Source organism: Dialister micraerophilus (assembly GCF_947090205.1).
GTDB classification, from domain to species: domain Bacteria; phylum Bacillota; class Negativicutes; order Veillonellales; family Dialisteraceae; genus Dialister; species Dialister micraerophilus.
Genome location: NZ_CAMUNF010000001.1, coordinates 115,343 through 173,013, shown reverse-complemented (window position 1 = coordinate 173,013; position 57,671 = coordinate 115,343). Strand labels below are relative to the sequence as shown.

Here is a 57,671-nt window from a genome sequence, read left to right as displayed (position 1 = left end):
TGAGGCCGTTATGCAAGTTACCTCGGATGAACTTGACTCCGATTACGTAGCCGGAGTTTTTCAAAAGGGATATATGTATAAAGATAAAGTATTGAGGCCTTCAAAAGTACAAGTAGTTCAAAATGATTAATTTATATAGATACAAAAAAGTAAGAAAGGAGACATTTTAAAATGTCAAAAGTAATAGGTATTGATTTAGGTACAACAAACTCCGTAGTAGCAGTTATGGAAGGTGGAGAACCTGTAGTTATTCCAAATGCGGAAGGATCGAGATTGACTCCGTCTGTAGTAGGATTTTCAAAAACAGGAGAACGTTTGGTAGGACAACTTGCAAAACGTCAGGCTGTTTCAAATCCTTCACGTACAGTTGTTTCCATTAAGAGACATATGGGTGAAGATTACAAAGTTACAATTGATGGAAAGAGTTATACACCTCAAGAAATTTCAGCTATGATTCTCCAAAAGTTGAAAGCTGATGCAGAAGCATATTTAGGTGAAAAAGTAACCGATGCGGTAATTACATGTCCGGCATATTTTACGGACAGTCAGCGTCAAGCGACAAAAGATGCAGGTGCAATTGCAGGTTTAAATGTTTTGAGAATTATTAATGAACCTACAGCATCTTCATTGGCTTACGGTCTTGATAAAATAAAAGACGGTAAAGAACATAGATTTTTGATTTATGATTTAGGCGGCGGTACATTTGATGTTTCCATACTTAATTTGGCAGATGGAGTATTTGAAGTAGAAGCATCTCATGGTAACGGACATTTGGGCGGAGACGATTTCGATGCACGTGTAATGGAATGGATTGCAAAGAAATATAAGGAACAAAACGGTATTGATTTGAAACGTGATCCGATGACAAATCAAAGATTGAAGGAAGCTGCCGAAAAAGCAAAGATTGAATTATCCGGTGTTATGTCTACAGATATCAACTTGCCGTTCTTGTCAATTGACGCAAACGGTCAGCCTGTACATTTCAATCAGACGTTGAGTCGTGCAGAATTTGACAGTATTACCGAAGATCTTGTGCGCATGACAGAAGAACCTATCGATATAGCACTTAAAGATGCAAATCTCTCAATTAATGATATAGACAAAGTTCTTCTTGTCGGAGGTTCTTCAAGAATACCGGCAGTACAAGCTTTAATCAAAAATAAATTCGGTAAAGAAGCAAGCAAGGGCGTAAATCCGGATGAATCCGTTGCAGTAGGTGCAGCTGTTCAGGCGGGTGTATTGAAGGGTGAAGTAAAAGACGTATTACTTCTTGACGTTACCCCGTTGTCTTTAGGAATTGAAACTTTGGGTGGAGTATTTACTACAATGATTAAGAGAAATACTACAATTCCTACTTCAAAATCACAAGTCTTCTCAACTGCAGCAGATAATCAATCAGCAGTAGACATTCATGTTTTACAAGGTGAACGTGCAATGGCTGCGGATAATAAGACATTGGGACGTTTCCAATTGACAGATATTCCTCTTGCTCCGCGCGGAGTACCTCAGATACAAGTAACATTTGATATTGATGCAAACGGTATAGTTCATGTATCTGCTAAAGATTTGGGAACAGGCAAAGAACAGAAGATTGAAATAAAATCATCTTCAGGATTGTCCGATGAAGAAATTGAAAAGATGCAGAACGATGCAAAAGCACATGAAGCTGAAGATAAAAAGCGTAAAGAAACCATTACTGTAAAGAACAATGCCGAATCTTTGATTTATCAGGCACAGAAAACGATTAAAGAACTCGGTGATAAAGCTGATGCACAAAAAGTTAAGGAAATTAATGATGCAATTTCAAAATTGCAGGAATCACTTAAGGGTGATGATGTTGAAAAAATTAAAGCAGATGCAGATGCATTGACAAAGCCTTTACATGAAATGAGTCAGAAAATGTATGAACAGGCTCAAAAGGCTCAACAAGCACAGCAGGCAAATCAACAAGCTTCTTCAGCAGGACAGCAGCAACAAAAATCGGGCGACAAAGATAATGTAGTTGATGCCGATTACAAAGTTGTTGATGATGATAAGAAATAAAGGATAGTGGGATTCCCTCATGGCAAATCAAGATTATTATAAAATTTTGGGTGTTGAAAGAAATGCATCCGAAGCTGACATAAAAAAAGCATATAGAAAAATGGCACGTAAGTATCATCCGGATTTAAATAAGGATAATCTTAAAGAAGCCGAGGAAAAATTTAAGGAAGTTAATGAAGCTTATCATGTGCTTTCGGATGCAGATAAAAGAGCCCAATATGATCAAATGGGTCATGACGCATTCCGCAATGCCTCACAAGGTGGAGGAGCAGGTTACGGTGCAGGCGGATTTGATTTCAGCGGATTTGATATGGGTGATATATTTGATATGTTTACCGGTGGTGGAAGGGGCCGTAGGAAAAACGGTCCTGAACCCGGAAACGATTTAAGATATGACTTGCAAATAACGCTTAGAGAAGCTGCTGAAGGTGTAAAGAAAACATTTTCAATTACCAAAAGAGATGTTTGCGATCGCTGCAACGGAAGTTGTGCGGAGCCCGGCACTTCGGTAGAAAGATGTCCGCATTGTCAAGGTACCGGACAACGTCGTATGGTCAGAAACAGTCCTTTCGGACAGATGGTAAATGTAATGCCGTGTGACGGATGTAACGGTGAAGGTAAAATAGTTAAAACTAAATGCCGTCAATGCATGGGCAGCGGAGTTGTTGCAAAATCCAAGAAAATTGAAATTAACATTCCTGCAGGAGCGGATACCGGTATAAGAATGCGTGTTGCCGGTGAAGGTGAACCCGGTTTACGCGGAGGTCCCAGAGGAGATCTTTACGTATTTATTTACGTAAAAGATGACGCCGACTTCCAACGTGAAGGAAATGATTTATATTGCAGACAAGATATATCATTTTCTGTAGCCGCATTGGGAAGCGTTGTTCGTGTAAAAACATTGGAAAAAGAAGTTGAACTTAAAATTCCGTCAGGAACTCAAACCGGTACAAGATTCAGAATTCCGCATGAAGGAGTTCCGGATATACATACAAAACGTAAAGGTAATTTGTATGTAGTGGTAAATGTTGTAGTTCCTAAGAAATTAAATGATGCTCAAAAAGAAGCATTGTTGAATTATACACATTTATCCGGAGAAGATGTTTCACAATTTAAAGGAAAAAATTCTTTTTTTGATAAAATTATTGATAAATTAAAGAAATAAATGTATAAAAAAAGGAATCGGTTTATAAACCGATTCCTTTTTTGTTTTAAAAGAAATGTGAAATTGCTATCATAATGGTGCCAAATACGCCGAATAATGCAACTATTATTCCGTCAATTGTACTCCAATTCATATGAACGATATTTGTAGCATCAAGAATAAAATAAAGTATTCCGCCCATTAATATGTTCGTAAAAATTTTTTTAGCAAAACGACCTAAAATAAAAATTGAAACAACAATAATTATTATACTTGTAATACCGTAGCTTACAATAGGTGCACCTATTGATTCCAGCATATTGAATTAAATCTCCTTTCGATTTTCAACAGCATTTGCCAATGTAATACTGTCGGCATAACCTATGTTACTTCCTGCAGGCAGACCGCGTGCAGGCCTTGTTATTTTAATTCCCGAGGGTTTAATCAAGTCGGCAATATAATAGGCAGTTGCTTCACCTTCCGTATCAGGATCTGTTGCTATAATAACCTCATTTATATTTGAATCTTTTAATCGTGTAAGTAATTCTTTTATTTTCAAATCTTCCGGACCTATTCCGTCAAGAGGTGATAATACACCGTGAAGAACATGGTATAGACCGTTGTATTCATGACTTTGTTCCATTGCATGTACATCTTGAGGATTTTCAACAATACACAATAAAGAAGAGTTTCTTTTAGAGTCGGTGCAAATTGAACAAGGATCCGATGTTGCCAAATTGCAACAAATTGAACAGTAACAAACAGATTTTTTTGCATTCTCTATAGTTTTTAAAAATGTATCTATATCTTTTTGCGGACGCATAAGCATGAAATATGCCAAACGTTTTGCACTTTTTACACCTATACCCGGCAATTTACGAAATTGCTCGGCTACTTCTTCTAAAATATCGTCCATTAGAACATTCCGCCGGGTAATCCAAGTCCGCCGGTAACTTTGTTCATTCCTTGAGCAATCATTTCATCAGCTTTTTTTGATGCTTCGTTTACGGCAGTTGTAATTAAATCTTCCAACATTTCGGAATCGTCGGGGTTAATTGCATCTTTTGATATTTTTAATGAAGTAATTAATTTATCTCCGCTCATTGACAATGAAACCGCTCCTCCGCCTACAGATACATCTACTGTTTTTTGACGGAGTTCATCCTGCATTTTTTGCATTTCTTCCTGCATTTTTTTTGCTTTTTTTAACATGTTTTGCATTTGTGCTTTATTACCGAACATTTGAAAACCTCCTAAAATTATTAATCTTTTTCATATATATCATAGTCTGATAAGAATTTCAAGGCAGTTGATAATGTAGGATTTGCCTTATCTTTTTCCGGAATATCAGATTTTTGAATTAAATTATATTGTGAATCATTTTTTTTTACTGAAATTGAATTTAATGCCGACGTTTCTTCAGGGCTACCTTTGAGTACCGTATGTACTTCTATATTATATCCTATGATATTTTTTAGTGCATCGGAAACAGCTTTTTTATACGACGGATTATTACACGCAAGCACAAGAAATTGCTGAGGTGCGGATATTGTGACATTTGTATTTGTTAAACGTACAATATTACACTTTTGAAAACATGAATATATATCAATTCTTTTTATACTCATGAAATAATCAAGAGTTTTTTTCCAAATCGAGTCATATTCATTGGGTGAAATTACGGATGATTCAGTCACTGTTTCGTTATTGTGCTCTTCGATTTGAGATTTTAGTGAAGTTTCATCAGTTGAAGTTTTAATTGTTGATTTTTTTACCTTTGCAGGTATTTCAGATTCAGCTTCAACTTTGGAAGAATTATTTATATTTGAAGAGTTATTTATGATTTTGCCGTTTTTCTGTAAATCTGATATTTCTTCTTCAATTTTTGCAAGGCGACTGTGAATATCATTGTAATTTTTTATTTCTTTTACACGTGACAGATGAAGTAATCCCATTTCTGCAGTAATACGTGGAGATGCACCTTGTTTAATACTTGTTATATATGTACATAATTCGGAGAACATAATATCCAAGTAGGATTCCGATGTCAGATTTGAAAGTTTTTTTAATGTATTTTCATACGATTTATATATAGTAAGTTCAGGAGCATTCGGATTTATCTTATACAACATTAAGTTTCTATAATGTTCCAATAAATTTCGTAATATTGAAATAGGCTCTTTGCCGCTTTGCATAAGATCGAAAAACAACATTAGAATTTTTCCGCTGTCATGAATTGCTATATACTCGGACAATTTTAAAATCTGTTCGGTATTTGTTATGCCTATTAGCTTATATACATCATCCGCATTGAGTGAATTTGAATCATTTGCATGCGAACATTGATCAAGTAGGGATAATGCATCTCTTAAGCCTCCGTCTGCACGAACTGCTATAAGAGCTGCGGCATCTTCAGTAAGATGGAAATTACTTTTTTTTGAAATATTCAGTAAATGCTCCTTTATAGCATCTACCGAAATTCTTCTGAATTCATAACGTTGGCAACGTGAAAGAATTGTAAGTGGTATTTTTTCAGGTTCTGTTGTTGCCAATATAAACATTATATATGACGGAGGTTCTTCCAATGTTTTGAGTAAGGCATTGAAAGCTTCTTTTGTAAGCATATGTACTTCGTCAATAATGTATACTTTTTTTCTGCATGTGGCAGGTAGTGAACATACGGATTCTTTTAAGGCGCGTATTTCTTCAATACCTCTGTTTGATGCTGCATCTATTTCGTAAACATCCAAACTGTTACCTTGGTTTATTTCATTACAGTTTGGACAGTTGTTGCAAGGATTTGAATTTTCAGGATTAAGACAGTTTACAGCTTTTGCCAAAATTTTAGCCATACTTGTTTTACCGGTTCCTCGCGGACCTGAAAATAAATATGCATGTGCAACTTTATTTTGAATAAGAGCATTACATAACGGTACTGAAATATGTTTTTGTCCGACAACTTCACTGAAAGTACGCGGGCGCCATTTCCTGTAAAGTGCTAAATAAGACATATAAACCTCCGGAATAAAAAAGCCTTGCGTTGTTTACTTATGACAGCCTTCGAAGATACCGTGGCACATGAAGTTTACCGTTTACTGCTGCTTCCTCTCGGACCTGACAGGGTTCACGGGACTTCATTGCACGGGCCCGAAGACTGCCATAAATAAATAATGCAAAGCCATATAACGGTATTATACTATTACTTGTTTGCATTTGTAAAGTTCAAGTTTATTATACGTTTATTCGACAAAATTAACTGTATAGTGGTAAACTATATAAGATAAATTAGGTTAAAAGTATAATTTTTATATATGAATATATTTATAGTGTAGCGTATTTGAAGGGGTGTTGCAATATGAAGTATCGTATAGAACATGACACATTAGGTGAAGTAAAAGTTCCGGAGAATCATATGTGGGGTGCGCAAACAGAAAGATCCGTGGAAAATTTTAAAATAGGAAGCCAAATGCCGCATGAAATAATTAAGGCATTTGCCATACTGAAAAAATGCACTGCAAAAATAAATGCACAAAAAGAACTTTTGGATAATGATAAATGGACTGCGATTTGTGAAGCTTGTGACGAAATAATAGAAGGCAAGTGGAATGATGAATTTCCTCTTGTAGTATATCAAACAGGCTCGGGTACACAGAGCAATATGAATATGAATGAAGTAATAGCTCATATTGCAAATGAAAAATTGAAATGTAAAAATATCGAAAAGAAAGTTCATCCTAATGATGATGTAAATATGTCACAATCATCAAACGATACTTTCCCTACTGCAATGCATATTGCAGCTGTAAGTACATTAAGAGAATGTTTATATAAACCTTTAAAATCACTTTCCGATACATTTCATAAAAAATCAGATGATTTTAAAGATGTGGTAAAAATAGGACGTACTCATTTGCAAGATGCCGTTCCTATGACACTTGGACAGGAATTTTCAGGTTGGGCGGAAATGCTTGATAAATCAATGAGTATGATTAAAAATTCAGAAAAATACTTACTGGAACTTGCAATAGGCGGAACGGCCGTAGGTACAGGCATTAACAGTCCTGAAGATTTCGGAGAAAAAGTTTCCGAAGAGATTGCAAAAGAAACCGGTATACCGTTTGTTTCGGCTGCAAATAAATTTTATGCTTTGACGGGAAGAGATGACTTTGTATTTTCTCATGGTGCATTGGAAGCTTTAGCTATGGATTGTATGAAATTTGCAAATGATATAAGATGGCTTGCAAGCGGTCCTCGTGCAGGGTTTGGAGAAATTATAATACCTGCAAATGAACCGGGTTCTTCAATTATGCCGGGTAAAGTAAATCCTACACAATGTGAAGCTTTGACGATGGTCGCATGTCGTGTACATGGAAATCAAGCTACGATATCATTTGCATCATCTCAAGGTAATTTTGAACTTAACGTTTTTGCACCGGTAATGGCAAATTCATATATAGAAAGTGTAAAATTGCTTTCTCAATCAATTCACTCATTCAATATTCATTGCGCTACAGGTATTGAACCGAATTATGAAAGAATGAATCAATTGGTAAACAGCTCTCTCATGTTGGTAACTGCATTGTCACCGCATATCGGTTATGAAAAGTCCGCAAAAATAGCAAAACAAGCGCACAAACAAAAAATTTCTTTAAAAGAAGCGGCAATAGCATCAGGGTATGTAAGTGAAGAAGATTACGATAAGTATGTAAACCCTGCTATAATGACAAACAAAGACAGATGATTAATAATGATTAATTTAGGAGGTATGATGAAACATATTTCTGTTATAGGAAGCTGCAATATGGATTTGGTTGTAGAAGTTGATCGACGTCCTATGCCGGGAGAAACGGTTTTAGGTAATAAGATGGTTCTTTCACCCGGAGGAAAAGGTGCGAACCAAGCAGTTGCCGCAGCAAGACTTGGTGCAAAAGTTTACATGGTAGGATGTGTAGGTAACGATGCATACGGTCAAATGCTGAAAAAAGCAATGGAAGACAGCAATGTAAATACCGACTATGTATATGTATTGGATAATGTAAATACAGGTACTGCACATATAACGGTTTCAAACGGAGAAAATACTATAATTGTTATTAAAGGTGCAAATTCCGAAGTCTCACAAAAACATATAGAAGAAGCTTGGGAGATAATATCTACATCGGACATTGTTTTATTGCAACATGAAATTTCAAAAGAAACCATAGACTATGTAATTAAACGTTGTTATGAAGAAAATATTCCGGTATTGCTTAATCCTGCACCATATATGGATGTTCCGGAAGAGTGGATAAAAAAAGTGAAATATATAACTCCGAACGAGCATGAAGCTGCACTTATGTTTAAAGGTTATACACGTAATGAAATATTGACTTCAAATAACGGAAAAGTTATTATGACCGCCGGTAAAGAAGGCGTATTTTACGGAGAAAACAATTCAATTATAAATATCTCCGGTTTTGATGTAAAAGCGGTAGATACTACAGGTGCCGGAGATACATTTAACGGAGCATTTGCAGTTGCACGAAGCGAAGGAAAAAACATGAAAGAAAGTATAAGATTTGCAAATGCCGCGGCAGCTCTTTCTGTAACTAAATTCGGAGCACAAAGCGGTATGCCTTACCGTAAAGACGTGGAGGAATTATTGAAATGCAAAAAGTAGGAATATTAAACAGTAAAATTTCAAAAGTACTTGCAGATATGGGACATACTGATAAAATTACCGTAGGAGATTGCGGACTTCCAACACCGGAAGGTATTTCCAAGATAGATTTGGCATTAAAACTTGGAGAACCTAAGTTTATTGATGTAGTATCTGAAATAGCTAAATACATGGAAATAGAAAAAGTTTATGTAGCAAGTGAAATAAAAACAAAAAATCCGGATCAGTGGAATGCGTTGCGAAAACTATTTCCTGAAAATAAATATAAATGGATTATATTAAACAACCACGAAGAATTTAAGGAACTTACAAAATCATCCAAAGCTATAATCAGAACGGGTGAAATAACACCGTTTTCGAATATAGTATTGGAATCCGGTGTTATATTTTAAAATTCACAATACTGTTTGAGAGGAAATATTCTGATAATGGAAATAAAAATGTCGGGTATCGGTAAATCTTTCGGTACCAATAAGGTGTTAGACGATGTAAATTTTCATCTTAAATCCGGAGAAATTCATGCCTTGATGGGTGAAAACGGTGCTGGAAAATCTACACTTATGAATATTTTGACAGGTATTCATAAAGCCGATTACGGGAAAATTTTAGTTGACGGTAAAGAAGTAGTTTTCAGTTGTAATAAAGATGCTGAAAAAGCGGGGATAGCATTTGTACATCAGGAATTGAATATTTGGCCGAACATGACTCTTTTGGAAAATTTATTTTTATCCGATTTACCGAAAAATAAATTCGGAATTGTAGATTTCAAAAAGATGCGCAAATTGGCTGAAGAAAAATGTGCAGATATAGGAGTAAACATACCTTTGGATAAAATTGCCGAAGAATGCTCCGTAGGACAGCAGCAACTGACAGAAATAGTAAGAAGTTTGATGGTAGATGCAAAAGTTATAATTATGGATGAACCTACTGCAGCACTTACTGAAAGAGAAACTGATTGTCTTTTCAGTGTTATGTCAAAATTGAAATCTCGAGGAGTTTCTATTATCTATATTTCTCATAGAATGGAAGAAGTTTTTGTAAATTGTGACACAATTACAGTCATGCGTGACGGTAAAAATATTAATACATATGCAACAAAAGAAACACGAATGGAACAATTGGTCAGCGATATGGTAGGTCGTGTAATGTCCGAGTACTATCCCGAAAGAGTCGTAACTCCTGGTGAAGAAGTACTTAGAATTGAAAATTTAACAGGTGACTCATTTGAAAATATTTCTTTTTCGGTAAGAAAAGGAGAAATATTCGGAATTTCAGGATTAATGGGTGCCGGAAGAACTGAAATAGTTCGAGCAATTTTCGGTGTAGACTCACATAAAAGCGGTAAAATATTTTTGAACGGTAAGGAAATAAAAATAAAAAAACCTACAGATGCAATTAAAAAGGGTTTCGGATTTATAACTGAAAACAGAAAATCTGAAGGACTTATATTGGACTTTTCAATTCTTAGAAATATTGCGTTGCCGAGTGAAAAAGAATTATCGAAATATGAGTATATAAATAAGAAAGATGAATATAATTTTTCTAAAACTTTGTCAGATAAACTCGGTGTAAAGACGGAAGATATAAAACTTCCGGCAGCTTCTCTTTCCGGTGGAAATCAGCAAAAAGTGGTTATTGCAAAATGGGTAGGGAAAAAACCTTCAATTTTGATTTTGGACGAGCCGACAAGAGGTATTGATATAGGTGCAAAAAAAGATATATATGATTTGATGAACGAATTGACATCTCAAGGCGTTACTATTATTATGGTATCTTCCGAGTTGCCTGAAATTATAGGCATGAGTGATCGTATTATGGTTGTTCATGAAGGTAGAATGGCAGGAATTTTAAATCGTGAAGAGGCCGATCAAAAACGAATTATGACTATGGCAACCGGAGGAGAGTAACATGAATTCAACCAAATTTAAATCATGGATTAAAGAAATGGGACCTTTGATAGGTTTAGTAATTTTATTTATCGTAATAGCTATATTGAATGATAGTTTTATAGACCCTTCAAACTTGAAAAATTTGGCAAGACAAGTATCTATAAACGCATTAATTGCTTTCGGTATGACATTTGTAATTCTTACCGGAGGAATTGATTTGTCTGTCGGAAGTATATTGGCATTATCAAGTGCTTTGATGGCAAGTATGATTGCTTCGGGCACAAATCCTCAAATGGCGATAATATACAGTGCGATAATAGGTACGATTTTGGGAATTATAAACGGAATTATAGTTTCATATGGAAAAGTAGCACCTTTTATAGCTACTTTAGCGACAATGACAATCTATAGAGGAAGTACATTAGTGTACACTAATGGTAACCCTATAAGCGGACTTACAAATGATCCTGTTTTTACTGCATTCGGACAAGGTTTCTTACTGGAGGTTCCGGTACCGGCAATAGTGATGATTATTGCATTTTTGATACTTTTATTTGTTTTGAATAAGACACCTTTAGGACGTCAAACCTATGCAGTCGGAGGTAATGAAAAGGTATCATTCATATCAGGCATAAAAATTGACAAGATAAAAATTTTTGCTTATGCTTTGACAGGATGCTTGTGTGCAATTGCAGGTGCAATCCTTACGGCACGTTTGAACTCCGCTCAACCTACCGCTGGGATGGGGTATGAACTTGATGCTATAGCTGCAGTTGTTTTAGGAGGTACAAGTTTATCCGGAGGAAAAGGTAAAATATCAGGAACGTTAATCGGTGCTTTAATCATAGGTACATTGAACAACGGATTGAATATTTTGAACGTTTCCAGCTTTTACCAGCAAGTTGTGAAAGGGATTGTAATTTTGCTGGCAGTTATTATGGATCGCAAGAAGTTATAAGGAGGTATTTCATGTTAAAGAAAGTAGCATTGGCGTGTATGATTGGTGCGGCACTCGTTTCTGTAGCGGGTTGCGGATCTTCAGATAAGAAAGATGCAGCAACTTCAGACAAAAAAATAACGGTCGGATTTTCTGTTTCGACACAGAATAACCCGTTCTTCGTTACTATGGCAAACAGCGTAAAGGCAGAAGCCGACAAATTGGGAATCAATGTAAAAATTGTTGACGCACAGAATGACTCTGCAAAACAGGCAAACGATGTTGCGGACTTAATTCAAAGTAAAGTAGATGTATTGATTGTAAATCCGGTAGATTCTGCAGCAATCTCAAACTCCGTTATTGCAGCAAATCAAGCAAAAATTCCGGTTATTACAATTGACCGTTCTTCCGATAAAGGTGATGTAGCTGTACATATTGCTTCCAACAATGTAAAGGGTGGAGAAATGGCAGCTCAATACATTATTGATAAATTAGGGGAACAAACACCGGTTGCAGAACTGGAAGGTATTCCGGGCGCATCTGCAGCACGTGAACGTGGACAAGGCTTCCATAATTTGGCAGATTCCAAACTTAAAGTTTTAGCTAAACAAAGTGCAGATTTCGATAGAGGTAAAGGCTTGACAGTTGCAGAAAACATTTTGCAAGCAAATCCTGACATTAAAGCTATCTTTGCACAAAATGATGAAATGGCATTGGGTGCAATAGGTGCTGCAAAGAGTGCAAACAAACAAATTTTAATTGTCGGATTTGACGGAACAGATGACGGATTGGCAGCTATTAAGAGCGGTGATATGGCAGCAACAATAGCACAGCAACCTGACAAGATGGGTGAAATCGGTATCGACACTGCAGTTAAACTTGCTAAAGGTGAAAACGTAGAAAAGAATATTGCAGTAGAATTAAAATTAATTGAAAAATAAAAATAAAAAATTAAAGAGGGGATAAACCCCTCTTTTTTTTATGAAAACGTGATAAAATAATTATTGATAATAAATACAATTTGTATATTATGATAATTTATTATTGAAAGCGGTATATATGAATTATTACGAAATTTTTTCAAACATTTTAAGTGAAAATCAAATAAAATTAAATGAACCTATGAGTAAGCATACGACTTTCGGTATAGGCGGAATTGCAGATTGTTTTGTACAACCCGAAACCGTATCTCAATTACAGCAAGTTGTAAAAATCTTAAAAAAATATAACTCGCCTATTTTTATTTTAGGTGGTGGAGCAAATCTTCTTGTGCGTGATAAAGGTATAAGAGGAGTTGTAATCTCAACCGTAGGACTGAAGAATATTGAATGCAAAGGGAATAAAATAAGTGTAAACAGCGGAGTCAGTATTGCTAAAGTTGCACACTTTGCCGCTAAAAACGGACTTTCAGGGATGGAAGAATTAAGCGGTATTCCGGGAAGCATAGGTGGTGGAGTTTTTATGAATGCAGGTGCCTATGGAGGAGAAATGTCGCATATAGTAGAAAATGTTACTACATGTGATTTTGACGGAAATTTAAAAGAATACAGTAATTTTGAAATAGATTACAATTACAGACATAGTGTGTTTATGGATAACGGCGACATTATAGTAAATGTTACGCTTACTTTAAAAAACGGAAATATAAATGAAATAAAACAAAAAATAAATGAATATAACAGCAGGCGCCGTGAAAAACAACCTTTGGACAAAAGAAGTGCCGGAAGTACATTTAAAAGACCGAAAGGACATTTTGTAGGAAAAATGATTGAAGAATTAGGATTAAAAGGGTTTTCAGTCGGAGATGCAAAAGTAAGTACAAAGCATGCCGGATTTTTAATTAATGACGGAAATGCAAGTTGTGAAGATATGTTGGCGCTTATCGGTGAAATACAAAGACGTGTAAAAGAAACTTACAAAGTTGATTTGTACACTGAAGTTCAAGTTATAGGAGAAGCATAGTAGTAAATGAAACAGGAGCGAATATGGATGTTATAGCTTTTGTCGGTCCTCCGGGAACAGGTAAAAGTGATCGGGCGATTGCAGTTGCACATAAAAACAAAGCGGAATGTATTATTGATGACGGAATATTGATATATGACAATCGTATTGTTGCAGGTAAATCGGCGAAAAAAGAAGAAAGCAGATTGAAAGCCGTACGGCGTGCGATATTTTTAGATGAAAATCAAGTTGAAGATGTAAAAAAATCTTTGGCTAAAATTAATCCTGCACGTATTTTGATTTTGGGAACATCCGAACGTATGATTATCAAAATAACGGAACAATTAAATTTACAAAAACCGTTTAAATACATACATATAGAAGATATAGCAAGACCTGAAGAAATAAAAAAAGCGAATGAAGCAAGATATAAAGAGGGGAAACACGTAATTCCGGTTCCTACGGTAGAATTGAAACCTTATTTCAGAGGATACTTGGTTTATCCGCTAAGATTTTTCAGAAACAGAAACAAGAGTAATTCACCGCGTGTAAAAAATGAAGAAAGATCCGTTGTACGTCCTGTATTCAGCTATTACGGGAAATTAAGTTTTTCGGATAGAGTAATAGAAAAACTTGTAAAATATTCCGTACAAGACATTCCGTACTTGGTAATAAACAAAGTTGACAGTAAAAAGAGCAGAGAACAAATCAATGGACTTGTTTTGCGACTTGAAATTGAAATGCATAAAAAAAATCCTGACGAAATGAAAAAAATTGTTCATAAAATGAGGGATAATATTCAGAAAGAAATTGAGTATACAACAGGAATGTCCCTTGAAACGGTTAAGTTGAATATAATAACAAATGTAAGCAAGGCATAAGATTACATGCCTTGTTTTTATTTGACTTTTATAAAGAACCTGTTTATATTTTTATATGGAGTATTATTATTTTATATTATTAATTTAAGGAGTCTTTATGATTAAATATATATTCAGTCTTATTATGGCAATTGCAAGTTTGATTCTTGCAATAGGAGTAAAAACTTTTGCATCTGCTTGCCCTGCGATGCCTAACGGACGTTTTATGACGTGTCATTGGGCAGTTGAAGTAGTATTCGGATTGGGAATATTACTGTTGATTTTATCTATAATACATTTTATTTCTAAAAAAATTGAAATGAAACAAGGCATTTCAATTGCAATTTTTTTAAATTCCATTTTTACAATGCTGGTACCGGGGAATATTGTACCTCTTTGTATGAAGACAACAATGCGTTGTCATATGGTTATGAAACCGTTTGTAATGGTAGTAGTCGGAATTATTGCAGTAGTTGCAATTGTCGATTTTTTTATGCGTAGAAAATGTTTAAAGAAAGAAAATTGTAAATGAGTTACACTAATCTTCCTATAAAGAATTTAAAATCTTCACCGTTAAAAACGGCAGCCATGATTTTTTTGACTTTTCTTTTGGCTTTTTGTGTGTTTACAGGTTCGATTGTTATAATGAGCCTTCAAAACGGAATTGAAAGACTTGAAGATCGATTGGGTGCAGATATCGTTGTTATACCTAATTCGGCAAAAAGAAAAATTGATCCTCAATTTATGCTTTTAAACGGTACACCGGGATATTTTTATATGCCTAAACAGAATTTTGATATGATAAAGCATATAGAGGGTATTGATAAAATATCTTCACAGACATTTTTAGCATCGTTAAGTGCATCCTGTTGTTCCGTACCTGTACAAATAATAGGATTTGATCCTCAAACAGATTTTATAATTCAGCCGTGGATAAAGAAAAGTTACGGAAAATCTTTAGGATATGGAGATGTTGTTGTGGGCTCTTCGGTAAATGCAACTGTAGGAGATACAATACAGTTTTACAACAAACAATGTAAAATTGTAGCCAAACTTGAAGCGACAGGCACCGGATTCGATACTGCGGTATATACAAATGCGGAAACAATAAATATGTTGATAGATTCGTCTATAAAGATGGGACTTAATCCTGTTTTTCAAGGTAAAGCGGAAGATGTTATTTCATCCATATATATAAAGGTTAAAAAAGGTTATGATATAACTAAAGTTTCAAACGATATAAATTTGCGAGTACGCAAAGTAAAAGCAATTCCGGCAAAAAGTATGCTTTCTGGAATTGCAGGAAGTTTATCTGCAGTTTCAAAAAGTATCAAATTTTTGACTTATGCGGTTTGGTTTATGGTATTTATCATATTGATAATTGCATTTTCTTTACCTATAGGATCGCGTAAAAAGGAATTTGCAGTACTTCGTATGCTTGGTATATCAAGACGAAATTTGGCACAAATAATTATGAAAGAATCTGCCGTTATCAGTATTATAGGAGCGATTTCCGGCATTGCGGCAGGATATATTTTTGTAATACCTTTCAGCGGTTTGATAGAATCCTCATTGAACTTGCCGTTTTTGATTCCTGACTTCGCGATGATAGGTAGTTTATCAATATTGACATTTATTACCGTACTTGCAGTAGGAGTACTTGCTTCTGCATATTCTGCCTTTCGTTTGAGTCGTGTTGATACCGCTTCAATATTGAGAGGTGGAAACTGATGAAAATAACTGCAAATATGATTACAAAACAGTATAATTTAAATAATTCAAACAAAAGAATTTTTGAGGCTATATCTGCAATAAATTTTTCTGTAAATTCAGGTGAATTGGTAGTAATCACAGGAAGAAGCGGAAGCGGAAAATCAACGTTGCTTAACATAATGGCAGGATTGCTTAAACCTACTTCCGGAACTGTTTTTGCAGATCAAAGTGATATATACGGATTTACCGATAAAGAATTAAGTGATTTTCGTCATCATCATATGGGAATAATTCCACAAACCGAAGCTGCAATTTACAGTTTGAATGTAGAAGAAAATATAAAATTTTATATTTCGGAAAAAGAAAAAAATATAAATCAAAAGTGTGATGATTTGTTGGAAGAATTGGGTATTTCAAACTTGAAAAAAGCATATCCGACCGAATTGTCGGGAGGAGAATTGCATCGTATGTCCGTTGCACGTGCTTTAGTTCGTTCACCCGAAATATTGTTTGCGGATGAACCGACATCCGATTTGGACAGTGAAAATGTAAAAATTGTTATAAATCTTTTACGAAAAAGTGCAGATGAAGGTGCAGCGGTATTGGTTGTAACACATGAATCTGATTTTATACCATATGCAGATAAACACTATATTATGGAAAAAGGTCACATTTCAAAAGCATGATAAAAATGCGGTACATTGTATCGCATTTTTATTTGTTTTGAGTGTATTCATGATATAATGAAAAGAAGTCAAAATTTCGGAGGATATTGTGGAAAGCATAAAGTTTACAGGGAAAAAATATTATACGATAACATATGGTTGTCAAATGAATGAATCTGATACCGAAAGAATTAACGGTCAATTGGAAGCATTGGGATATACGCCTGCAAATGTAATGGATGAGGCGGATATTGTAATTTTAAATACATGCAGCATAAGACAAAACGCTGAAGAAAAAGTCTACGGGAAAATAGGCGAAGTAAAAAAACTTAAAGAGAAAAAAGACGGTGTTCTTTTAGGTATTGCAGGATGTATGGCACAAGAAAGTAAAAAGAAGCTCATAGAACGCATGCCTATAATAGATTTCGTAATAGGGCCGTATCATATACATGATTTAAAAGATATCGTTACTGCAAGAAATGCTGAAGGTGCGCATGTTGTTTTAACTAAAATGAATCCTCAGCGAGTAAAAGATTACAGCGAATTGACAGCATCAAGAAAGAGTAATATTTTTGCATGGGTTCCTATTATGCAAGGATGTAATAAATTTTGTACATATTGTATAGTTCCTTATGTACGTGGAAGAGAAACGAGCAGACCGATAAGTGACGTGTTGAAAGAAGTAAAACAATTAGCAAAAGACGGATATAAAGAAATCACGTTGTTGGGGCAAAATGTAAATTCTTACGGACTTGATTTCAGAAACGGAACAGATTTCAGTGATTTGATAAAAGCATTGGATACGGTTGACGGTATAGAAAGAATAAGATACATGACATCGCACCCTCGTGATATGACATTTGAAATGGTAGATGCGATTGCCGAATCTCCTAAGGTTGTAACGCAAATGCACTTACCCGTTCAACATGGATCAAATGAAATGCTGAAGAAAATGAATAGAGGCTACACAATAGAGCATTATTTTGAATTATTCGACTATGTCAAGAAAAAAATTCCGGATGTGGTAGTTACAACGGATTTAATAACAGGATTTCCGGGAGAAACCGAAGAGATGCATAAAGAAACTCTTGAGATATTAAAAAGAGCACGTTTCGATTCGGCATATACATTTATTTACTCACCGCGTAAAGGTACTCCTGCGGCACGCATGACGGATACGGTACCGTCCGACATTCAGCATAGAAGACTGAATGAAATAATGGAATTACAGAACAAAATAAGTTTGGAAATAAATAAAGAAATGGAAGGAAAAACATTCCAAGTAATTGTTGAAGGACCGACAAAACAAAATAAAGATAATTGGTTCGGAAGAACATCCGGAAACAAGATGATTATGTTTCCATACAGAGAAGGTTTGAAAATAGGGCAAACATTAGACGTTACAGTAGAAACTGCACAAACATGGATACTGAAAGGGAAAGAAAAAATATAGTTATATAGTTTTAAGGCGGTAGATATCAGATGGCAAAAACTCCTTTGATGGCGCAATATCAAAGTATAAAAGATAAATATGAAGATTCGCTTTTGTTTTATCGTTTAGGCGATTTTTATGAATTGTTTTATGATGATGCAAAAGTCGTTTCGCATGAATTGGAATTGACACTTACCGGAAAAAGTGCCGGAAAAGAAGGTAGAGTTCCGATGTGCGGGGTTCCGTATCATGCTGCTGAAAATTATATCTATCGCTTAATTCAAAAAGGCTATAAAGTGGCGGTGTGTGAACAACTGGAAGAACCGAAAAAAGCAAAAGGTTTGGTAAAACGTGACGTTATACGAGTTATAACGCCCGGAACAATATTATTTGAAAATGCAATTGCAGATAAATCAAATAATTACTTAATGTATATATACGAAGAACAAGGTGAAATAGTATTGATTTTATCCGACATATCTACAGGTGAATGCAGTTGGGGGATATGGAACGCAAAAAAAGAATTATATGATATGTTCGATATGATATCTATTTATCAACCTTCGGAAACTCTATGTACAATTTCTGATGAATTATATGAAAAAACAGATTATTTTTTTACATCATCTGTAGGCGGATGTCTTTTGGTGCGTAAAGAGTATACAGATGAAGTAAAAGAAAATGATGTAATATATTCGGACAATAAAAAAGTGCAAAAAGCATTTCTTCTTTTAGTTGAATATTTAAAAGATGTAATGAAATCGGATTCCGTAAAATTTCATAACATTTATAAATTACGAGAAGATCATGTACTGCACTTATCTGAAAAAACTATAAGAAATTTAGAAATAACGAAAAACATGCGAGACGGAGGTAGAAAAGGTACATTACTCGAACTCTTGGACTATACTTCAACCGCCATGGGAGGACGTTTGCTGAAAAAATGGCTTGAACAACCTCTTACGGATGTAAATCGTATAATTTTAAGACAAAACGGAATTGAAGAATTACGTACACATGCTACCGAATTACAAAAACTCGAATCATTATTTTCAAGCATATTTGATTTTGAACGTATTCTGGCACGTATTGAAGCAAATACCACATCACCGAAAGATTTATTGTCACTTAAAGCGACATTAAAAGAAATTCCGGAGATAAAAAAAGTTCTGTCAGGTGCATCATCGGTTATTCTTAAAAATATAAACAGTAATATAAAAACACATAAATTCGTATATGAACTGTTGGATAAATCTATGAATGAAAACGGAACAGGAAGTATACGTGACGGAAAATATATAAAAAACGGATATTCAAAAGAATTGGATGAAGTCAGATCATTGGCTGAAAACAGCAGAAAATGGATAACTGAACTTGAAAAAAGTGAAAAAGAAAAAACCGGAATAAAACTTAAAATAGGGTTTAATAATATTTTCGGATATTATTTTGAAATTACGCATGCAAATAAAATACCCATACCGGAATATTATGTAAGAAAACAGACTTTGGTAAATGCTGAAAGGTATATCACTCCTGAATTGAAGGAGTTTGAAGCTAAAGTATTGGTTGCCAAAGAAAAAATGTCCGAATTGGAATTGGAATTATATAAAGATATAAAGAAACAAATTTATCCGTACATTGCCGAAATGCAAAAAACAGCACGTACAATTGCCGGCTTGGATTGTTTATCGGGGTTGGCACGTGCGGCATTAAAAGAAAGATATATAAAACCTGTAATAGAATGTAGCAAAAATAAACATATTTCAATAAATGACGGAAGACATCCGATGGTTGAACATGCATTGAAAAATGAAATGTTTATACCCAATGATATTGAGTTGAACCATGTAAACCAAGAATTGTTAGTAATAACCGGTCCGAATATGGCAGGTAAATCTACATTTATGAGGCAAGTTGCAGTTCTTGTAATAATGGCGCAAATAGGATCGTTTATACCGGCAAAAAGTGCGGTAATAAGTCCTGTGGACAGAATTTTCACACGTGTAGGAGCAACTGACGACATTTCTACCGGACAAAGTACATTTATGGTGGAAATGCAAGAAGTTTCGCATATTCTTAAGCATGCTACGGAAAACAGTCTTGTTTTACTTGATGAAATAGGTAGAGGAACCAGTACATATGACGGAATGAGTATTGCAAAAGCGGTGGTTAAATATTTTGACAAGAATATTCATGCATATACTCTATTTGCAACTCATTACCACGAACTGTCGGATATGGCATCGACAAGTAAAAAAATCAAAAATTTTACTGTTACAGTTAAAGAAAGAGGCGAAGAAATTACATTTCTGCGCAGAATTGTTCCGGGTTGTGCCGACAGAAGTTATGGTATTCATGTTGCAAGGCTTGCAGGTTTACCTGAAAGTTTGTTGAAACAAGCGTCTGCAATATTGGATAATTTGGAATCGCAAGATAATAAATCATCAAATAACACAATTATGGAAAAAGTTGAAAACACATCGGAAGAAAATTTATTTACATCTTCGATAATAAATGAATTATCTACATTGGATGTGATGAGCAAAACTCCGTTGGAAGCTATGGAAATTCTTTTCAGATTAAGCAAAGAAGCGAAAGGCGGAAATTGATGGCATTAATACATTTATTAGATGAAAAAACTATAAATCAAATAGCTGCGGGAGAAGTAGTAGAAAGACCGGTAAATGCCGTAAAAGAAATGGTAGAAAATTCCGTAGATGCAAACGCATCCGAAATTGAGGTGGAAATAGCCGATGGAGGAATAACATATATTCGTGTAACGGACAACGGTAGCGGAATGGATAAAGAAGATGCTGAAATGTCAATAATAAGACATGCAACAAGTAAAATTTCCACCGTAGACAATATATTTCATATTTCATCATTGGGATTCAGAGGAGAAGCACTTGCCAGTATAGCTGCAGTATCTAAATGTACATTGACTACAAGACAAAAAGATAATTCGGAAGGAATACAATTAGATATTGAAAGCGGAAAAATTACGGATTCAAAAATTGTAGGAGCACCCGTAGGGACAACAATAGAAGTAAGAGAGTTATTTTATAATGTACCTGCGCGGAAAAAATTTTTAAAAACTGGAAGAACAGAAGCCGGACGAATAAATACAATTATAGGTAAAATGGCTTTGTCACATCCGACTATAGCATTCAGATTGATTAACAACGGAAGGGTAGTTATAGAAACTCCCGGTAACGGAAGATTGCTGGATGCGGTTACATCTTTGTATGGAATAGACGTGTCGAATGAAATGTTTACTGTAGAACATAGTTCAGATATGTATTTTTTAGACGGAATGATATCAAAACCGTCACTTTTGAAAAGCAGCAGACAATATCAAACGATTATCGTAAATCATAGAATTGTAGAATCACCTTTGATATCCAAAGCAATTGATAATGCATATCATTCATTACTTCCGAAAACGGGTTATCCTGTATGCATTATTAAACTTACAGTTCCTCCAGAAAGCATAGATATAAATGTTCATCCTCAAAAAAGAGAAATTAAATTTGAAGATGAAAAAGAAATTTTCAGATTGGTATATCATGCTGTATTGAAAACATTAACTGCACAATCCGAAGCGGCTGAAATTGCTACAGAAATAACGTATACACCTAAACATGAATCGGTTGATGAAAAAGATATAAACATAAAAAATTTTGAAAACAATTATTATTCGACAAAAAAAGGAAATGATTTTGTAAATTTGTATTGGAAAGATGCAACCGATACATATAATAATAAAACACAAGAAAATCATTATGAGAAAAGAAATGAATACAATCCGGAAAATGATTTAAAAAAAATATATTCCGAAAATTCAATACTGGAAAATTTCCAAAATAATGAAAAACAGTCCGAAAGATTATTTGAAGATATAAAAAAAGAAGAACTTGTTATTCCTTTAGGACAAGTTGCAAATTGTTTTATTATTTGTGTAAAAGGAAAAGAATTATTTATTATAGATCAGCATGCCGCACATGAACGTGTAAGGTATGATAAATTGGCGGAACATGCAGAAAGTATTCCGGTTCAAAATATACTTATTCCTCGCTTAATTACAATGGATAAACAGGATATTGAACTATTTGAAGAAAGAAGAAAAGATATAGAAAGATTGGGGATAATATTTGAACAGGCAGGAATTGATGTAATTCGTATAACGGGAGCACCAGAAGATTTTTCGGAAAGTGATATGGAAAGGGTTATACACGATTTGCTTATAGCATTTAATTCACAATCCGAACCGTCACCGGAAACGTTAAGACATAGAATGATGGCATATGCTGCATGTAGAGGTGCAATTAAAGCCGGAGATGTTCTCAATATAAGACAAATGAAAGAATTGATAAGTGATTTGTTTATGACATCACGTCCGTTTGTATGTCCGCACGGTAGACCTACAATTATAAAATTTACACCGGAAGAATTGGGGAAACTTTTCAAGAGAACATGATTGGAATAACTACAATACCGAAACCTATAGAACAAAATATTGCCCAAGCAAGAGAAATTGCCGAAAAATTTTCCATACCTTTTTTTGAAAGAAAAGAAAGTTGTAAAAAATGTATGGAAGAGAATAATTTGGATGGACTTATAGTTTGCGGAAAAGAACTTTTTCTGAAAACGAAAGACGGAGAATATAAATTTCATTTGGGAATGGCCAAACTCAGATTGTTGCAATTGAAAAGAGGTAATGTTGACAGACTTTGCAAATTAATACCTGAATCTGTAAGTACATTTTTAGATTGCACTTTCGGTCAAGGCAATGATTCTATAGTTGTTTCCGGATTTTTAGGGGAAAAAAGCAGAATAATTTCTTTGGAAAAAAGCAAAGCTTTGTATATTATAGGTAAATACGGCATCAAAAAAATTTCTGAAACAGATGAATATCAAGATATATCAAAAAGAATTGAATTGAAAAATGAAGATTTTTTTGCCTATCTGAAAAAAGCTGAAAGTAAAAGTATTGATGTAGTATATTTTGATACAATGTTTAAGCATCCTGTAAAATCTGAAAAAAATCATAGAGAAGCTTTCAGAAAATGTGCATGTTATGATAAATTGACGAAAGAAATTTTGGATGAATCTATACGAGTAGCAAAAAAACGGGTAATTATAAAAGAAAGACCGTTTTCAATTATTTTCAGAAAATATAATTTTTCATATATAGATACTAAAAAAGGACAATCAGTTGCGTATGGAGTGATTGAAACGTGAAAAAACTTAAATTAATCACAATCCTCGGTCCGACTGCTTCGGGTAAATCGGAATTGGGGATTTATTTGGCAAAAGAATATGGTAGCTCCATAATATCCGGAGATGCCTTTCAAGTTTATAAAGGTTTGGATATAGGTACTGCAAAAGTCACAAAAGAAGAATCATGCGGAATAAAACATTACCTTGTTGATTGCATGGATGTAGATGAGCCGTATTCTGCCGCAAAATTTAAACAATATGCCGAAAAATATATAAAAGAAGAAAATGAAAACGGTAGAATACCTATTCTTGTAGGTGGAACGGGACTTTATATACAAGGGCTTTTAGAAGGATATGATTTCAGACCTGAAGTAGAAAGCACGAAAAAATGGAAAAAAATTTATGAACAAGAAGGTGAAAAACCGTTAATTGAAGAAATAAAGAAATATAATTCAAATATAAAAATTCCGAAAGATAAACATAGACTTATAAGACTGTTGGAACTTTTGGAAAACGGAGTAAATAAAACTGTTGCCGGAAAATCCGATGAAATTCTTTATGACGGACCGGTGATAGGTATAGAAACCGAAAGAAACGTTTTGTATAGTAAAATAAACCTTCGTGTTCAGAAAATGATTGAAAAAGGATTGAAAAAAGAAGTTGAAAATTTAATAAATGAAGGTGTATCGACTGATTGCCAAGCTTTTAAAGCTATAGGGTATAAGGAGATGGTATCTGTAATTAAAGGTGAAATATCGTTAGAAGACGGAATTTCTTTAATAATGAAAAATACCAGGCATTTTGCAAAACGTCAGATAACATGGTATAAAAGAATGCCTTATATACATTGGACACGGCAAGGTAATAAATCTAAAGATGATTGGTATGAAGGCATAAAAAAATATGTAAATTCAACATTAAAAGAGGCAAATTAAATGAATGAACAGTTGGAAAAGATAAAATTTGAAGCATTGAAACAATGTGAACCTGTTTTTGAAACAATGAAAGAGATTTCACTTTTCAATACTGAAAAAGTATTAAATGCATTTAGAAAGCATCGTTTATCGGCATATCACTTTGCATCTACAAACGGTTATGGATACAACGATTCTGGTCGTGAAAAGTTGGAAGAAATTTGGGCAGATGTATTTCATGCAGAAGCTGCATTGGTAAGACCGCATTTTGTTTCCGGTACACACGCACTTGCAACGGTTTTACTTGCATTATTGAAACAAGGCGATACTTTGGTGTCAGTAATGGGAAAACCTTATGATACTATGCAAAATGTAATAGGAATAACCGGAAATGCTCCGAGAAATCTAAAAGAGCGCGGAGTTTTTTATAAAGAAGCGGAATTGAATTCGGATGGCGGATATAATCCGGACGCAATAGAAAAAGCCGTTGACGAAAAAACTACATTGGTTCTTATCCAACGTTCAAGAGGATACATGAACAGAAAATCTTTATATCCTGAAGATATAAAAGAAATAATTAAAATAGTAAGAAGGAAAAATCCTGATGCAATTTGCTTTGTAGATAATTGCTATGGAGAATTTACTTGTAAGGAAGAACCTATTGAATGCGGAGCGGACATTACAGCCGGTTCACTGATTAAAAATGCCGGAGGCGGACTGGCGCCTACCGGAGGATATATTTGTGGAAGAGCCGATTTGGTTGAACGTTGTGCACAAGAATTGACTGCACCGGGACTTGGAAGTGAAATGGGGTCTTATGCAGGCGGATATCGCCCGTTTTTTCAAGGGTTGTTTATGGCACCTCATATAACATGTCAAGCAGTTATGGCAGCGGAATTTGCAGGAACTGTGTTTGGAAATTTAGGGTTTAATGTAGAACCTGAGGCCGGACACTTGAGAACGGATTTGATTACCGCAATAACATTAAACAGTAAAGAAAATATGCTTTCATTCGGTGAAGCAATTCAAAGCTTGTCACCGGTAGATTCATTTGCAAGACCTATACCCGGTCCTATGCCAGGATACACCGATCAAATACTTATGGCGGCAGGAACTTTTGTACAAGGTTCAACAATAGAATTATCTGCAGACGGGCCTGTACGTCCTCCGTATGTAATGTATATGCAAGGAAGTATTACATTTGAACATGCCGTACTTGCAGTTATGGGAGCAGTAGAAAAAATACTGAAATAAAAACAAAAATAGTTTAAAATAGTAAAAAAGGGACTGTAGCTCAGCAGGTCAGAGTGCCATGTTGACATCGTGGAGGTCATCAGTTCGAATCTGATCAGTCCCACCAAATAAAACTTATAAAAACGCATTTGATAATTTGATATGAAATCAATTATTGAAAGCGTTTTATTTTTATTTCGTCAATATTGTTTTTATATTTTATAAATTTGTAAAATATTTATCTTAAGCATATAAAAATTTATTAAATATTTTTATGCTATAATTTAAATAGATTTTCTATGTAAAATGTATTTTAATGAAAGGAAATTTTATGGAGCCGAACAACAATAAAGAACAAAATACTGTTTCCGTAAAAAAAACTTTATCAATTTTCGATTATTTTAATATAGGATTTGGTGCAATAGTCGGAATCGGATGGGTTTTGATGGTAGGAGACTGGGTTGTATTGGGAGGCGGTCCATTTGCGGCAATAATTGCTTTCATTATTGGAGGTCTTGCATTACTTCCTGTCGGAGCCGCATTTGCAGAGTTAACTACTGCGATGCCTATTTCAGGTGGTATCGTTGAGTATGTAGAACGTGCTTTCGGACAAAAAGCATCATTTGTGGCAGGTTGGTTACTTGTGTTCGGTGACGGTATAGTATGTCCATGGGAAGCACTTATAGTGTCCAGCATATTAACAGAACTTGTCGCTCAATATTTTCCATGGTTGAAAAGTATAGAATTATATGAAATATTTGGAGCAAAAGTTTATTTTTGGCCTTTAATTTTCGGACTTGCTATGGCAGGATATGTGATTTTGCAAAATTTTAAAGGTTCTTCGCATATGGCAAAATTACAGAAATTTTTAACACGAATGTTGTTTTTGGGAATGGCCATAGCTATGATTGTTTCGTTGGTAAGAGGAGGAACACAAAACTTTTATCCTATATTTGAACATGTAGTAGGTCCGTCAACTCAAACAGGTGGAAACGATTTTTGGACAGCCATGCTTTCTGTTTTGGTTTTAACTCCATTTTTTTACACAGGACTTGATACTATACCGGATCAAGCCGAGGAAGCTGAAGAGGGCATAAACTGGAAAAATTTCGGACGTGTAATCGGAGCCACACTTATAGCATCTGCAATATTTTATTCAATTTGCATATATTCCTTCAGTACCATTATTAAATGGACGGAATTTATCAAAATGCCTATACCGGCACTTGCAGTTTTAAAAGATATAAATATTTACCTTTCATTTGCAATGTTGTTTATTGCCATATTGGGACCTTTGGGACCTATGAATTCTCTTTTTTCCGCAACGTCACGTATAATATTGGCTATGGGACGTAAAAAACAATTACCTTACGTATTTTCAAAATTGGATAAAAGGGGTACACCGCGTGCAGCAAATATATTGCTTGCAGTTTTGACAATATCGGGACCTTTTTTGGGATATAGAATGCTTCTTCCGCTTACTGAAGTTGCAGGATTGGCATTTATATTGCCGTGCACAATGGTAACTGCGGCCTGCTTAAAATTCAGATATGATTACCCTGAATTGGAAAGACCTTATAAAGTTCCGGGAGGTAAAATCGGAATTTGGTTGGGTGTTATTATAGGGGTGATTTTATGTGCATTGTTAATTGTACCTATGAGCCCTGTTGCACTTGATTTGAAAGAATGGATAATTTTAGGAGGATGGCTGATTTTCGGAAGTATTTTATATATAATATCAAGAAGAGAAAAAGTCGAAAGCCGATAGGCTGTAAATGAAAAGAAGTATAGAATCGGATTTTATATAAAATCAGGAGAATTTAATGGACACAAAATACATCAGAAATTTTTCTATTATTGCGCATATAGATCATGGTAAATCAACTTTGGCGGATCGATTGATTGAATTGACCGGTACCGTTTCCAAACGTGAAATGGAAGCACAACTTTTAGATACTATGGCTCTTGAACGTGAACGCGGAATAACTATTAAAGAACAATCTGTAAGATTGAAATATAAATATAAAGACGGCGAGATTTATGAATTGAATTTAATAGACACACCGGGTCATGTAGATTTTAATTATGAAGTATCAAGAAGTCTGTCTGCGTGTGAAGGTGCCATATTGATTATTGATGCGACACAGGGAGTTCAAGCTCAAACACTTGCAAATTTATACTTGGCTCTTGATAACGATTTGGAAATTATTCCGGTAATAAATAAAGTGGATTTGCCGAGTGCGGATCCCGAACGTGTAAAAAATGAAGTCGAAAATCTTATAGGATTGGATATGTCGGAAGCTGTTTGCGTAAGTGCAAAAACAGGTGAAAATGTAGAATCTGTTTTGGAACAAATTGTAGAAAAAATACCTGCTCCGAAAGATAACAGTAAAGAACCTTTACGTTGTTTGATATTCGATTCAATATTCGACTCGTATAAAGGTGCAATTGCATACGTTCGTGTAATGGACGGAGAAGTACGTGCAGGCATGGATATATGTATGATGGCTTCAGGAAAAGTTTACAAAGTTACTGAAGTAGGATATTTTTCACCGTTTCCGAAATCGTCCGATAAATTGACATGCGGCTCTGTAGGTTATATAGCTGCAAGTATTAAAAATGTACAAGATTGTGAAGTGGGAGATACTATTACAACTGCGGTGGACGGTGCAAAAGAAGCGTTGGAAGGGTACCGTAAAGCTTTGCCGATGGTTTTCTGCGGATTATATCCGATAGAAAGTAAAGATTATGATCAACTTAAAGCGGCACTTGAAAAGCTTCAGTTAAACGATGCCGCACTGGAATATGCTCCGGAAACATCGTTGGCTTTAGGGTTCGGATTCAGATGCGGATTTTTGGGACTTCTGCACATGGATGTAGTACAAGAAAGATTGGAACGTGAATATAAACTTAAACTTATAACTACTGCACCGTCGGTTATTTATAATGTATATAAAACAGACGGTACGATGATAACCGTAGACAATCCTGCAGCATTGCCGCCGACAAATAAAATAGATCACATAGAAGAACCGGTTGCAAGTGTGGAAATTTTGGTACCGTCCGACATGGTAGGCGCAGTTATGGAATTGGTACAAAATCGTCGCGGTGTATTTCAGACAATGACATACTTGGATGAAACTCGTGTAGATTTATCATATAAAATTCCGCTTTCGGAAATCATTTTCGATTTTTTCGACAAATTAAAATCAAGTACCAGAGGTTATGCATCGTTAGATTATAAAATAAGCGGATATCAAGAAACTGATGCTGTAAAATTGGATATTTTGTTAAACGGAGAACTTGTAGATGCGTTGTCAGTGATTGTACATAGAAGTAATGCGGCGAGTCGTGGAAGAAATTTGGCACTTAAATTAAAAGGCATTATTCCACGTCAAATGTTTGAAGTACCTATCCAAGCGGCAATAGGTAATAAGATTATCGCACGCGAAACAATTAAAGCTTATAAGAAAGATGTTCTTGCAAAATGTTACGGAGGCGACGTTTCACGTAAGAAAAAACTGCTTGAAAAGCAAAAAGAAGGTAAAAAACGAATGAAACAAGTAGGAAGTGTAGAAATACCGCAAGAAGCATTTATGGCAGTATTGAAAGATGACTGAAAATTTGGGACTTTACTTGCATATTCCGTTTTGTAAAAGCAGATGCTCATATTGCAATTTTTATTCAATCGGAATGAAAGCGGACGATAAATTCGTTAAAGCGCTTGAAAAAGAAATTGAACTTAAAAGTTGTAATTATAAAAATAAAATTTGCGACACGATTTATTTCGGTGGAGGAACACCTTCGACTTTGTCATCAATACAAGTTGAGTCAATAATGAAAAAATTGTTTCGGCATTTCAATATATCAAAAAATGCCGAAATTACAATGGAATTAAATCCGTGTGATATGACAAAAGAATATTTAGCAAGTATAAGAAAAATTGGAATCAACAGAATATCGGTAGGAATTCAAACCAATTATGATTCTTTATTATTGAAAATAGGAAGACTGCATACGGCAAAACAAGCTGAAAAAGCTATTTATCAAGCGAAAAAAGAAGGATTTTCAAATATAAGCATAGACTTGATGTACGAACTTCCGATGCAAACATCAAAAGATTTTAAAAATACATTGCTATGGGCAGTTCATTTGCCGATAAGACATATGTCTATATACAGTTTGATAATAGAAGAAGGTACAAGATTTTCTCAACTATACAAAAAAGGATTGTTGAATAGGCCGAGTGAAGAAGCAAGTTGGGAAATGTATCAATCAATGTGTCGAATTTTACCTCATTATGGATTTGAGCGTTATGAAATATCGAGTTTTGCACAAAAGGGGTATAAATCCGAACACAATATGAAATATTGGAAACTTGACGATTATTTAGGGTTGGGACCTGCGGCATGTTCAAGAATAAAACACGAAAGACGAGAAAATTTACCCGGAGTAAGATTGTATCAAAAACAGTTGCTATCAGGTGAAAATCCTCCGGAAAAAATTTATAAACTTTCCGTTGAAGAAGAAATGGAAGAATTTTGCTTTCTTCAATTAAGGATGAAAGAAGGAATAAATAAAGAAAAATTTGTCGAACGATATAATAAAGATATAAAAGAGATTTATGAAGATAAAATAGAAATGTTGAAAAATAAAAAATTATTGAAAGAAAGTGAAAATCATATTTTTCTAACTGAAAAAGGATTTGCTTTCGGAAATTATGTATTTGAACAATTTCTGTTGACTTGAAGGAAACACATTGAGTGTTTCCTTTTTTATGGCAATTATTGTAGAATAGTATTAATAAAAATTTGTGACGGAGGTAAAAAATTAATGCCGGTTTCCTATACAAAAATAAGTTTGAAAGCATTAAGACACAATTTAAGGCTTATTCGTTCAACTGTACCTGAAAATGTTGAATTGATGGCAATATTGAAATCAGACGGATATGGACACGGATCTATAGCCACTTTAAATATAGCGTTGGAAGAAGGATACAGTTCAGCAGCTGTAGCTCGTGTAGATGAAGGAATAAAATTAAGACAACACGGATTTAATTGCCCTATATATACATTAGGATTACCGCTTCCTTATGATATGCCTGTAGGTGTAGCAAATGATATGATTATGCCTATAGATGATACTGTGGATTTAAAAACTATGGAAGCGGTTGCGGCAGTATCAAATAAAGAAGTAAAAGTAATGTTGACTGTAGATACCGGTATGAATAGATTGGGGATACATTTAGATAAAATTCCTGAATTTTTAAAAAAACTTAAACGATACCCCCATTTGAAATTACATGGTACATTTACACACATGGCAACCGCAGATGAAAAAGATAAGACTTTTGCAATTGCGCAATTAAAAGAATTTGAAAAGGCATTGGAATTATTGCCGAAAACAAAAGATTTCAGAATTTCAGCCGCAAACAGTGCAGGAATACTTGAATTGCCTCAAAGCTTATATAATTTGGCACGTCCGGGGATTATAATGTACGGTATATATCCTTCAGGAGATATGAAGAAAAATTTGGACCTACAACCGGTAATGTCATTGATAAGTCATTGCATTCATGTGCAAACTTTAAAAAAAGGTGAAACCGTAGGATATGGAGCTACATATAAAGCGGAGCATATGATGAAAACCGCAACTATACCGATAGGATACGCAGACGGATATCCGCGTAGTCTATCTAATAAAGGATACGTATTAATCGGAGGTAAAAAGAGACCGATAGTCGGACGTATATGTATGGATCAACTTATGGTGGCGGTAGATGATACAGTCAGAACCGGAGACCAAGTGGTATTAATAGGCGAACAAGGAAATGAAAAAATTACAATTGAAGAAGTTGCAGAATTGGCAGAAACCATACCTTATGAATTGATGTGTATATTTAAGCGTATAATAAGAGTTTACGAAACATAAAAAACACACTCGTTATGATATATAGCGAGTGTGTTTTTTATAAAAGAAAAAAGACCGATTTATACTCGGTCTTTTTTTTGGTGGATCATCAGGGTTTCGAACCCCGGACACCCTGATTAAGAGTCAGGTGCTCTACCAGCTGAGCTAATGATCCATATCAACGAAAAATATTATAGCATTGAAATTTTATTGTGTCAATATATGAATTTGAAAAAAACTGAATCAATAATGAATACCGAATTTTTTCTTTAAAGAATTTATATCGGATCTCATTTCAATATCACACTTATTAAGTAAATATTGAGCATTATGCAATTTTTGAGAAGATATGGAAGCTTTTTTTGCACTTGAAAGTTTGTAAATTCTTGCCAATTCTTTTTTATATTGAGACATTAATTCAGCCAACTCTTCCGGCGACAATTCATCCATATAATCGGAATTTTTATTATTTTCTTTTTCAACTTCCTCAAAAATGTTTTCAGTACTCATAACGACCTCCGTTAATAATATATTATCATAAATTTTTGTAATTTAAATAAAATTAATTCATTCTTTTATAAAACAAATTTGCATTTGCATAAAATGAGTATAATTGTTGCTGTTGTATTTGTAATAGTTTATAATTTTAATATACTGTGCGCCTATAGCTCAGTGGATAGAGCATCGGTCTCCGGAACCGAGTGCGAGGGTTCGACTCCCTCTAGGCGCTCCAATTTTAAAGACTCTTTCGGAAGAGTCTTTTGTTTTAAATAAATTGATAATTAAGAAAGAAATATTTTTATTTCTATAGTACAATATATTAAAAGGAAATAAATTTGATTGTATCAAAGTAGAGGTAGCTAAAATGAAAAAAATATATAAAATAGGAATTATTTCAATTATTCTTGCTTTGTTGGGCAGTGTTGTTTATGCGGCGCAGTCTGCAGTGCAAAAATCTGTTTTATCCGGAGTTGTCACGTCTGTTATACAGGAAGGACAACATGTAAAAGAAGGTGATATTCTTGTTACCGTTGATTCATTGGCAGGTCCTGTACCTGCAGTAAGAGCAACAGGTGATGGTGTTGTAAATGAAGTAAAAGTGCAAGAAGGAACAGAAATTAAGCAAGGTGACGTAGCAGTTATCTTGGAAATATAAATTTTAGGAGTTTGTAATGTCAAATAAAAAAATTTTAAAGTGTTTGGTTATTTCCGCAATGATATTGCTCGGTGGTTCGTATGTGCATGCAAATCAAGAATTTATGCCTGTATCCGAAGTTAAAGAAGGAATGCACGGATATGCGAAAACCGTAATTCATGGTACAAAAATCGACACTTTTGATGTAGATGTAATGGGAGTAATGAAAAAACAGGGAAATACCGGAGGCGATTTAATTTTAGTAAAAGTATCCGGACCTGTTATAGATGAATCCAACGGAATAGCACAAGGAATGAGCGGAAGCCCTGTTTATATAAACGGGAAACTTTTAGGTGCGGTTGCTTATGGATTTTCAAATTCCGGAGGAAGAATAGGAATGGTTACACCTATATCTGATATGCTCGGATTATGGACTATAGATGATAATAAGAAGGCTACTTCACATACACTACCTGACGGATTGATACCGATTAAAACACCTTTGATGTCGACAGGATACACTGAAGATGCAATGAAATATCTTGAAAAGAGAATGAAAGATTTTAATATGTATCCGTTATCCGCTGCAACTTCAAGTGTTGATGAAATTGCACGTCCCTTGGAAGCCGGAGGAGCCGTTGCGGCAACTATGGTAACGGGTGATTTGAAATTGGGAGCTGTAGGTACAGTAACTTATGTAGATAAAGACCATATAGTAGCTTTCGGGCATCCTTTCAGAAACACCGGAAGCACTTCATATTTTATGAATAATTCGTATATTTTCACGGTAATACCGAGTACCGATACTCCATTCAAACTTGCATCAGTAGGTGCAGATATAGGTGAAATCACACAAGATCGTGTAGAAGGTATTGCGGGAATAAACGGAATTATACCGGACTTTGCATCTTTTCATGCTTATGTAAAAGATAAAGATACCGGTGAACATCGCGATTTAAATGTAAAAATGATTCAAGATGAAAAAATTATTGCATCGTTGACATCTACATCTGCATATAGTGCCGTAAACAGTACTATAAATAGAAAAGGTGAAGGTACAGTTACATTAAAATATACATTGTACCCGAAAGATTTGAAGAAAAAACCGTTTACCAGAAGCAATATGTTTTGGTCATCGGTAGATATTTCCGAAAAAAGTGTTGAAGAATTACATAACGCAATAAGTATTTTGGCGCAAAATCAGTTTGAAAAATTCCCTTTGAGAAGTATAACTTTAGATGCGGAAGTGACAAAAGAACGTAAAACGGCACAACTTTTGGATGCGACCGCAGCACCTACGATAGTAAGTCCCGGTGATATGATTTATATACGTGTAAGATTACAATCATACAGAGGAAATATTTTTTATAAAGATCTTACATTCACCGTTCCGAAAGATCAGCCTTTAGGTGAAATGACATTGGAAGTAAGAGGAGGCGGAGTTGTTCCTTTGCCTTATCTTATTCAGCAGCAACAACTTAATTTCTCCGATGAAGTTATAGATCGTTTACGTAAGTACAAAGATTTTGATGATTTATTTAATAAACTTGAAGAATCAGATCAAAATAACCAGATTGTTGTAGAAATTTTGAATACAGATTCGGGAATGCCGGATAAAAAGATTGATAAAAAAGTAGAAAATTTGGAAGCAAAAGAAGAAAACAATAATTCTAAATCAAAAACAAGATTGAAAACGGATTATATCGTTTACGGTGACGGACAATTTACATTCCAAGTAATGAATCCTTCCGATAAAGATAAAGAATTGAAAAAATTGACGAAAGAAAAACGTAAAGTAAAACTTGATTTTTCAAAAGATTCTTCAGAAAATCCCACGGCGTAAATTATTTATTCTGAGAGGTGTATAAACTTGTCTTTTCTTGAAAATATAGGCAAGTATTCATTGAAAGTAATTGCACAAATAGGTGCAACAATATTGCTTTTGATAGAAACTTTAAAGAAAATCAATAAAATAAAATTATATGAAACTTGTAAACAATGTTTGCTTTTGGGAGTAAATTCATTTCCTATAGTTTTTCTTACACTTTTATTTACAGGAATGGTTTTTTCCGCACAAATTGTAGGAGAATTGGTAAAATACGGAGCTGAATTTACTGCCGGTTCAATAGTTGCGATAGGTTTGGGGAGAGAATTGGGTCCCGTTCTTTGCGGTGTGGTGATTGCAGGTAGAGTAGGCGCAGCGATTACTGCAGAATTGGGTACAATGCGTGTAACCGAACAAATTGATGCACTTAGATGCATGGCTGTAGATTCGGTAGAATACCTTGTACTTCCCAGAGTAATTGCGTGTATGATTATGCTGCCGATTTTGGATGTTTTTGCAGTCACAACAGGTGTAGGCGGAGGAATGATAGTCGCTTCCGTTACGGGGAATATTTCATCTCACATGTATTGGGATTCCATTACGAGTTTTTGTGTGGCATCCGATTTATATATAGGAATGATAAAAACAGTATTTTTCGGTATGATAATAGCACTGACAGGTTGTGATAGAGGGCTTACATGCGAAACAGGAGCTGAAGGAGTAGGTAAAGCAACTACACAATCGGTAGTTTATTCCATGATAATGATATTTATAGTTAACTATATTTTATCGACAATATTATTTTGAGAGGCAATATGATTACTATAAATCATGTAAATCTTACAATAAATGAAAGAAAAATTTTAAATGATATAAACCTTGAAATAAAAAAAGGTGAAACACTTGTTATCTTAGGTGCTTCGGGATCCGGAAAATCTACGGTTTTAAAATTAATGACAGGTTTGATTAAACCGTGCAGCGGAAGTATATTTATAAAAGGTGTGAAAGCGGATTCTTTGAATGAATTCGAATGGAATAAATTAAGAAAATTTATGGGAATGGTATTCCAATATTCAGCCTTATTCGATTCGATGACAGTAAAAGAAAATGTTGCTTTCGGTTTAAGACAACACACAAAGTTAAAAGAACAAGAAATAGAAAGAATTGTAAAAGAAAAATTGAATATGGTAGGTTTGGAAGGAACGGAAGAATTATATCCGTCGGAATTATCCGGAGGTATGAAAAAACGCGTAAGTTTGGCAAGGGCGGTAGCAATGGAACCGGAAATTATACTTTATGATGAACCGACCTCGGGATTGGATCCTATAAGATCTACCGATATAAGTCTTGTAATAAAAAATACGCAAAAGATAATGAAAACTACAAGTGTAGTAGTAACACATGATTTGAAATCTGCAGAAATGATAGCCGACAGAGTAGCATTTTTGTATAAAGGTACATTTATTAAAATAGGTACGATGAAAGAATTGATGCAATCCGATGATTCAAGAGTTCGTCAATTTATGCACGGGTTGCCTTCTGTAAATGTAAATAGTATGTTTGAGGAGAGTAAAATATGAAGAAATGGTCTGCTGAAGCAAAGGTAGGAATATTTACATTACTCGGAATCATTCTTTTTGCTGTACTTATCGTGCAATTAAGTCATTCTGTTTTGTTCGGTAAAAGCGGTTTTTATATAACCGGATACTTTAATGAAGCGGAAGGATTGAAAGCGGGAGATAAAATTCATTATGCCGGCGTCGATGTAGGTGTTGTGGAGAAAATATCTGTTGAAAAAGGTAAAGCCGTACTGCACATCAAATTGTATAACGGTGTGGAAATACCTGAAGATGCGGATTTTTCCATTGAAACTAACAGTGTAATGGGAAGTCGATTTGTAAAAGTTTTCGGTGGTCATGCAGAAAAAGGATATTTAAGCGATGGTATGATTGTTGTAGGGAAAGCCACTCCCGGAATAGATGCCACTATTCAAAAAATGGATAAATTAATTGATACAACTCAAACAATGGTAGAAGGAATTAATACGATAGTAGCTGATACCAAAGTACAAAATGAAGTTAAAAACAGTATAGGAAATATAGAATCCGTATCGAAAAATTTACACACTCTGACACTGCAAGGTATGCAAATTGCAAATCAAGCACAAAATGTTACCGAAAAAATGGATAACATGTTGGATGAACTTAACGGTGACGGAAAATTAACAAAAGACGTAAGAAATGTTATGAATAATTTGGTTGTAGCATCGGACAGTGCAAAACAAATCGCAGGAGATGCACAAAAATTATCAAAACGATTTAACGGAATAATAAGCGGTGATGATATGTCGCTGTCGGGAGAAATACTGTATAACACTAAAGATAATACATTTTCTCCCAATCTGTTTGTAGAATCAAATGGTGACAGATTTGTAAAAATAGGAATTGAATCGCTTGGAAATTCACAAGTTATGGATGCAGTTGCCGGAAATAAAAACGGAAATTTCAGTTTCTATGGAGGCATTATAAGAGGTAAATTAGGTATAGGAACAGCCTATACTAAAGATAAATGGAAATTTTTATTCGATGCATATGACCTTGATAAAATTACTTTAAGAGCAAGAGGTCAATATAAATTTTATCCGAACTTATATGGAATAGGACAATTTATTTTGCCGGAAGATCGTATAGGCGGCGGAACATACGTCGGATTGAGTTATACATATTAAGGAGTGCTTTATGAGAAAAATATACAAAACATTAATACTTATGGCATTATTATCTACTTCTTTTACGATGTGTGTAAATGCAAACGATATAAACGCTGCAAATAATAAAGCTGATTCAGATATTTCAATCAAAAACGGAGAAAAAGTTTTAAATATCGAACTCAAAGAAGCTGTAGAAACTGCATTGAAAAATAATTATGATATACAACTATCAAAAACAGGACTTGAAAAAGCAGAAGCTACAGTAGAAGAAGCACGTTCGGCAAAAAGACCCACAGTAAAATATAGCTGGCAAGCAGGAAGAGCGAAAGTAACCGTTCCGTCTGCCGAACAAATTCAATTATTAAAAGAAATAAATAATAATTTTTCATTTCAATTCCCAATCGATCCCAAAACTGTAGTAGGAACACGATATACTCAAAATTTGAATGTAATTTGGCCGGTATGGACAGGCGGAGCAGCTGAAAATGCAATAGATGCTGCAAAATACGCCGAAAGTGTATCAAAAACCGATATTTATCAAAAAGAAGCCGATGTAAAATTGGCTGCAACTGAAGCATATTTCGGATATTTAAAAACTTTGAATATGGTTGAAGTGACAAATAAAGCAGTTCAAAATTTATCTGAACATGTCAATAATGTTAAATTGCAATATGACGCAGGAATAGTTGCAAAATTGGATGTTCTTTCGTCTGAAGTGTCATTGGCGAATGCTAAAGAAATGAATATAGCGGCAAAAAATTATAAAGATGTTGCAGAAGCAAATTTGAATAATGTAATGAATACACCGATAGACACAAAACTTTCACCGAAGAGTAAAGATTTTCCTGAACCTGAAATAAAAATTACTATGGATGAAGCAATTAAATCTGCAGAAAAATACAGATGGGAATTAATAAAAGCCAAGTATGCAATTGAAATTGCAAAGGCGCAAGTAGGAATGAACAAAGCAGGAAACAAACCCGTTGCTGCGGTAGGCGGAGGATTTGATTGGACAGGTTCGGCATTATCAGGATTTGATAAAGATAATTGGAAAGTGTTCGGAACTGTAAATTGGAATTTGTGGGACGGCGGTGCAAGTGCTGCAAAAGTAAAAAAAGCACAAGCTTCGGTAAAAGAGGCGGAACAAATTTTCAAACAAGCACAAAATAAAATAAAATTGGAAATAAAGAAAGATTATTTGGACGTTTTTGCGGCAAAAGCAAAAATTCAGACCGCAAGAGCAACCGTAGAACAAGCAGAACAAGCATATAAAATATCAGTTATAAGATATCGCTCGGGAGTAGGAACAAACTTGGACGTATTGGATGGACAACTTGCGTTGAGTAAAGCAAAAACAAATTATATAAATGCAATGTATGACTATAATATAGGATTGGCAAAACTTGAAAGAGCGATGGGTATTCCTGCTGTTTTGCACAAAGAGTTTTCTAAATAAATTTTGAAGACAGAGGTATATTTTGCTTAATATAGCCAAAAATATAACAATAGGCGCCGGTGTGATTGTCATAGCAGGCGCATCGGCATATTTTATTGCAAAACCGATGCTTGTAAAAAAATGCGAGCCTGTTTTACAAGAAAATATAAAAAAATACATAAACGGTACAATAACTTGGGATAAATTCGATTTGGATGTAGCCGGAAACTTAAAGTTTCATAATGTGCAAATAAAAGACAATGAAAACCAAGATGTTTTAAAGTCACCCGATTTAAATGTCGGGTGGTCTTTTTCATCTGCATATAAAGCATTTGTTAAAGGTGAAGGACTTACAGCATTAATTGATAATATTACAATTGAAAAACCTGAAATTACAGTAAGAGAAAAGAATGACAAATCATGGAATATTCAAAATTTGATTATAACCGATAAAGAAAAAAAGAAATCGAATTTTGATATGAATATAAAAGTAATTGACGGTAATGTTTCAATAAAACAGCAAAATAAACAAACTCAAAATTTGAAAAATATAAATTCCGTTATAAAATTGAAAAATGATTTTGAGTTGAAAGGTAAACTATCTGCAATATATGAAAACTCGAATGTTGATTTGGCATGGAATTATTTGAATTTTAATGATATTGAATTAACATTCGGAAGCGGAAAATTACCTTTGGTAAAAATACTCAACACTCTTCGTAAAAACGGAATAAAAATTCCTGATCTTCCGGTAACTGACGGAATTGCAACAATAAAAGCAGGGCATATAACGAAAAAGAATAATGAGTTGTCGTATAGTATAAAAGGAAATATAGAAAAAGTTTTTGCAAAATATAAAGAATTTACTATATCGGAAACAAGTGCAAATGTAGATATAACAAACGGTAATGCATTTTTTGAAAATATAAACGGTAAAATAAATAATCAATCTGTTTTCGGATATTTTAAAATAAATTGGAGCGGTAAAGAATCTGAAATTCAATCAAAATTCAGTACAAACGGTGCGGAACTTTATTCACTTGCGCCTTCTTTAGGTATGCATGGAAAATTGCAAGGGGATATACAAATAGGCGGGAGCTTAAACAATATCTTTGCAACAGGACATGTAAATATTAATAATTTAAATAACGAAACATTTAATATAAAAGAAGTAAAAACTGATTTTAATTTCAATGACGATATCGTAAATTTAACTTCTTTAAAATTAAAAACAAAAGATGGAAAAGCACATGGACAAGCTTCATATAATTTAAGAACGAAAGAATTCGGTACAGATATTGATTTAAATTCTATAAAATTGCAAGATGTAATTTTATCATCACCGATAGAAGGAACAATATCTGGAAACATAAAAGCCGAAGGAACTTATTCAGAAGGAATTAATTTATATTCGGCGAAAATCACAGGCACTGCAAATAACTTCAAGTATGAAGATGTACTTGGAAATAAAGCGGAAGTATTTGCAACATTCTCAGATAATGAATGGAATATAAAAACTTATGGAAGCGGAATTTCGGCAAAAGGTATTAATTTTGAAAATATAGAAGCGAATGTCACAAAAAAAGGCAATAATATTATATTGCACAGCGTAAAAGGATTTAATGACGGCGGAACAATTGCCGTAGAAGGTAATATTCAAGATAACAAAAATAATTTAAATATGTCTGTATACAACTGGAATATAGATTCTTTTTCCGGGTTTACAGGGCATAAGATTACCGGACGTACAACGGCCGATATTCAAATTCAAGGTGAATTGGCAAACCCGTATATTTCCGGAAATGCAGAAATATACAACGGATCTTTTGATGATATAACTTTTAAACATTCTTCAGGGAAATTCCATACCGATGAAAATGCTTTTAATATAGATTATTTAAATATCCAAAAAGATAAAGATTTACATGTTGTAACGGGGAAAATTTATAGAGATAACGATAACACACTTGATTTATTTGTAAAAAGTTCAGGAATGAGAATTGAAAATGTTTTGCCGATTTTAAATTTATCCTATCCATTGACGGGAAATGCAGATAACGAACTTCATATAAAAGGTACTTTCAGAAATCCCGACATAGAAGGATATTTACATGCATGGGACGGATCTGTAAAAGGACAATTGTTTAAAAATATTTATGGAAATTATCGTTATAATAACGGAACATTATATATTCAAAACGGACAAGTAAATGCATATGGAGGAGCTGCAACCGTTGAAGGTACGGCATCTGAAAAACTTTTAAATTTGAATGTAAATGCTGTAGATATAGACTTGGAAAGTATATTACCCGAGAGAGGTATTTCCGGAAAAATCGGAGTGAAAGGACACTTAGGAGGAACGGCGACAGACCCTGACTTCGACGGTACCGTTTTAAGCCAATCTGTAAATTTGGGAAACAGCAATTTAGGATTGATTTCAGCTCAAATAAAATATAAGAATAATGTATTTTTAGTTCAAGACGGAAATTTCTATCAAGGAAATGCTAAGTTTAAGGTTAAAGGAAGATATAATATTCAAACATCTATGATTAATGGAAGTTTGAGCTATAATAATTGGAATTTATCGGATATTGTAAAAATTTTTAAGTTACCCGTACAAAATATTGACGGGCAAGTAGACGGATATATAGGATTGTCCGGATCTATGAATGATACGAATGTTGATTTCAAAGCCGATGTAAACGGAGGGCATTTAGGGTCTACGGAAATAGGAAAAGGGAATATAGATATATCATATTTAAATAAAGAATTGAATATAAGGAATTTGAATATACCTGTAGGAAACGGAGTTCTGGCGGCAAAAGGAAGTATGTCTTCGGACGGTGTTTTCGATATGCAATTTGCTGCAAGAAATATGGATACCGAATGGATTCCGGAAGTTTTTGGAGTAGATTCCAAAATAGGTGGAAAATTGACGGCTGCTCTAGTACTTGAAGGCACACGTAAAAATCCCGAAATGAATATTTCCGTAGGTATTGAAAATCCTGTATATAATGACTATAAATTTGATGAAATATCTTTAATGGGAGTTATTAAGAACAATATTATCGATGTGCAAAATGCACTTCTGATAAAAGATAAATATAAAGCAAGTATGAAAGGTGTTGCACCTTTAAGTTTGATAACAAGGAAACCTTCATCAAATGAAATTCCTATTGATTTGAAATTTAATTTGGATAATGCAGATATGAATGCACTTGCGCTGTTTTTCAGGCCTGTTCAAAAGGCAGAAGGCCCCGTTAAAGGACAACTGAAAGTGACGGGAGCGTGGAACGATCCTAAAGTTTTGGGAGATATATCCGTTTCAAACGGCAGTATGACATTGATAACGATGAATGAACCATTGAAATCTGTAAATTTAAATGCGAAATTTAAAGGTAACTCAATGGACTTGGAAGGTTCTGCATCAGTAGGAAAAGGGAATGTGTCATTAAAGGGAAGTGCCGATTGGGGTAGAAATAATGATTTTTCATACAATGGAGAATTTCACTTGCATGCGCCTGAAATAAAATCTCAATTTTATAACGGTGCAATTGATACCGACTTTAAATTTGAACCGTATGACGGAATGACCGGCATGAAGGGAAATGTAAATATTCACAATGCAAGTTTGGATATACCTTTGCTGCAATCTGATGGAGAATTACCGAATATAATTACAGATATAGGAATAAATGTAGGTGAAAATGTAAGATTATATAACAGTGCATTGTACAATATGACAATTTCCGGTGATATACATATGGACGGAAGTCTTTCAAATCCGTTTATGACAGGAAGAATAAATGTAGATAAAGGCACTATAAAAGTTAATACAACTGAATTTAAAGTAGAAAAAGGACAAGCATTATGGGGTGGAAATCCGAATTCATTTATGCCTACCGTACACGTAGCGTCAAATGCAAATGTAGGAAATTATAAAATCGGTGCACAAATAGACGGAATTCCCGGAAACTTGGAAACGAAACTTCATAGTGAACCATATCTGAACGATTCACAAATTCTGATGTTGCTTACACTACATCAAAATCCTCACGCAAGTGCTGAAGATACAAATCAAAATGCATTTTTCAATGCAGGTTTGGCTATGTTGTTTAACGGTGGAGTAAAAGATTTTCTTACCGATAAAATAGGATTGGATATGATTTCGGTAACTTCCGGATTAAATGATTATAATGACAGTACAGGAATTGATAAAAATAATTTCTATTATATAAAAATCGGAAAATACATTTTCAATGATTTTATGCTTACTGCAACAGGTGGCCTTAATAACGAAGAAAGAAGCATAGGTTTCAGATATGATGTAAATTCACATTTAGGTATTTCTGCATGGTATAATAATAATCATGACAGTTTTGTAGGTACAGACTGGAAATTTAAATTTTAAAAATAATTGAAAAACTATTCTTATTTTAGTTATAAATGTATAATGTATAAGTTAAGAAAAATATAAGGACGTGATAATAAATTTTACAAAAATTATTTTAAATTATGTTGATAACCGATAGATTATATAAAAGTTTGTATATTATTTTCAAATTATGAAAGCAAAAACGGGGAGGTTTTTAATGATTAGTATCAGTAAGAAAAAGACATTGCTTGCGACTGCAGTACTTTTATCTCTTGGAGGAATGTCAGTATATGCACAAGTTCCGTCAATTAATGAAAATACCATGTCGCAGAGTACACTTTTGAATGTTTCAAACGGTGGCGGCAATAAATCTTCCGCGTCACAAGTTTTTGAAAAACAAATGGCGGAAAATGAAACTATACAAGGCTCTCAATTATATTTGTCCGATGACAGCAAAAAAGAAGTAAACAAACATACAGGAGAGTTGATTACATCTGTAGAATTTACCGGTATTGAAGAAAATGCAAAAGCTGAAATTGAATCTGAATTGAAAAGTAAAGTAGGAACGAAAGTTTCTGCAGAAAATATTGATGCGGATGTTGAAACGGTAAGTAAAATCGGTACTTTTTCACAAATAATTCCTGACTTTACAAATGTTCCCGAAGGCGTGAAATTGAACTATCGTTTGGTAAGCAATCCGGTTGTAAAATCTGTAGAGTTTGAAGGAAACAGCGTATTTACAGATGCACAACTCAATTCCGTGATGCAAGTACAGCCAGGAAGCGTACTTAATGTTGCACAAGTAAACAGAAAAATAAAAGAAATTGAAGATATTTATTTAAAACAAGGATTTCTTCTTGTAAATATTTCCGATGTTTATATTAATGCGGAAGGTAAGTTACGTATAAAAATAAATGAAGGTAATGTTGAAAAAATAACCATTGTCGGAAATGAAAAAACTAAAGACAATGTTATCAAGAGAGAACTCAGATTTATGGAAGGTCAGCCGTTCAATAAGTTTTTGGCGAACAGAAGTATTGAACGTTTGTACAATTTAGGATTTTTTGAAGATGTAAACATGAGACTTCTTCCGGGTACAACTGAACATACCGTTACAGTTGAAATCGGAGTAGTGGAACAAAAAACAGGTGTAATTACTGTAGGTGCAGGTTATTCCAAGTCCGACGGTTTTGTAGGAGTTGTGGAAGTCGGTGAAACAAACTTCAGAGGAACCGGTGACAAAGTCAACTTCCATTGGGAATTCGGAGGCTCAGGGAAAGGTAAAAATTACCAAGTTTCATATACAAAACCGTGGATAAACAAGAACGGTGACTCCGCAGGATTTTCAATTTACAACAGACTTTATAAATATGTAGATTACAATGCTAAAGGTCAAGGAGTAGCACAGTACGATAAACGTAGAAAAGGCTGGAACATTACATGGGGACGTGTAAGTGATGAATATCGTACAAATTATTTAAATATCGAAAGCAGCAGTGACAGAATTCAAGGAGATGTTCAGCACTTGAGTGGCCTTGTTGAAGCTTATGAAAAAGAATTGAAACCTGAATTTGTAAAAGAATGGGATAGAGTAGAAAAGCCGAAGTGGGAAACATCTTGGGAAGCCGGAGATACATTGCCGGAAGCAGAAAGAAATAAGCAATGGAAAGATTGGAGTGCAAGTTGGGATAAAGGTGCTAAAGGCGAATCAACAGATAATCAAGCATGGAATAAATGGTATGCTGAATGGTTGAAGAATAATGCCGAACCTAAAGATGTAGAAAAAAACGATCCTGATTATGCAACTAAACATAGTGAATATGAAACAAAGCATAATGAATGGAAAAACAAGAGAAAGACAGAGGCAGATGCTGCTAAATCTACTGAAAAAAATAATGCTAAAGATGGTCAGCTTAAGGTAGCAAAAGACAATGCAATATCTGTTGATGCAGATAAATATTATAGTAAGTCTAAAGAAGCAATCAGAAAGAGTACAGGCAGAACAAACAGTATTACATTTACACATGTATACGACAGTCGTGATAATTTCTTCAATGCTACGAAAGGTAAGCGTATTTCCGTATCTGCACAATGGGGTGGACACGGACTCGGCGGAGATTTTGATTTTTACAAAGTTTCCGGAGAAGGACGTTTCTACAAAGGATTACGTAATGGCCATACATTGGCACTGCGTGTAATGGGCGGTTACATACATGGAAATATTGCATACGGTAATTTGTTCAGTTTGGGCGGATCCAACACATTACGCGGATACGAAGATGAACAGTTCAAAGGTAAGAAGATGTATGCCGCAACATTGGAATACAGATTCCCGATCGCAAAGAAAATTCAGGGTGTAGTATTTACAGATGTAGGAAGTGCATGGGACGTAGGCGGATCGATGCCGTGGTATGCGGATAGCAGATCTATAAACTATGCATATGGTGTCGGCGTGAGATTACAAACTCCAATCGGACCTATTCGTTTGGACTACGGTCACGGCGATCAGAATAAATTCCACTTCAGTTTCGGAACACAATTCTGATATTAATAACAGAAATATGAAGAAATGAGCGGTTCAATTATGTTCCGCTTTTTCGGATATTGTATAAAAATTAAAAACCTTTAAGGAGCAAAAATATTATGATGAGTTTTTTGGGTAATAAAAAGTATATAAAGATTTTTTCATTTGTCATCGCAGCGGTATTTATTATTTCGGTAGGAGCAATTGCCGTTACATCTATGGGTAATACTGCTATGGCTTCGCCGAAATCCGATATAGGGATTGTAGACCGTAGAGAAGTTGTTTCCGCAAACAGCAGTTTAGCTTCCAATTATCAACAAAAATTAAAAGAAACTGCAGATAAAATGCAACAAGACTTTGATGCAAAATCAAAAGATTTAAGCGATGCAGATAAACAGAAACTTTTTGAAGAAATGCAACAACAATTTAACGAAAAGAGATCTGCAATAGATAAAGAAATGGAAGATAAGATTAACGGTGCAGTAAAAACTGTAGCCGAAAAGAGAGGCCTGACACTTGTAGTGGAAAAAGCTGCAGTTATTTATGGTGGAACAGATATAACAAAGGATGTCTCCGATGCATTAAATAAATCTCTTACATCCGATAAAGGACAAGCAGAGAAAGCCTCCGCAGATAAGAAGTGATGAATAAAAAAACTTTTTGGGCGGCATTACTTGTAGGAGTCGGTATATTAATCGGAGGATGCGGACAAAAACAAGAATCTGCCATGCCCGCAGTTTACGGTGTAGCGGATTATGAAACACTTGTTAAATCTCATCCTAAATATTCCGAGTATTTCAGACTTGAAACGGAATACAATCATTTGATACAGCAATACAGTAATGAACGTAATCAAATGATGAAAGTTTATTCCATGAAAACTCAAGTCGATAATGCGATGCAAGATAAAAATGCTTTAGAATCCGCACAAAAAGAATTGCAATCTCGAATTAAAGCAAAAGAAAATGAATTAAATGAAAAATTGAAAAAAACATATGAGAATATTTCAGCAAAACATAATAAGAATGTTTTAATTGATAAAAATAATTTTGATGATAATATCCGCATTGCAAATCTTCAAATGAAATTTGTAGTAACAGGCATAAGTCAGGAAGAAAAAGAAAAAGCGGAAAAAGAATTGCAAGAATTGTTAAAAAACAGAAGTATCTCAAATGAAGATTTTTCAGATTGGACTGAAGAAGAAAAAACATTTTTCATAAAAGAAAAAGAAAAAGCAGCCGATGAATTGGAGGCTTTTGCAAAATCTTCAGCAGAAAAAATAAAATCGGAAATCGGTAAAAAATCAATTCAAAAATTTGATTCCGAAGAAAAAGTTTATCCTGAACTGAAATCATGGGATGAGAATTGGCAACATAAATTGGAATTGAAACAAAAGCAAATGGCGAAGATAAAATCTGAAATTATGGAAGATATAAGAAAAGATGCTGAAAAAGTTGCATTGGAAAAAAATTTATCTATGATTTTTTCAGAACATACCGTTAATGTGAGTGCTGTTGACGTTACCGGTGATATAGTAAGTAAAATAATACAGGAAGAGTAGGAAAAAATATGAAATTATGGAAAAAATCCGCACTTATTGCAATGATTGCAGCTGCAACCGTTTTATCGGGGTGCGGAAGTGAAAAAGTAGGTGTAGTGGATTTTGAGAAAATACAAAATGAATCACCTAAGATTAAAGAGATACAAAAAGAAGTAATAAATAAAGATGCAGAAATAAGAGCACGTTTGGCTAAAGAAACAGAAGGACTTTCAGAAGAAGAAGCTCAAAAGAAAGCTGCTGCAGCACAACAAGAGCAAATGATTTTCGTACAAAGCAAACATAAGCAAGTAGAATCTATAGTAAACTCACAATGTGAAGCGGTAGCTAAAGAAAAAGGATTGAGTATTGTCATGCATAAAGGTGCAGTACCTGAAGGCGCAATAGATGTGACAGAAGATGTTTTAAAGAAAATAAATAATTCAGGAACTGAAACGGGAAAATAAGATGCAAAAAACTATCGGAGAAATAGCAAAACTATTGGGCGGAACTTTATACGGTACCCCTGATATAATCATTAATGATGTCAAAAGTGCCGAATCTGCAGGTCCTGAACATGCAACGTTTGCAAAAGGTGTTTATGTTGAATATATAAATCAATTTAAAGCCGGTGTAATTCTTGTAGATTCACCAATTGAAAATTGTGATAAAAACTTAATAGTGGTACGTGATTGTCGAGGTGCTTTCGGAAAACTTATAGAAATTTTTCATCCGGAAAAAACATTTGCTCCGCAAATACATCCCACTGCTGTAATAGGTAAGAATGTAAAAATTTCAGAAAGTGCTTGTATAATGGCATATACGGTTATCGGAGATAATGTAACTGTAGACGAAAAAACCGTTATTTTTCCATTTGTATATATAGGTGAAAATAGCGTAATCGGCAAAAATTGTGAAATAAATCCGGGTGCGGTAATACATGAAAATACCGTTATCGGCAATAAAGTAGTAATTCGAGCACATGCAGTTGTAGGAAGTCAGGGTTTCGGTTTTTCAACTGATGAAAACGGGCATCATACACATATAAGGCAATTGGGGAAAGTAGTAGTAGGCGATGATGTTGAATTGGGTGCAGGGACAACCGTAGACAACGGTGCAATGAATGATACAGTAATAAGAAGAGGAACAAAGATTGATAACTTGGTACATCTCGGACATAATGTAGAAGTCGGAGAAGATTGTTTCATTATTGCACAAACAGGTGTTGCAGGAAGTACAAAAATCGGAAATAAATGTGTACTTGCCGGACAGTCCGGAGTTGTAGGTCATGTTAAAATTGCAGACAATGTAACTGTCGGTGCAAAAAGTGCCGTTATAGGAAATATCTCCGAATCCGGATTTTATGTAGGATTTCCTGCAAAGAAACATGCAAAATGGGGTCGTATAGAAGCGACACTTAACAAGCTGCCCGATATATTAAAAAAAGTTCGTAAATTGGATAAAACAGTAACTGAATTTGAAAATAAGCTGAAAAATACATAAAAGGTGCAATTGCATCTTTTTTGTTTATCTTGATTGAGGAGTACTATGAACGTTACATACGGAATTATGAAAGGTCTTGCAAAAATAGCATGTAATTTATCTGAAGAAAAAGCAAATTACATGGGAGAATTGATGGGCAGATTATTTCTAAAATTAATTCCCTTAAAAAGGAAACAAATCTCAATACAAAATATTTTGCGTACCGAAATTACCGATGACATAAAAAAAGCCGAAGAAATAGCAAAATCTTCTGCATTAAGATTCGGCCCTATGTGTGTATCCATGTTTCGTTTTCCTTTATTAGATAAAAAAAATCCTTCAAAATATGCAAATATAGAAGGAAAAGAATATTTAGATGAATTGGTAAAAAATAAAAAAGGTTGCATTTTAGCCACAGGACATTCCGGTAATTGGGAAATGCTCGGTGCGTTGCTTGCTATGTACGGATACCCTTTACTTTCGGTTGCCATGAAGCAAAGCAATGAAGGATTTGATCGTTTTTTAATCGAATATAGAAGCTTGACCGGACAAAAAATTGAATATAAGACCGGAGTAAGAGATATGTATCGACGTTTGAAAGAAGGCTATTTTGTTGCTCTTTTATGCGATCAAGATCCGGGGAAAACCGGTATATTATCAGATTTTTTTAATATACCTACACTTACTGCAACCGGTCCTGCACATTTATCATTATTATGCGATGCACCTGTCGTATCCGTAATGATACATCAAGAAAAAAATAAGAAGTATAAAGTAAAAATTTGGGAACCTATAAAAGCTGAAAAAAATTTATCGAAAAAAGAATCTATCAAGCAAATTACCGATATAATAAATAAACGACTTGAAGAATGGATAAAAAAATATCCGGAAGAATGGTTTTGGTTGCATAGAAGATGGAAATCTACAGATAGATTAAATAAAAAAGCATAATAAAAAGAGTTTAAATACTTTTGATACGTTCCTCTTTACCGGTTTATCCGGTAAGAGGGACATATCATATATTTGAACTCTTTTTTATTTTACATTATTTACCAATGAACCTATATGACTTATGGTGATTTCAATTTTATCTCCGGATTTAAGAAACTTCGGAGGATTAAAGCCCATTCCGACTCCATGAGGAGTTCCGGTTGCGATAATATCCCCCGGAAGTAAAGTTATACCTTTGGAAAGATTCGAAATAATTTTCGAAATGGAAAAAATCATATTATCGGTTGAATCTTTTTGGCGTAATTCACCGTTTACTTTTGTTTCAATTGTAAATGAAGTATTGTTAGAACCTGTTAATATTACAGGGCCTATCGGGCAAAATGTATCCAAACTTTTTCCTTTGAACCACTGCTCGTGAGAACGCTGTAAATCTCTGGAAGTAATATCATTTATAATTGTATAACCGTAAATATAATTCAGTGCGTCTTCTTCCTTTATATCCGTTCCTTTTTTACCGATTACAATTGCAAGCTCACCCTCATAATCAAGCTCCTTTGAAATATCGTAATGTCTGATTATGCTTTTGTTTGTAGCGGTAAGTGAAGATGCAGCTTTTGTAAAAAATACTGGAGTACTTGGAATATCATTCGTATTTTCAAATTCTTTTACATGAGATTTGTAATTTTTACCTACACAAAAAATATTTCTGCCTGAAATGAGCGGAATTTCAATCTCTACATCATTTATTGAAATGGTAGGTACAGCGTTATCCTTTTCATTCATAGCCAGACATTTTTCCAAATTTATAAGACCTTCATCTCCCGAATTTATGAAAGAAAAAAGATTTTCTGAAAGAGGAATGAAGTATGTTTCTTCAAGTAACTCGGAAGGAATTATTTCTTTATCGTCAATTGATAGAACACCCCATTGTGTAAGTCCTTTATAATTATATGTTATTAATTTGCGCATTTTTAACTCCTTTACGATATCTTATACAATTATAAATATTTTTTTTTGTTTTTCAAAATAAAATTTGCAATATAAACAGTATACAATTGCTTAAACTATTTTACTATACATACTTTATAGATTATAATAGTAAATAGTATTTATCGGGGAAATGAGGAGGTTTATATGAGCGAAACCAAATCGGCTTCAAATTTTATTGAAGCGGAAATAAATAAAGATATAGAGAACAATGTTTATGAAAATAATCGTGTTTTAACAAGATTTCCGCCGGAACCGAACGGATATTTACATGTAGGACATGTAAAAAGTATTTGTTTGAATTTCGGATTGGGAGAAAAATATCATGGGGAAACAAACGTAAGATTTGATGATACAAATCCTACGAAAGAAGATGTCGAATACGTCAATTCAATTTTATATGATGTAAAATGGCTGGGATTTCATTGGAAAGAACCTGTTCATTATGCATCGGATTACTTTCCGGAACTTTATGAATATGCATGCAAATTGATAAGAATGGGATTGGCATATGTAGATGACCAATCAAGTGAAGAAATTCATGATACACGTGGGGATTTGGAACATCCGGGCGTTGAAAGTCCGTGGCGTAATCGTAGCGTGGAAGAAAATTTGCGTTTGTTTAAAGAAATGAAAGAAGGCAAGTACAAAGACGGTGAAAAAGTACTTCGTGCAAAAATAGATATGGCATCTCCTAATATGGTTATGCGTGATCCTGTTTTGTATCGTATTTTACATGTAGCTCATCATCGTACAGGTAATGAATGGTGTATTTATCCGATGTATGATTTTGCACATCCGTTATCCGATGCGATTGAAAAAATTACACATTCGGTATGTACAGTGGAATTTGAAGAAAGAAGACCGCTTTACAACTGGTGCTTGCAAGCATACGAAGGAAAAGAAAAACCTCGCCAAATAGAATTTGCAAGATTAAATGTCACTACTATGATTACAAGTAAGCGTAAACTGCGCAGATTGGTGGAATCAGGTGTGGTTTCAGGATGGGACGATCCTCGTATGCCGACAATTTCAGGAATAAGAAGAAGAGGATATACTCCGGAATCATTAAGACATTTTTGTGACTTGATAGGAGTTGCAAAAGCCGACAGTTTAGTTGATATAGGCATGCTTGAATATTGTATACGTGAAGATTTGAAGAAAAAAGTACCAAGAATAATGACAGTTATAGATCCTGTTAAGGTTGTTCTTACAAATTACCCTGAAGATAAAGTTGAATACATGACAATGGAAAACAATCCAGAAGATTTATCTATGGGAGAACGTAAAGTAGCATTCGGCAGAGAATTATACATAGAACGTGAAGATTTCATGGAAGTTCCGGCAAGAAAATTCTTCCGTATGACACCGGGTAAAGAAGTCAGATTGAAGGGTGCATACATAGTACGCTGCGATGAAGTTATCAAGGATGAAAACGGAGAAATTAAAGAAATTCATTGTACTTGTGATATGGAAACAAGAAGCGGAACGCCCGGTGCGGATAGAAAAGTAAAAGGTACGTTGCATTGGGTAAGTGCAAAAGATGCGGTAGATATTACTGCAAGACTTTATGATTATATGTTCTCGCCGGATGATGTAGATGACGGACGTGACTTTATAGATAAAGTAAATCCGAAATCTTTAATCATAATGAAATCTAAAGCGGAATCTGCAATAAAGAATTACAAAGTAGGAGACAGATTCCAATTTTTGAGAAAAGGTTATTTTATAATAGACAAAGATACAAACGATAATGAAATTGTTGTAAACAGAATAGTAGGATTGAGAGATACTTGGGCAAAATTACAAAAGAAAACAAAATGATAAAACAAAAAATAATTGCATTTGCAATATCATTAATTATATTTTCAAGTATTAATAATGTAGTAAATGCAAAAACATGGAATTTTGAAAATATAGGTAAGACCAAATTGCCCGAAGTAATAAGTATTGATGAGGGAGAACAAAAAACACTCTCCTTTGGGAAATTCGGTGGAATAAAGAAATTTTTCATTCATTCGGGTGCAACGTCCGGTCATTACTATACTATGACCTACAATAAGCCTCCGCATTATTCATATGGGTGGGCAACAAGTCAAGTCTTGGGATTACCGTATTTATTGGAAAATAATTTATATGAGTATAAAAATGCGCCGATAGAAGAAAAATTCGACGCAATCGCACATGGTTTGAATTTGAAAATTGAACAAAACAATGTTTTGTATAAAAATCAAAATCCTTTAAAAAAAATCAAAAGGAATAAAAATTACTGTTGGGAAGGAACTTTTTCCATTCCGAGATATGAAAAAGGTATTGTGTATAATGAAGAATATCAACTCGTTTTACAACACGACAAGTACCAAATTTATTTGGGAATTGTTTGTTACGACGGAGATATTCGGGATATGAAAAATATAGTAAGTGATATACTTGTAAAAAGAGAATTTAAATAATATTAAATTTATGTATTTCGATATAATTATATTGACAATACAAAAACGAATAAGTATAGTATAGTTGTCGTAAATTTAATACGTCTTTTAGGAGGAATATAATGTCTAAAATTGTTATTGTATATTGGACAGGTTCAGGTAATACGGAAGCAATGGCACATGCAGTAGAAGAAGGAGCACAAAATGCAGGTGCCGAAGTATCTTTAAATTTTGTAAGTGATATATCTGCAGATGAAGCGGCTTCATTCGACCACATTGCATTGGGATGTCCTGCAATGGGAAATGAGCAGTTGGAAGAATACGAATTCGAACCGTTCTTTGAAGAATTATTACCGCAATTGCAAGGTAAGAAAGTTGTAATTTTCGGTTCATATTCATGGAACGAAGGTGATTGGATACAACTGTGGAAAGATCGACTCAATGAAGCAGGTGTGGAACTTGTTGCCGAACCTGTAAAGGCATATAGCTATCCTGAAGACGATGTTTTGGAAGCATGCAAAGCATTAGGAGAAAGTTTGGCTAATGCATAGCGTGTAATATAGGAGGTATTATGGCTAAGGTAGCTATTGTTTATTGGACAGGATCCGGAAATACTGAAGCAATGGCACACGCAGTAGAAGAAGGAGCACAAAATGCAGCAGCTGAAGTTGCATTGAATTTTGTGAGTGATGTTACTGCAGACGAAATCGCTTCATTTGATCACATTGCATTAGGATGTCCGGCATCGGGAAATGAGCAATTGGAAGAATATGAATTTGAACCTTTTTTTGAAGAATTGTTGCCTCAATTACAAAATAAAAAAGTAGCAATTTTCGGTTCATATTCATGGAATCAAGGCGATTGGATGCAAATATGGAAACAACGCTTGAATGATGAAGGAATAGAAACAATTGCCGAACCTGTTGTTGCCTACGGTTATCCGGAAGACGATATTTTGGAAGAATGTAAGAAACTCGGTGAAACTTTAGCAAACGCCTGAATACAGTGAATAAAGCACTTTATGTATTGTTTAAAATCAGTATATAAAGTGCTTATTTGTATTTGGTAAAAATTTATCTTCAAAAAAAACAATTTTAGGTTATAATAATCAAAGCGGCTTAAATCAATATACATTTCAAGAAAGAGGAATTAATGAAATATAATCGTATTATAAAATTGGCCACAGCTATATCGTTCATGTGTGCTGTAACTATGAGCGGCTGTGCTTATGCAAATATTACAAATAATGTATTTTTAGCAGAGAATAAAAATGTTTCGGAAGTTAAAAGTACTGAAAAAAATAAAACCGATTTGAAAAAAATAAAAAAACCGGAAAATTCAGAAAATAAAGAAAATTCGGAAAACAAAAAAGAAAACGCTAAAAAAACCGAAAAAGAAAATAAATCTGAAAATGAAACAATAAAAAAAGAAATAAATAAAATTATTTCCATAAATAAAAAACCTTTAAGTGATGAAGATTTTATGTTTAACGGAATATCACTTGGAGATTCCGTTCAATTACTTAAAAAAGTTTTAGGAAAATCAGATTCGGTGATTGAAGGCAATATAAGAGATAAATATGTTTGGGGAAATTTTGATGTTACAGTAGAAAAAGAATTTCCTTACTCATATATAAAACGACAAGATTTGAATTTGAAAAAAGTTATATCCGGAACCGGAATATCTTCATTTTACATTTTCGGTAAAAATGCCGAAACATATAGAAATATATCGGTAGGAACATTAAGAGAATCTGTAATACGTTCGTACGGTAAACCGTCACAACTTTTATGGGACGGAAAAGAAAACAGTTATTACTTTGTTTATCAAAAAGGAAATAAAAAAATATACTTCAATATAAAAGATGATAAAGTTAAATCCATAACGGTTTCTTTGACACCTCCTGAATATTATAAAGAAGATAATCATAAAAAAACAGACAAAATTTCAGTAACGGATAATGATTTGACTATTGCAGGTTTCAAGCTCGGAGATAAATTTGAACCTCATCCGTGGCAATCATGGATCAGTAAAAATACAGGTGTAAGTGAAGAAGTATGGTATTATCCGGGGTATGGTGTTCGTGTAACGTCAAAAAGTAAGTTGATAAACGGATTATTTTTAGACAATTCCGGAATGTTGACATCAAGAGGAATAGCGAAAGGTGATTTACAGTCTACACTTGAATACATTTACGGAGAACCGGATAAAGTGGAAGTAAGTACCGAAGGTAATAATCCTCAAACGGCATACATTTATTTCTCACCTAGTAAAATGAACCTTATGGTTGTATATATAAATAAAGGGAAAATAAGTAACGTAGTTATAACAAAAAACATAAATTAATAATAAAAGAGGTGCTGAATGTATCAGTATTTTTGTGCAGTTATTATCGGTATAGTTGAAGGAATGACGGAATATTTACCGGTATCAAGCACAGGACATATGATTATTGTTTCATCAATGCTGAATTTTACAGGAGATTTGGCAAAATTTTTTGAAGTTTTTATTCAATTGGGAGCAATACTTTCCGTTTTGGTAGTATATAAAGAAAAATTTATTTTCATGTTGGATACTCACCATTGGTTCAGAAAAAAAGGACCGTCATGTTTCAATATAATCATTTCGATGATACCGGCATGTGTTATGGGACTTTTATTTCACGGAATGATAAAAAAATATCTTTTCGGACCTGAAACGGTAATTATAGGTTTGATAATAGGCGGTATTTTTATGATTTACGGAGAAAAGAAAGGTAAAAGAAAAAATGTTTCCGTAAAAAATGTTGAAGATATAAATACAAAACAAGCATTTAAAATAGGATTGTTTCAATGTTTGTCACTCTGGCCCGGATTTTCACGAAGCGGCAGTACGATAGCAGGCGGACTTCTTCTCGGAGTTTCAAGAAAAGCGGCAGCAGACTTTTCATTTATAATGGCGGTACCGCTTATGTTTTTGGCAACGCTCTATGATTTGCTTAAAAACATCAAGTTCTTGCATTTTTCCGATATAGGAGTGCTGCTCACAGGTTTTATAGTGTCGTTCATAGTAGCCTATTTATCCATTGTGTGGTTTTTGAAATTCTTGAATAAATACAATTTGACAGGATTTGCACTATACAGATTTTTAGTTGCAATAGTGGCATTTTTATTTGTGATTTGATTAACTTGCTAAAGAATAATAAAAAATGTTATTATTAAAGTGTATAATTTAATACATCCCGGAGGTGTCTCCATGGAAGTGTATATAAGAACCGATCAATCCGGTGAACCATATGATTCCGGTTCTTATTGTGCTTTACAAGCATGTAAGAATTTGAATATAAATGTAAAAAAATATAAAATTGTATACTCATTACAAAATTACGATATAGAAAATTTAATAGTGGGTACAGTTTCGGATATAAAAGAAATATTGGATCAAAACGGTATAGAAGTGGAACCGCTTGATTATCCGTCCGAATTGAAACAGTTTTTAGGTAGAGAAATTTGGAAATCTACATTATTTGATGTTATAAAAAATATCGAAGAACCTATATTTGTAAAACCGGTATATGAGACAAAAAGATTTTCCGGAACGGTATTGGAAAAATCCGATGATGCGGTAAAACTTGGCGGAAGTCTGACAGATATAGACGTTTGGTGCAGTAAAACGGTAAAATTTGTATCTGAATGGAGATTGTGGGTATTGCATGGAGAAATAGTTGCTCTTACACCTTATCGAGGTAAATGGGATATTTTTCCGGATACGGGTATTTTAAAAAAAGCCGTTTCATTATTTAAATCGGCACCTTCAGCCTATGCACTTGACTTTGCAATTACAGATAAAAATGAAACACTGCTTGTAGAATTCAGTGATGCATACGGATTGCAAAGCATGGGATTGAATCCGAATTTATATTTGAAAATATTAACTGCAAGATGGAAAGAATTGGTATCAAACGTAAAATAACAATTTATTTTGCAAATTAATTTGTTTGGAGGTAGATAAAAGAACTGACTTGTTTTTGTCAGTTCTTTTTGTTTAAAACGCAAAACGGAGGATTTGATGAAAAATTTCGACAATAATTTTATTCAAAGAATAAAAGACAGTCTTCCGATTGAACAAGTTATAGGTGCATATGTTCCTCTAAAGAAAAAAGGTAGAAGTTTTTGGGCATGCTGTCCGTTTCATCAAGAAAAAACACCGTCATTTTCAGTTTCTCCTGATAAAGGTTTCTATCATTGTTTCGGATGTAATGAAAGCGGAGATATAGTATCTTTTGTTGAAAAAATGGATAATATAACTTTTCCCGAAGCCATAGAAAAATTAGCTGAAATAGCAAGAATTGAAATTCCTGAAAAGGAAATGACATATGAAGAAAAGAAAAAAGCCGAACTTTCAAAACAAATATATGACGTTACGGAATTGGCGAGCATATATTTTCATAACTGTCTTACAAAAACCGACATCGGGAAAGAAGGATATGAATATTTTTTAAAAAGGCATTTATCAGATGAAATTATAAAAAAATTCAAATTGGGATTTGCACCGCCGGAGTGGCATAGACTATACTCCGATTTTACTTCAAAAAAGAAAATAAGCCCGGAAATATTACAAATAGCAGGGCTTGTAGGATATAAAAACGGAAAACACTATGATATTTTCCGAAACAGATGTATGTTTCCTATTTTGAATTTGAAAGGGAAAACGGTTGCATTCGGCGGAAGAGTGATGGA

General features: G+C 34.1%; 51 protein-coding genes, 3 tRNA genes and 1 other RNA gene (2 of these 55 running past the window's edge). 47 read left to right on the top strand and 8 right to left on the bottom strand.

All coding sequences use genetic code 11. From position 1 onward, the window contains the following. The 3 genes in view from P6922_RS00830 to dnaJ are tightly spaced (at most 41 nt apart) and all read left to right on the top strand, a layout consistent with a single transcriptional unit that may run on beyond the window. Positions 1 to 130, top strand: partial view of a nucleotide exchange factor GrpE gene (locus tag P6922_RS00830; RefSeq protein WP_276873517.1) — the final stretch only. Its footprint begins 500 nt before the window's first position; the window shows 130 of its 630 coding nt (coding positions 501-630); its start codon lies off the left edge, out of view; the stop codon is at positions 128 to 130. 41 nt (positions 131 to 171) lie between these two features. Beyond that, positions 172 to 2,043: a molecular chaperone DnaK gene (dnaK, locus tag P6922_RS00825; protein ID WP_007555293.1), complete on the top strand. Its 1,872-nt coding sequence runs from the start codon at positions 172 to 174 to the stop codon at positions 2,041 to 2,043. Positions 2,044 to 2,062: 19 nt separating this feature from the next. Then, positions 2,063 to 3,208, top strand: a complete 1,146-nt coding sequence (gene dnaJ / locus P6922_RS00820; protein WP_276873515.1) for a molecular chaperone DnaJ — start codon at positions 2,063 to 2,065, stop codon at positions 3,206 to 3,208. 46 nt (positions 3,209 to 3,254) lie between these two features. On the opposite strand, the gene P6922_RS00815 is transcribed toward dnaJ, so the two are convergent. The 5 genes from P6922_RS00815 to ffs all read right to left on the bottom strand — a co-directional run bounded on the left by P6922_RS00815 (position 3,255) and on the right by ffs (position 6,341). Then, on the bottom strand, positions 3,255 to 3,506 hold the full coding sequence (locus P6922_RS00815; protein ID WP_276873513.1) for an ABC transporter permease: 252 nt from the start codon (positions 3,504 to 3,506) through the stop codon (positions 3,255 to 3,257). Positions 3,507 to 3,512: 6 nt separating this feature from the next. Then, positions 3,513 to 4,103, bottom strand: a complete 591-nt coding sequence (gene recR, locus P6922_RS00810; protein ID WP_276873511.1) for a recombination mediator RecR — start codon at positions 4,101 to 4,103, stop codon at positions 3,513 to 3,515. Then, a complete protein-coding gene (locus P6922_RS00805) occupies positions 4,103 to 4,429 on the bottom strand; it encodes a YbaB/EbfC family nucleoid-associated protein (protein WP_276873509.1) in 327 nt (108 codons plus the stop codon). Before P6922_RS00805 ends, recR begins: the two co-directional genes overlap by 1 nt. 20 nt (positions 4,430 to 4,449) lie before the next feature. Next, positions 4,450 to 6,198: a DNA polymerase III subunit gamma/tau gene (gene dnaX, locus P6922_RS00800; protein WP_276873508.1), complete on the bottom strand. Its 1,749-nt coding sequence runs from the start codon at positions 6,196 to 6,198 to the stop codon at positions 4,450 to 4,452. 44 nt (positions 6,199 to 6,242) lie between these two features. After that, positions 6,243 to 6,341: signal recognition particle sRNA small type (gene ffs / locus P6922_RS06010), an RNA gene on the bottom strand. Between the two features lie 201 nt (positions 6,342 to 6,542). Between ffs and fumC the strand changes: the two genes are divergently transcribed. From fumC to alr, 22 genes are all read left to right on the top strand, one after another. Beyond that, complete coding sequence (fumC, locus tag P6922_RS00790; RefSeq protein ID WP_276873505.1) at positions 6,543 to 7,928, top strand: class II fumarate hydratase; 1,386 nt, start codon at positions 6,543 to 6,545, stop codon at positions 7,926 to 7,928. 27 nt (positions 7,929 to 7,955) lie between these two features. Further along, on the top strand, positions 7,956 to 8,846 hold the full coding sequence (gene rbsK, locus P6922_RS00785; protein WP_007555260.1) for a ribokinase: 891 nt from the start codon (positions 7,956 to 7,958) through the stop codon (positions 8,844 to 8,846). Then, positions 8,834 to 9,238: a D-ribose pyranase gene (rbsD, locus tag P6922_RS00780; RefSeq protein WP_276873502.1), complete on the top strand. Its 405-nt coding sequence runs from the start codon at positions 8,834 to 8,836 to the stop codon at positions 9,236 to 9,238. The genes rbsK and rbsD overlap by 13 nt, the downstream gene beginning before the upstream one ends. 36 nt (positions 9,239 to 9,274) lie before the next feature. Continuing rightward, positions 9,275 to 10,753 (top strand): sugar ABC transporter ATP-binding protein, encoded by a 1,479-nt coding sequence (locus tag P6922_RS00775; protein WP_007555297.1) that lies wholly within the window; start codon positions 9,275 to 9,277, stop codon positions 10,751 to 10,753. Between the two features lies 1 nt (position 10,754). Beyond that, positions 10,755 to 11,693 carry an ABC transporter permease subunit gene (locus P6922_RS00770; protein ID WP_007555232.1) on the top strand — a complete coding sequence of 313 codons (939 nt, stop codon included), beginning with the start codon at positions 10,755 to 10,757 and terminating at the stop codon, positions 11,691 to 11,693. An 11-nt stretch (positions 11,694 to 11,704) separates the two neighbouring features. Beyond that, positions 11,705 to 12,613 carry a ribose ABC transporter substrate-binding protein RbsB gene (rbsB, locus tag P6922_RS00765; protein WP_276873501.1) on the top strand — a complete coding sequence of 303 codons (909 nt, stop codon included), beginning with the start codon at positions 11,705 to 11,707 and terminating at the stop codon, positions 12,611 to 12,613. Between the two features lie 118 nt (positions 12,614 to 12,731). Then, positions 12,732 to 13,634 carry a UDP-N-acetylmuramate dehydrogenase gene (gene murB, locus P6922_RS00760; protein WP_007555575.1) on the top strand — a complete coding sequence of 301 codons (903 nt, stop codon included), beginning with the start codon at positions 12,732 to 12,734 and terminating at the stop codon, positions 13,632 to 13,634. Between the two features lie 23 nt (positions 13,635 to 13,657). Continuing rightward, complete coding sequence (locus tag P6922_RS00755) at positions 13,658 to 14,494, top strand: isopentenyl transferase family protein (protein WP_007555302.1); 837 nt, start codon at positions 13,658 to 13,660, stop codon at positions 14,492 to 14,494. A gap of 97 nt (positions 14,495 to 14,591) precedes the next feature. Further along, positions 14,592 to 15,005 carry a DUF4418 family protein gene (locus P6922_RS00750; RefSeq protein ID WP_276873499.1) on the top strand — a complete coding sequence of 138 codons (414 nt, stop codon included), beginning with the start codon at positions 14,592 to 14,594 and terminating at the stop codon, positions 15,003 to 15,005. Beyond that, complete coding sequence (locus P6922_RS00745; protein ID WP_276873497.1) at positions 15,002 to 16,204, top strand: ABC transporter permease; 1,203 nt, start codon at positions 15,002 to 15,004, stop codon at positions 16,202 to 16,204. Before P6922_RS00750 ends, P6922_RS00745 begins: the two co-directional genes overlap by 4 nt. After that, positions 16,204 to 16,872, top strand: coding sequence for an ABC transporter ATP-binding protein (locus tag P6922_RS00740; protein WP_276873494.1), 669 nt, complete (start codon positions 16,204 to 16,206; stop codon positions 16,870 to 16,872). The genes P6922_RS00745 and P6922_RS00740 overlap by 1 nt, the downstream gene beginning before the upstream one ends. Before the next feature lie 88 nt (positions 16,873 to 16,960). Continuing rightward, a complete protein-coding gene (gene miaB / locus P6922_RS00735) occupies positions 16,961 to 18,304 on the top strand; it encodes a tRNA (N6-isopentenyl adenosine(37)-C2)-methylthiotransferase MiaB (protein ID WP_007555570.1) in 1,344 nt (447 codons plus the stop codon). A gap of 29 nt (positions 18,305 to 18,333) precedes the next feature. Then, entirely contained in the window at positions 18,334 to 20,892 is a 2,559-nt protein-coding gene (mutS, locus tag P6922_RS00730; protein WP_276873492.1) for a DNA mismatch repair protein MutS, read from the top strand. Further along, on the top strand, positions 20,892 to 22,760 hold the full coding sequence (gene mutL, locus P6922_RS00725; protein ID WP_276873491.1) for a DNA mismatch repair endonuclease MutL: 1,869 nt from the start codon (positions 20,892 to 20,894) through the stop codon (positions 22,758 to 22,760). Before mutS ends, mutL begins: the two co-directional genes overlap by 1 nt. Next, positions 22,757 to 23,524 carry a class I SAM-dependent methyltransferase gene (locus P6922_RS00720; protein ID WP_276873490.1) on the top strand — a complete coding sequence of 256 codons (768 nt, stop codon included), beginning with the start codon at positions 22,757 to 22,759 and terminating at the stop codon, positions 23,522 to 23,524. The genes mutL and P6922_RS00720 overlap by 4 nt, the downstream gene beginning before the upstream one ends. Then, a complete protein-coding gene (gene miaA, locus P6922_RS00715; RefSeq protein WP_276873489.1) occupies positions 23,521 to 24,438 on the top strand; it encodes a tRNA (adenosine(37)-N6)-dimethylallyltransferase MiaA in 918 nt (305 codons plus the stop codon). The genes P6922_RS00720 and miaA overlap by 4 nt, the downstream gene beginning before the upstream one ends. After that, entirely contained in the window at positions 24,439 to 25,671 is a 1,233-nt protein-coding gene (locus tag P6922_RS00710) for a methionine gamma-lyase family protein (protein ID WP_276873488.1), read from the top strand. 29 nt (positions 25,672 to 25,700) lie between these two features. Next, a tRNA-Val gene (locus P6922_RS00705) sits at positions 25,701 to 25,777 on the top strand. Between the two features lie 204 nt (positions 25,778 to 25,981). Beyond that, a complete protein-coding gene (locus tag P6922_RS00700) occupies positions 25,982 to 27,418 on the top strand; it encodes an APC family permease (RefSeq protein WP_276873487.1) in 1,437 nt (478 codons plus the stop codon). A 55-nt stretch (positions 27,419 to 27,473) separates the two neighbouring features. After that, positions 27,474 to 29,270, top strand: coding sequence for a translation elongation factor 4 (lepA, locus tag P6922_RS00695; RefSeq protein ID WP_276873485.1), 1,797 nt, complete (start codon positions 27,474 to 27,476; stop codon positions 29,268 to 29,270). Next, positions 29,263 to 30,399, top strand: coding sequence for a radical SAM family heme chaperone HemW (gene hemW, locus P6922_RS00690; RefSeq protein ID WP_276873484.1), 1,137 nt, complete (start codon positions 29,263 to 29,265; stop codon positions 30,397 to 30,399). Before lepA ends, hemW begins: the two co-directional genes overlap by 8 nt. An 84-nt stretch (positions 30,400 to 30,483) precedes the next feature. Next, positions 30,484 to 31,581, top strand: coding sequence for an alanine racemase (gene alr, locus P6922_RS00685; RefSeq protein ID WP_007555273.1), 1,098 nt, complete (start codon positions 30,484 to 30,486; stop codon positions 31,579 to 31,581). A gap of 78 nt (positions 31,582 to 31,659) precedes the next feature. Here alr and P6922_RS00680 read toward each other — a convergent pair. After that, positions 31,660 to 31,735, bottom strand: a tRNA-Lys gene (locus P6922_RS00680). 68 nt (positions 31,736 to 31,803) lie between these two features. Next, the gene (locus tag P6922_RS00675; RefSeq protein WP_276873483.1) at positions 31,804 to 32,070 is read right to left on the bottom strand and encodes a hypothetical protein; all 267 of its coding nucleotides are present in this window, start codon (positions 32,068 to 32,070) and stop codon (positions 31,804 to 31,806) included. 148 nt (positions 32,071 to 32,218) lie between these two features. Between P6922_RS00675 and P6922_RS00670 the strand changes: the two genes are divergently transcribed. From P6922_RS00670 to P6922_RS00605, 14 genes are all read left to right on the top strand, one after another. Further along, a tRNA-Arg gene (locus tag P6922_RS00670) sits at positions 32,219 to 32,293 on the top strand. A 132-nt stretch (positions 32,294 to 32,425) separates the two neighbouring features. Beyond that, positions 32,426 to 32,716 (top strand): biotin/lipoyl-containing protein, encoded by a 291-nt coding sequence (locus tag P6922_RS00665; RefSeq protein ID WP_007554383.1) that lies wholly within the window; start codon positions 32,426 to 32,428, stop codon positions 32,714 to 32,716. A 16-nt stretch (positions 32,717 to 32,732) separates the two neighbouring features. Then, a complete protein-coding gene (locus tag P6922_RS00660) occupies positions 32,733 to 34,538 on the top strand; it encodes a SpoIVB peptidase S55 domain-containing protein (RefSeq protein WP_276873481.1) in 1,806 nt (601 codons plus the stop codon). 27 nt (positions 34,539 to 34,565) lie between these two features. Next, on the top strand, positions 34,566 to 35,327 hold the full coding sequence (locus P6922_RS00655) for an MlaE family ABC transporter permease (RefSeq protein WP_276873479.1): 762 nt from the start codon (positions 34,566 to 34,568) through the stop codon (positions 35,325 to 35,327). 8 nt (positions 35,328 to 35,335) lie between these two features. After that, a complete protein-coding gene (locus P6922_RS00650) occupies positions 35,336 to 36,100 on the top strand; it encodes an ABC transporter ATP-binding protein (RefSeq protein ID WP_007555556.1) in 765 nt (254 codons plus the stop codon). Further along, a complete protein-coding gene (locus P6922_RS00645) occupies positions 36,097 to 37,248 on the top strand; it encodes an MlaD family protein (RefSeq protein WP_276873477.1) in 1,152 nt (383 codons plus the stop codon). The genes P6922_RS00650 and P6922_RS00645 overlap by 4 nt, the downstream gene beginning before the upstream one ends. Before the next feature lie 10 nt (positions 37,249 to 37,258). Then, positions 37,259 to 38,686 carry a TolC family protein gene (locus P6922_RS00640; protein ID WP_276873475.1) on the top strand — a complete coding sequence of 476 codons (1,428 nt, stop codon included), beginning with the start codon at positions 37,259 to 37,261 and terminating at the stop codon, positions 38,684 to 38,686. A gap of 22 nt (positions 38,687 to 38,708) precedes the next feature. Then, positions 38,709 to 43,076, top strand: coding sequence for a translocation/assembly module TamB domain-containing protein (locus P6922_RS00635; protein WP_276873474.1), 4,368 nt, complete (start codon positions 38,709 to 38,711; stop codon positions 43,074 to 43,076). Between the two features lie 181 nt (positions 43,077 to 43,257). Further along, a complete protein-coding gene (locus P6922_RS00630) occupies positions 43,258 to 45,585 on the top strand; it encodes a BamA/OMP85 family outer membrane protein (RefSeq protein WP_276873473.1) in 2,328 nt (775 codons plus the stop codon). Positions 45,586 to 45,683: 98 nt separating this feature from the next. Next, a complete protein-coding gene (locus P6922_RS00625) occupies positions 45,684 to 46,208 on the top strand; it encodes an OmpH/Skp family outer membrane protein (protein WP_276873472.1) in 525 nt (174 codons plus the stop codon). Continuing rightward, positions 46,208 to 47,125, top strand: a complete 918-nt coding sequence (locus P6922_RS00620) for an outer membrane chaperone Skp (RefSeq protein WP_276873470.1) — start codon at positions 46,208 to 46,210, stop codon at positions 47,123 to 47,125. The genes P6922_RS00625 and P6922_RS00620 overlap by 1 nt, the downstream gene beginning before the upstream one ends. Positions 47,126 to 47,133: 8 nt before the next feature. After that, complete coding sequence (locus P6922_RS00615) at positions 47,134 to 47,568, top strand: OmpH/Skp family outer membrane protein (protein WP_007554402.1); 435 nt, start codon at positions 47,134 to 47,136, stop codon at positions 47,566 to 47,568. Between the two features lies 1 nt (position 47,569). Then, positions 47,570 to 48,604, top strand: coding sequence for a UDP-3-O-(3-hydroxymyristoyl)glucosamine N-acyltransferase (gene lpxD / locus P6922_RS00610; protein WP_276873469.1), 1,035 nt, complete (start codon positions 47,570 to 47,572; stop codon positions 48,602 to 48,604). Positions 48,605 to 48,649: 45 nt separating this feature from the next. Then, complete coding sequence (locus tag P6922_RS00605) at positions 48,650 to 49,534, top strand: lysophospholipid acyltransferase family protein (RefSeq protein WP_276873467.1); 885 nt, start codon at positions 48,650 to 48,652, stop codon at positions 49,532 to 49,534. A gap of 84 nt (positions 49,535 to 49,618) precedes the next feature. Here the strand turns inward: P6922_RS00605 and P6922_RS00600 are convergent, their stop codons facing one another. After that, on the bottom strand, positions 49,619 to 50,503 hold the full coding sequence (locus tag P6922_RS00600) for a fumarylacetoacetate hydrolase family protein (protein WP_007554442.1): 885 nt from the start codon (positions 50,501 to 50,503) through the stop codon (positions 49,619 to 49,621). A 165-nt stretch (positions 50,504 to 50,668) separates the two neighbouring features. On the opposite strand from P6922_RS00600, the gene P6922_RS00595 reads away from it, so the two are divergent. The 8 genes from P6922_RS00595 to dnaG form a co-directional block, all read left to right on the top strand. Next, on the top strand, positions 50,669 to 52,345 hold the full coding sequence (locus tag P6922_RS00595) for a glutamine--tRNA ligase/YqeY domain fusion protein (RefSeq protein ID WP_007554422.1): 1,677 nt from the start codon (positions 50,669 to 50,671) through the stop codon (positions 52,343 to 52,345). Beyond that, a complete protein-coding gene (locus P6922_RS00590; RefSeq protein WP_276873466.1) occupies positions 52,342 to 52,974 on the top strand; it encodes a hypothetical protein in 633 nt (210 codons plus the stop codon). The genes P6922_RS00595 and P6922_RS00590 overlap by 4 nt, the downstream gene beginning before the upstream one ends. A gap of 101 nt (positions 52,975 to 53,075) precedes the next feature. Beyond that, positions 53,076 to 53,504: a flavodoxin gene (locus P6922_RS00585; RefSeq protein ID WP_007554334.1), complete on the top strand. Its 429-nt coding sequence runs from the start codon at positions 53,076 to 53,078 to the stop codon at positions 53,502 to 53,504. A 20-nt stretch (positions 53,505 to 53,524) separates the two neighbouring features. Further along, complete coding sequence (locus tag P6922_RS00580) at positions 53,525 to 53,953, top strand: flavodoxin (protein WP_276873464.1); 429 nt, start codon at positions 53,525 to 53,527, stop codon at positions 53,951 to 53,953. Between the two features lie 152 nt (positions 53,954 to 54,105). Further along, the gene (locus P6922_RS00575) at positions 54,106 to 55,299 is read left to right on the top strand and encodes a hypothetical protein (protein ID WP_276873462.1); all 1,194 of its coding nucleotides are present in this window, start codon (positions 54,106 to 54,108) and stop codon (positions 55,297 to 55,299) included. Between the two features lie 18 nt (positions 55,300 to 55,317). After that, positions 55,318 to 56,115 carry an undecaprenyl-diphosphate phosphatase gene (locus P6922_RS00570; protein ID WP_276873461.1) on the top strand — a complete coding sequence of 266 codons (798 nt, stop codon included), beginning with the start codon at positions 55,318 to 55,320 and terminating at the stop codon, positions 56,113 to 56,115. 72 nt (positions 56,116 to 56,187) lie between these two features. Next, positions 56,188 to 56,904, top strand: coding sequence for an ATP-grasp domain-containing protein (locus tag P6922_RS00565; protein ID WP_007555538.1), 717 nt, complete (start codon positions 56,188 to 56,190; stop codon positions 56,902 to 56,904). A 96-nt stretch (positions 56,905 to 57,000) separates the two neighbouring features. Continuing rightward, positions 57,001 to 57,671 carry the 5' end (the start) of a DNA primase gene (gene dnaG, locus P6922_RS00560; RefSeq protein WP_276873460.1) on the top strand. The gene runs 1,120 nt beyond the window's last position, so the window shows 671 of its 1,791 coding nt (coding positions 1-671); its start codon is at positions 57,001 to 57,003; the stop codon falls past the right edge of the window.

What these genes read in the sequence shown, in the direction of transcription:
- dnaK (WP_007555293.1), top strand. Translation starts at nt 172, where the DNA reads ATGTCAAAAGTAATAGGTATTGATTTAGGTACAACAAACTCCGTAGTA.
- dnaJ (WP_276873515.1), top strand. Translation starts at nt 2,063, where the DNA reads ATGGCAAATCAAGATTATTATAAAATTTTGGGTGTTGAAAGAAATGCA.
- P6922_RS00815 (WP_276873513.1), bottom strand. Translation starts at nt 3,506, where the DNA reads ATGCTGGAATCAATAGGTGCACCTATTGTAAGCTACGGTATTACAAGT.
- recR (WP_276873511.1), bottom strand. Translation starts at nt 4,103, where the DNA reads ATGGACGATATTTTAGAAGAAGTAGCCGAGCAATTTCGTAAATTGCCG.
- P6922_RS00805 (WP_276873509.1), bottom strand. Translation starts at nt 4,429, where the DNA reads ATGTTCGGTAATAAAGCACAAATGCAAAACATGTTAAAAAAAGCAAAA.
- dnaX (WP_276873508.1), bottom strand. Translation starts at nt 6,198, where the DNA reads ATGTCTTATTTAGCACTTTACAGGAAATGGCGCCCGCGTACTTTCAGT.
- fumC (WP_276873505.1), top strand. Translation starts at nt 6,543, where the DNA reads ATGAAGTATCGTATAGAACATGACACATTAGGTGAAGTAAAAGTTCCG.
- rbsK (WP_007555260.1), top strand. Translation starts at nt 7,956, where the DNA reads ATGAAACATATTTCTGTTATAGGAAGCTGCAATATGGATTTGGTTGTA.
- rbsD (WP_276873502.1), top strand. Translation starts at nt 8,834, where the DNA reads ATGCAAAAAGTAGGAATATTAAACAGTAAAATTTCAAAAGTACTTGCA.
- P6922_RS00775 (WP_007555297.1), top strand. Translation starts at nt 9,275, where the DNA reads ATGGAAATAAAAATGTCGGGTATCGGTAAATCTTTCGGTACCAATAAG.
- P6922_RS00770 (WP_007555232.1), top strand. Translation starts at nt 10,755, where the DNA reads ATGAATTCAACCAAATTTAAATCATGGATTAAAGAAATGGGACCTTTG.
- rbsB (WP_276873501.1), top strand. Translation starts at nt 11,705, where the DNA reads ATGTTAAAGAAAGTAGCATTGGCGTGTATGATTGGTGCGGCACTCGTT.
- murB (WP_007555575.1), top strand. Translation starts at nt 12,732, where the DNA reads ATGAATTATTACGAAATTTTTTCAAACATTTTAAGTGAAAATCAAATA.
- P6922_RS00755 (WP_007555302.1), top strand. Translation starts at nt 13,658, where the DNA reads ATGGATGTTATAGCTTTTGTCGGTCCTCCGGGAACAGGTAAAAGTGAT.
- P6922_RS00750 (WP_276873499.1), top strand. Translation starts at nt 14,592, where the DNA reads ATGATTAAATATATATTCAGTCTTATTATGGCAATTGCAAGTTTGATT.
- P6922_RS00745 (WP_276873497.1), top strand. Translation starts at nt 15,002, where the DNA reads ATGAGTTACACTAATCTTCCTATAAAGAATTTAAAATCTTCACCGTTA.
- P6922_RS00740 (WP_276873494.1), top strand. Translation starts at nt 16,204, where the DNA reads ATGAAAATAACTGCAAATATGATTACAAAACAGTATAATTTAAATAAT.
- mutS (WP_276873492.1), top strand. Translation starts at nt 18,334, where the DNA reads ATGGCAAAAACTCCTTTGATGGCGCAATATCAAAGTATAAAAGATAAA.
- mutL (WP_276873491.1), top strand. Translation starts at nt 20,892, where the DNA reads ATGGCATTAATACATTTATTAGATGAAAAAACTATAAATCAAATAGCT.
- P6922_RS00720 (WP_276873490.1), top strand. Translation starts at nt 22,757, where the DNA reads ATGATTGGAATAACTACAATACCGAAACCTATAGAACAAAATATTGCC.
- P6922_RS00710 (WP_276873488.1), top strand. Translation starts at nt 24,439, where the DNA reads ATGAATGAACAGTTGGAAAAGATAAAATTTGAAGCATTGAAACAATGT.
- P6922_RS00700 (WP_276873487.1), top strand. Translation starts at nt 25,982, where the DNA reads ATGGAGCCGAACAACAATAAAGAACAAAATACTGTTTCCGTAAAAAAA.
- lepA (WP_276873485.1), top strand. Translation starts at nt 27,474, where the DNA reads ATGGACACAAAATACATCAGAAATTTTTCTATTATTGCGCATATAGAT.
- hemW (WP_276873484.1), top strand. Translation starts at nt 29,263, where the DNA reads ATGACTGAAAATTTGGGACTTTACTTGCATATTCCGTTTTGTAAAAGC.
- alr (WP_007555273.1), top strand. Translation starts at nt 30,484, where the DNA reads ATGCCGGTTTCCTATACAAAAATAAGTTTGAAAGCATTAAGACACAAT.
- P6922_RS00675 (WP_276873483.1), bottom strand. Translation starts at nt 32,070, where the DNA reads ATGAGTACTGAAAACATTTTTGAGGAAGTTGAAAAAGAAAATAATAAA.
- P6922_RS00665 (WP_007554383.1), top strand. Translation starts at nt 32,426, where the DNA reads ATGAAAAAAATATATAAAATAGGAATTATTTCAATTATTCTTGCTTTG.
- P6922_RS00660 (WP_276873481.1), top strand. Translation starts at nt 32,733, where the DNA reads ATGTCAAATAAAAAAATTTTAAAGTGTTTGGTTATTTCCGCAATGATA.
- P6922_RS00650 (WP_007555556.1), top strand. Translation starts at nt 35,336, where the DNA reads ATGATTACTATAAATCATGTAAATCTTACAATAAATGAAAGAAAAATT.
- P6922_RS00645 (WP_276873477.1), top strand. Translation starts at nt 36,097, where the DNA reads ATGAAGAAATGGTCTGCTGAAGCAAAGGTAGGAATATTTACATTACTC.
- P6922_RS00640 (WP_276873475.1), top strand. Translation starts at nt 37,259, where the DNA reads ATGAGAAAAATATACAAAACATTAATACTTATGGCATTATTATCTACT.
- P6922_RS00630 (WP_276873473.1), top strand. Translation starts at nt 43,258, where the DNA reads ATGATTAGTATCAGTAAGAAAAAGACATTGCTTGCGACTGCAGTACTT.
- P6922_RS00625 (WP_276873472.1), top strand. Translation starts at nt 45,684, where the DNA reads ATGATGAGTTTTTTGGGTAATAAAAAGTATATAAAGATTTTTTCATTT.
- P6922_RS00620 (WP_276873470.1), top strand. Translation starts at nt 46,208, where the DNA reads ATGAATAAAAAAACTTTTTGGGCGGCATTACTTGTAGGAGTCGGTATA.
- P6922_RS00615 (WP_007554402.1), top strand. Translation starts at nt 47,134, where the DNA reads ATGAAATTATGGAAAAAATCCGCACTTATTGCAATGATTGCAGCTGCA.
- lpxD (WP_276873469.1), top strand. Translation starts at nt 47,570, where the DNA reads ATGCAAAAAACTATCGGAGAAATAGCAAAACTATTGGGCGGAACTTTA.
- P6922_RS00605 (WP_276873467.1), top strand. Translation starts at nt 48,650, where the DNA reads ATGAACGTTACATACGGAATTATGAAAGGTCTTGCAAAAATAGCATGT.
- P6922_RS00600 (WP_007554442.1), bottom strand. Translation starts at nt 50,503, where the DNA reads ATGCGCAAATTAATAACATATAATTATAAAGGACTTACACAATGGGGT.
- P6922_RS00595 (WP_007554422.1), top strand. Translation starts at nt 50,669, where the DNA reads ATGAGCGAAACCAAATCGGCTTCAAATTTTATTGAAGCGGAAATAAAT.
- P6922_RS00590 (WP_276873466.1), top strand. Translation starts at nt 52,342, where the DNA reads ATGATAAAACAAAAAATAATTGCATTTGCAATATCATTAATTATATTT.
- P6922_RS00585 (WP_007554334.1), top strand. Translation starts at nt 53,076, where the DNA reads ATGTCTAAAATTGTTATTGTATATTGGACAGGTTCAGGTAATACGGAA.
- P6922_RS00580 (WP_276873464.1), top strand. Translation starts at nt 53,525, where the DNA reads ATGGCTAAGGTAGCTATTGTTTATTGGACAGGATCCGGAAATACTGAA.
- P6922_RS00575 (WP_276873462.1), top strand. Translation starts at nt 54,106, where the DNA reads ATGAAATATAATCGTATTATAAAATTGGCCACAGCTATATCGTTCATG.
- P6922_RS00570 (WP_276873461.1), top strand. Translation starts at nt 55,318, where the DNA reads ATGTATCAGTATTTTTGTGCAGTTATTATCGGTATAGTTGAAGGAATG.
- P6922_RS00565 (WP_007555538.1), top strand. Translation starts at nt 56,188, where the DNA reads ATGGAAGTGTATATAAGAACCGATCAATCCGGTGAACCATATGATTCC.